This window comes from Duganella sp. Root198D2 (assembly GCF_001428585.1).
Lineage (GTDB): Bacteria > Pseudomonadota > Gammaproteobacteria > Burkholderiales > Burkholderiaceae_D > Rugamonas.
The window spans coordinates 56,424-112,932 of sequence record NZ_LMIC01000050.1 but is presented as its reverse complement, the minus strand read 5'-3'; the positions used below and the strand labels follow the sequence as shown (position 1 = coordinate 112,932).

Annotated in this window: 53 protein-coding genes (2 of these 53 only partly in view); 20 read left to right on the top strand and 33 right to left on the bottom strand. The window is 63.2% G+C overall.

Features of this window, described 5'->3' with window-relative positions; translation table 11 throughout:
- Positions 1-996 carry the 5' portion of a TonB-dependent receptor gene (locus ASE26_RS27395; protein ID WP_057247310.1) on the bottom strand. Its footprint begins 1,293 nt before the window's first position, so only the first 996 of its 2,289 coding nucleotides appear in the window; the start codon lies at positions 994-996; its stop codon lies off the left edge, out of view.
- A 94-nt stretch (positions 997-1,090) separates the two neighbouring features.
- On the bottom strand, positions 1,091-1,429 hold the full coding sequence (locus tag ASE26_RS27390; protein WP_156398101.1) for a DUF2946 family protein: 339 nt from the start codon (positions 1,427-1,429) through the stop codon (positions 1,091-1,093).
- A gap of 150 nt (positions 1,430-1,579) precedes the next feature.
- Here ASE26_RS27390 and ASE26_RS27385 point away from each other — a divergent pair, with 150 nt between their 5' ends.
- Positions 1,580-1,852 (top strand): hypothetical protein, encoded by a 273-nt coding sequence (locus tag ASE26_RS27385; protein ID WP_156410022.1) that lies wholly within the window; start codon positions 1,580-1,582, stop codon positions 1,850-1,852.
- On the opposite strand, the gene ASE26_RS27380 is transcribed toward ASE26_RS27385, so the two are convergent.
- The 3 genes from ASE26_RS27380 to ASE26_RS27370 are packed head-to-tail and all read right to left on the bottom strand — an operon-like array spanning position 1,831 to position 4,283.
- Positions 1,831-2,112, bottom strand: coding sequence for a DUF6587 family protein (locus ASE26_RS27380; RefSeq protein ID WP_055934247.1), 282 nt, complete (start codon positions 2,110-2,112; stop codon positions 1,831-1,833). The two genes, ASE26_RS27385 and ASE26_RS27380, sit on opposite strands and share 22 nt — an antisense overlap.
- A gap of 3 nt (positions 2,113-2,115) precedes the next feature.
- Positions 2,116-4,005: a ferrous iron transporter B gene (locus tag ASE26_RS27375; protein WP_055934249.1), complete on the bottom strand. Its 1,890-nt coding sequence runs from the start codon at positions 4,003-4,005 to the stop codon at positions 2,116-2,118.
- A 5-nt stretch (positions 4,006-4,010) separates the two neighbouring features.
- Positions 4,011-4,283 carry a FeoA family protein gene (locus ASE26_RS27370; protein ID WP_055934251.1) on the bottom strand — a complete coding sequence of 91 codons (273 nt, stop codon included), beginning with the start codon at positions 4,281-4,283 and terminating at the stop codon, positions 4,011-4,013.
- A gap of 169 nt (positions 4,284-4,452) precedes the next feature.
- Here ASE26_RS27370 and ASE26_RS27365 point away from each other — a divergent pair, with 169 nt between their 5' ends.
- A complete protein-coding gene (locus ASE26_RS27365) occupies positions 4,453-4,662 on the top strand; it encodes a bacterioferritin-associated ferredoxin (protein ID WP_055934253.1) in 210 nt (69 codons plus the stop codon).
- Positions 4,663-4,672: 10 nt separating this feature from the next.
- Entirely contained in the window at positions 4,673-5,353 is a 681-nt protein-coding gene (locus tag ASE26_RS27360) for an energy transducer TonB (protein ID WP_057247308.1), read from the top strand.
- Between the two features lie 126 nt (positions 5,354-5,479).
- Here ASE26_RS27360 and ASE26_RS27355 read toward each other — a convergent pair whose 3' ends face one another.
- Together ASE26_RS27355 and ASE26_RS27350 are read right to left on the bottom strand one after the other, a co-directional pair.
- Positions 5,480-6,160, bottom strand: coding sequence for a Fe2+-dependent dioxygenase (locus ASE26_RS27355; protein WP_055934257.1), 681 nt, complete (start codon positions 6,158-6,160; stop codon positions 5,480-5,482).
- 1 nt (position 6,161) lies between these two features.
- A complete protein-coding gene (locus tag ASE26_RS27350) occupies positions 6,162-8,456 on the bottom strand; it encodes a TonB-dependent siderophore receptor (protein ID WP_055934259.1) in 2,295 nt (764 codons plus the stop codon).
- A 156-nt stretch (positions 8,457-8,612) separates the two neighbouring features.
- Between ASE26_RS27350 and bfr the strand changes: the two genes are divergently transcribed.
- The 3 genes from bfr to ASE26_RS27335 are packed head-to-tail and all read left to right on the top strand — an operon-like array spanning position 8,613 to position 9,990.
- Positions 8,613-9,089, top strand: a complete 477-nt coding sequence (gene bfr / locus ASE26_RS27345) for a bacterioferritin (protein ID WP_055934261.1) — start codon at positions 8,613-8,615, stop codon at positions 9,087-9,089.
- Positions 9,089-9,571: a helix-turn-helix domain-containing protein gene (locus ASE26_RS27340; protein ID WP_055934263.1), complete on the top strand. Its 483-nt coding sequence runs from the start codon at positions 9,089-9,091 to the stop codon at positions 9,569-9,571. The genes bfr and ASE26_RS27340 overlap by 1 nt, the downstream gene beginning before the upstream one ends.
- Entirely contained in the window at positions 9,568-9,990 is a 423-nt protein-coding gene (locus ASE26_RS27335) for a VOC family protein (protein ID WP_055934265.1), read from the top strand. Before ASE26_RS27340 ends, ASE26_RS27335 begins: the two co-directional genes overlap by 4 nt.
- Here the strand turns inward: ASE26_RS27335 and ASE26_RS27330 are convergent.
- The 7 genes from ASE26_RS27330 to ASE26_RS27300 form a co-directional block, all read right to left on the bottom strand.
- A complete protein-coding gene (locus tag ASE26_RS27330; RefSeq protein WP_055934267.1) occupies positions 9,987-10,916 on the bottom strand; it encodes a PfkB family carbohydrate kinase in 930 nt (309 codons plus the stop codon). The two genes, ASE26_RS27335 and ASE26_RS27330, sit on opposite strands and share 4 nt — an antisense overlap.
- A 31-nt stretch (positions 10,917-10,947) precedes the next feature.
- Complete coding sequence (locus ASE26_RS27325; RefSeq protein WP_055934269.1) at positions 10,948-12,300, bottom strand: MFS transporter; 1,353 nt, start codon at positions 12,298-12,300, stop codon at positions 10,948-10,950.
- Complete coding sequence (locus ASE26_RS27320) at positions 12,297-13,238, bottom strand: PfkB family carbohydrate kinase (RefSeq protein WP_055934271.1); 942 nt, start codon at positions 13,236-13,238, stop codon at positions 12,297-12,299. The genes ASE26_RS27325 and ASE26_RS27320 overlap by 4 nt, the downstream gene beginning before the upstream one ends.
- Before the next feature lie 20 nt (positions 13,239-13,258).
- A complete protein-coding gene (locus tag ASE26_RS27315) occupies positions 13,259-15,115 on the bottom strand; it encodes an alpha-amylase family glycosyl hydrolase (protein WP_055934274.1) in 1,857 nt (618 codons plus the stop codon).
- Between the two features lie 13 nt (positions 15,116-15,128).
- Positions 15,129-17,435, bottom strand: coding sequence for a TonB-dependent siderophore receptor (locus ASE26_RS27310; protein ID WP_055934276.1), 2,307 nt, complete (start codon positions 17,433-17,435; stop codon positions 15,129-15,131).
- 162 nt (positions 17,436-17,597) lie between these two features.
- Complete coding sequence (locus tag ASE26_RS27305) at positions 17,598-18,623, bottom strand: LacI family DNA-binding transcriptional regulator (RefSeq protein ID WP_055934279.1); 1,026 nt, start codon at positions 18,621-18,623, stop codon at positions 17,598-17,600.
- A 12-nt stretch (positions 18,624-18,635) separates the two neighbouring features.
- The gene (locus ASE26_RS27300; protein ID WP_055934282.1) at positions 18,636-19,247 is read right to left on the bottom strand and encodes a glutathione S-transferase family protein; all 612 of its coding nucleotides are present in this window, start codon (positions 19,245-19,247) and stop codon (positions 18,636-18,638) included.
- A 90-nt stretch (positions 19,248-19,337) separates the two neighbouring features.
- Here ASE26_RS27300 and purB point away from each other — a divergent pair, with 90 nt between their 5' ends.
- The 4 genes from purB (at position 19,338) to ASE26_RS27280 (ending at position 22,568) form a co-directional block, all read left to right on the top strand.
- Positions 19,338-20,753: an adenylosuccinate lyase gene (purB, locus tag ASE26_RS27295; protein ID WP_373922093.1), complete on the top strand. Its 1,416-nt coding sequence runs from the start codon at positions 19,338-19,340 to the stop codon at positions 20,751-20,753.
- 147 nt (positions 20,754-20,900) lie between these two features.
- A complete protein-coding gene (locus tag ASE26_RS27290; protein ID WP_055934285.1) occupies positions 20,901-21,425 on the top strand; it encodes a cytochrome b in 525 nt (174 codons plus the stop codon).
- A gap of 15 nt (positions 21,426-21,440) precedes the next feature.
- On the top strand, positions 21,441-21,986 hold the full coding sequence (locus tag ASE26_RS27285) for a YceI family protein (RefSeq protein ID WP_055934288.1): 546 nt from the start codon (positions 21,441-21,443) through the stop codon (positions 21,984-21,986).
- A gap of 15 nt (positions 21,987-22,001) precedes the next feature.
- Complete coding sequence (locus tag ASE26_RS27280) at positions 22,002-22,568, top strand: YceI family protein (RefSeq protein ID WP_055934291.1); 567 nt, start codon at positions 22,002-22,004, stop codon at positions 22,566-22,568.
- A gap of 86 nt (positions 22,569-22,654) precedes the next feature.
- Here ASE26_RS27280 and ASE26_RS27275 read toward each other — a convergent pair whose 3' ends face one another.
- A complete protein-coding gene (locus ASE26_RS27275) occupies positions 22,655-23,752 on the bottom strand; it encodes a hypothetical protein (RefSeq protein WP_055934294.1) in 1,098 nt (365 codons plus the stop codon).
- Between the two features lie 130 nt (positions 23,753-23,882).
- Here ASE26_RS27275 and ASE26_RS27270 point away from each other — a divergent pair, with 130 nt between their 5' ends.
- On the top strand, positions 23,883-24,152 hold the full coding sequence (locus ASE26_RS27270; RefSeq protein WP_055934298.1) for a GlsB/YeaQ/YmgE family stress response membrane protein: 270 nt from the start codon (positions 23,883-23,885) through the stop codon (positions 24,150-24,152).
- A 273-nt stretch (positions 24,153-24,425) separates the two neighbouring features.
- The gene (locus tag ASE26_RS27265) at positions 24,426-26,588 is read left to right on the top strand and encodes a S46 family peptidase (protein WP_057247307.1); all 2,163 of its coding nucleotides are present in this window, start codon (positions 24,426-24,428) and stop codon (positions 26,586-26,588) included.
- 120 nt (positions 26,589-26,708) lie between these two features.
- On the opposite strand, the gene ASE26_RS27260 is transcribed toward ASE26_RS27265, so the two are convergent.
- Both ASE26_RS27260 and ASE26_RS27255 read right to left on the bottom strand, forming a co-directional pair.
- Entirely contained in the window at positions 26,709-27,032 is a 324-nt protein-coding gene (locus tag ASE26_RS27260) for a multidrug efflux SMR transporter (protein WP_055934305.1), read from the bottom strand.
- Complete coding sequence (locus ASE26_RS27255; RefSeq protein WP_057247306.1) at positions 27,029-27,643, bottom strand: glutathione S-transferase family protein; 615 nt, start codon at positions 27,641-27,643, stop codon at positions 27,029-27,031. Before ASE26_RS27255 ends, ASE26_RS27260 begins: the two co-directional genes overlap by 4 nt.
- A gap of 91 nt (positions 27,644-27,734) precedes the next feature.
- On the opposite strand from ASE26_RS27255, the gene ASE26_RS27250 reads away from it, so the two are divergent.
- Genes ASE26_RS27250 through ASE26_RS27230 form a run of 5 tightly spaced genes read left to right on the top strand, consistent with a single transcriptional unit; the run spans position 27,735 to position 33,424 of the window.
- On the top strand, positions 27,735-28,634 hold the full coding sequence (locus tag ASE26_RS27250; protein WP_055934309.1) for a LysR family transcriptional regulator: 900 nt from the start codon (positions 27,735-27,737) through the stop codon (positions 28,632-28,634).
- 33 nt (positions 28,635-28,667) lie between these two features.
- The gene (locus ASE26_RS27245; RefSeq protein WP_055934312.1) at positions 28,668-29,231 is read left to right on the top strand and encodes an NADPH-dependent FMN reductase; all 564 of its coding nucleotides are present in this window, start codon (positions 28,668-28,670) and stop codon (positions 29,229-29,231) included.
- A gap of 50 nt (positions 29,232-29,281) precedes the next feature.
- Complete coding sequence (locus tag ASE26_RS27240; protein ID WP_055934314.1) at positions 29,282-30,967, top strand: M14 family zinc carboxypeptidase; 1,686 nt, start codon at positions 29,282-29,284, stop codon at positions 30,965-30,967.
- 7 nt (positions 30,968-30,974) lie between these two features.
- Entirely contained in the window at positions 30,975-33,131 is a 2,157-nt protein-coding gene (locus ASE26_RS27235) for an FUSC family membrane protein (RefSeq protein ID WP_055934317.1), read from the top strand.
- A gap of 8 nt (positions 33,132-33,139) precedes the next feature.
- Entirely contained in the window at positions 33,140-33,424 is a 285-nt protein-coding gene (locus ASE26_RS27230; protein WP_055934320.1) for a YkgJ family cysteine cluster protein, read from the top strand.
- Positions 33,425-33,518: 94 nt separating this feature from the next.
- Here ASE26_RS27230 and ASE26_RS27225 read toward each other — a convergent pair whose 3' ends face one another.
- The 14 genes from ASE26_RS27225 to ASE26_RS27160 all read right to left on the bottom strand — a co-directional run bounded on the left by ASE26_RS27225 (position 33,519) and on the right by ASE26_RS27160 (position 53,883).
- Entirely contained in the window at positions 33,519-34,331 is an 813-nt protein-coding gene (locus ASE26_RS27225) for a hypothetical protein (protein ID WP_156410021.1), read from the bottom strand.
- A gap of 32 nt (positions 34,332-34,363) precedes the next feature.
- Positions 34,364-36,313: a S9 family peptidase gene (locus ASE26_RS27220; protein ID WP_057247304.1), complete on the bottom strand. Its 1,950-nt coding sequence runs from the start codon at positions 36,311-36,313 to the stop codon at positions 34,364-34,366.
- A 3-nt stretch (positions 36,314-36,316) separates the two neighbouring features.
- Positions 36,317-37,792 (bottom strand): APC family permease, encoded by a 1,476-nt coding sequence (locus tag ASE26_RS27215; RefSeq protein WP_082507465.1) that lies wholly within the window; start codon positions 37,790-37,792, stop codon positions 36,317-36,319.
- 117 nt (positions 37,793-37,909) lie between these two features.
- A complete protein-coding gene (locus ASE26_RS27210; protein WP_057247303.1) occupies positions 37,910-39,025 on the bottom strand; it encodes an NADH:flavin oxidoreductase/NADH oxidase in 1,116 nt (371 codons plus the stop codon).
- 215 nt (positions 39,026-39,240) lie between these two features.
- Complete coding sequence (locus ASE26_RS27205; RefSeq protein WP_057247302.1) at positions 39,241-39,753, bottom strand: DUF1993 family protein; 513 nt, start codon at positions 39,751-39,753, stop codon at positions 39,241-39,243.
- 46 nt (positions 39,754-39,799) lie between these two features.
- Positions 39,800-40,789 (bottom strand): succinylglutamate desuccinylase, encoded by a 990-nt coding sequence (locus tag ASE26_RS27200; protein WP_057247301.1) that lies wholly within the window; start codon positions 40,787-40,789, stop codon positions 39,800-39,802.
- Positions 40,790-40,897: 108 nt separating this feature from the next.
- Positions 40,898-45,598 carry an NAD-glutamate dehydrogenase domain-containing protein gene (locus tag ASE26_RS27195; RefSeq protein ID WP_057247300.1) on the bottom strand — a complete coding sequence of 1,567 codons (4,701 nt, stop codon included), beginning with the start codon at positions 45,596-45,598 and terminating at the stop codon, positions 40,898-40,900.
- A 54-nt stretch (positions 45,599-45,652) separates the two neighbouring features.
- Positions 45,653-46,996: an N-succinylarginine dihydrolase gene (astB, locus tag ASE26_RS27190; protein WP_057247344.1), complete on the bottom strand. Its 1,344-nt coding sequence runs from the start codon at positions 46,994-46,996 to the stop codon at positions 45,653-45,655.
- An 8-nt stretch (positions 46,997-47,004) separates the two neighbouring features.
- The gene (gene astD, locus ASE26_RS27185) at positions 47,005-48,474 is read right to left on the bottom strand and encodes a succinylglutamate-semialdehyde dehydrogenase (RefSeq protein WP_057247299.1); all 1,470 of its coding nucleotides are present in this window, start codon (positions 48,472-48,474) and stop codon (positions 47,005-47,007) included.
- Positions 48,467-49,519 (bottom strand): arginine N-succinyltransferase, encoded by a 1,053-nt coding sequence (gene astA / locus ASE26_RS27180; protein ID WP_055934341.1) that lies wholly within the window; start codon positions 49,517-49,519, stop codon positions 48,467-48,469. Before astA ends, astD begins: the two co-directional genes overlap by 8 nt.
- A gap of 14 nt (positions 49,520-49,533) precedes the next feature.
- A complete protein-coding gene (locus ASE26_RS27175) occupies positions 49,534-50,565 on the bottom strand; it encodes an arginine N-succinyltransferase (RefSeq protein WP_055934343.1) in 1,032 nt (343 codons plus the stop codon).
- 128 nt (positions 50,566-50,693) lie between these two features.
- Positions 50,694-51,935 (bottom strand): acetylornithine/succinylornithine family transaminase, encoded by a 1,242-nt coding sequence (astC, locus tag ASE26_RS27170; protein ID WP_055934345.1) that lies wholly within the window; start codon positions 51,933-51,935, stop codon positions 50,694-50,696.
- 91 nt (positions 51,936-52,026) lie between these two features.
- Positions 52,027-52,962, bottom strand: a complete 936-nt coding sequence (locus tag ASE26_RS27165; protein ID WP_055934347.1) for a GlxA family transcriptional regulator — start codon at positions 52,960-52,962, stop codon at positions 52,027-52,029.
- A 3-nt stretch (positions 52,963-52,965) separates the two neighbouring features.
- Positions 52,966-53,883 (bottom strand): DMT family transporter, encoded by a 918-nt coding sequence (locus ASE26_RS27160; RefSeq protein ID WP_055934350.1) that lies wholly within the window; start codon positions 53,881-53,883, stop codon positions 52,966-52,968.
- 79 nt (positions 53,884-53,962) lie between these two features.
- On the opposite strand from ASE26_RS27160, the gene ASE26_RS27155 reads away from it, so the two are divergent.
- The 3 genes from ASE26_RS27155 (at position 53,963) to ASE26_RS27145 (ending at position 55,610) form a co-directional block, all read left to right on the top strand.
- On the top strand, positions 53,963-54,400 hold the full coding sequence (locus ASE26_RS27155) for a MarR family winged helix-turn-helix transcriptional regulator (protein WP_055934352.1): 438 nt from the start codon (positions 53,963-53,965) through the stop codon (positions 54,398-54,400).
- A gap of 12 nt (positions 54,401-54,412) precedes the next feature.
- On the top strand, positions 54,413-54,697 hold the full coding sequence (locus ASE26_RS27150; RefSeq protein WP_055934354.1) for a hypothetical protein: 285 nt from the start codon (positions 54,413-54,415) through the stop codon (positions 54,695-54,697).
- A 76-nt stretch (positions 54,698-54,773) separates the two neighbouring features.
- Positions 54,774-55,610, top strand: a complete 837-nt coding sequence (locus ASE26_RS27145) for an HDOD domain-containing protein (RefSeq protein ID WP_055934356.1) — start codon at positions 54,774-54,776, stop codon at positions 55,608-55,610.
- On the opposite strand, the gene ASE26_RS27140 is transcribed toward ASE26_RS27145, so the two are convergent.
- Both ASE26_RS27140 and ASE26_RS27135 read right to left on the bottom strand, forming a co-directional pair.
- Positions 55,588-56,025 (bottom strand): hypothetical protein, encoded by a 438-nt coding sequence (locus ASE26_RS27140; RefSeq protein ID WP_055934359.1) that lies wholly within the window; start codon positions 56,023-56,025, stop codon positions 55,588-55,590. The genes ASE26_RS27145 and ASE26_RS27140 overlap by 23 nt on opposite strands.
- 34 nt (positions 56,026-56,059) lie before the next feature.
- A protein-coding gene (locus ASE26_RS27135; RefSeq protein WP_162259203.1) for an FAD/NAD(P)-binding protein crosses the window boundary here: on the bottom strand, positions 56,060-56,509 show its 3' end. It continues 912 nt past the right edge of the window; the window shows 450 of its 1,362 coding nt (coding positions 913-1,362); its start codon lies beyond the right edge, outside the window; it ends in the stop codon at positions 56,060-56,062.

Below are 56,509 nucleotides of genomic sequence, written 5' to 3'. Positions count from 1 at the left end.
TGCCAGTGTGAAGCCGCGGTCATTGATCGATACCGGGCCGCTGAACACAGCCTTGCCTGCCATATCGCGCAGGTAGGTATTGGGCGTGCCGCTCGAATCATTCTGCCACCAGCCCAGCGAGTAGCTGGCGCGCACGGTCGGCGAAAAGTCATATGCCACCTTGATCTTGGCGTGGTCCTGCACCGTACTGTATTGGGTGGCGGTGCCGAGTATGTAGATGTCGCGGTTGGTACGGTCCTTGTCGGCCACGGCACCTGTGACAGGAACGCCGTTGCCGCCCGCCGCGCCGCTCGATATTGAGCGCGTGGTGTAAGTCTGGGGCTGGCCGTCGCTGTCGGTCCGGTTCACGCTGACAAACCATGACCAGGCGCCGTGGCGGTCGCCGAGCGACATGCTGGACTGACGCGCGGTCGAAGTCATATTCGTGTTGTACAGCTCAAACGGCTGGCGCACATACGCCACGCGGGCATGCGCTTCGAATTGCTTCGGCATGCGCGTCACATAATCAACTACCGCGCCAACCGAGTTGCCGCCGTAAGCCGCCGAGAATGGGCCGTACAGCACGTCGACACGCTCAATCTCTTCCGGCGCCACCATGCCCCAGCGCGGCGCAAACGTAGCGCCGTTGCCAAGATAGTTCGACAGCAGCACGCCATCAGCATACACCGCCGAACGCGCACTGTTGCCGGTGCCGGAGGCGCGGGTAGACAGCACGGCGTGGTTGTAGTCGCCGATATAGCGTTTGCGTACCAGAAGGCTTGGCAGGTACTTCAGCGCATCTTCCGCATCGCTGGCGTTGACCTGCTCTTCGATCTGGGCGCGGGTGATGCCCTCGATGGTGGTCGGGATCTGGGTCGGCAGCGAAGTCGGGTGGCTGCCGGCAATGACCACGGTGCCCACCATCTTGAGCGGCGATTCCCCTTCGTGATCGGCAAATGCCGGGGCCGGGAGGCCAGCCAGCAAGGCGGCGGCCAGGGGGATGAGGCGGGTGTTCATGATGCTTCCTTTCTTGTTCTTGCGAGCGGAGGCCTTGCGACCGCGCCGCCAAAGGGCGCGTGCAATGCAAAGCCGGAGGTACTGCTGCGAAAGGTCAAGCGGAAGGCGGGGCGCGCGACGGCGGCGCATGGGATCCTTGCTGCGGCAGCGCTGCGGGAGCCTGCAATGCAGGCTCGGTGCGCGATGGCACCATCAGCGCCAGCATCACGCCGGCAGGTGGCGGCGGCACTGCGGGCAGGTCGGCCTGCACCATGCAGTAGCCGCATTTCTGCGCGACGTGGTGGGCTTTCGGCTGGGCGTGGCAGTGCGTGACTCTGCTACCGCCGCAAGCTACGGAGAGCAGTGTGGACAGCGTTGGCGCGGAGACGGCCAGCAGCATCGCAAACAGCGCGATCCTGACTATCCCGGCAATCCGTCTCCTGCTCCAGCCCATGGTGGCTCCCAAAATGCTAATCAATAGAGCGCATTGTAGGTACACGTTTCATGGGGCGATATGCCCTGGATCAAGTTTTCGCTTGCCCGCAGCGGACCGGCACTGATATCTTAAATCTTTCAGCCCTGACAACGCGCTATGGATCACCTAGTGGCTTTCGAGTTAGCAGGATTGTTGATCGGCCTCTCATGCCTGCCCAACTGGCTTATCGCTCGATGGTACGCGGCGCATGGCGCAAGGCCAGCGCTCAGGCGGGCCGCCGCCATCAATGGCGTCCTCGCCTTGATCGGTATCAGCCTGGTCGCCGGCTCGGTAGCGCTGGAATTAAGGCAAGCCAAACCCCTGCTCACTTATGCCTTCGGCTTGCTGGGAGTCGCGGGCTTGCTGGTCTCAGCGGCGCTTCACACTTTCGACGAGGAGTAGATCCTGATGACGCGGCGCACCGGGCCGCCTTCCGATGGCGGCGGCGGCGGCAGCGGCGAATCGCCGCAACCGCCGCAGGAACCGCAGCCGCTGCTGCAGCTCGATTCCGTGTTGAAGAAGCGCGCCAGCTTATCCTGCGGCAGGCCGCGGCGCGACAGGGCGTAGACGATCTGCTGGCGCCATGCGTCAGGCAGGTATTTCCTCGCCGCGTGCAGCGCGGCAGCGGCCACGATGATGCCGACGATGATCTCCTGCCACATGGTTCAGCCTCCGAGCGCCAGGGCGACGCGGTAAGTGATGAAAGTGGCGCTGTACGCCAGCACGAACATATAGCCCGCCATCAGCAGCGGATACTTCATCGAATTGGTTTCGCGCCGCACCACGGTCAGCGTGGACAGGCACTGCGGAGCGAACACGTACCAGGCCAGCAGCGCCAGCGCGGTCGGCAAGCCCCAGCTGGCCTGGATCACCGGCAGCAAGGTATTCGCCAGCTCGTCGCCGGTCTGCGACAGCGCATACACGGTGCCCAGCGCGCCGACAGCCACTTCACGCGCAGCCATGCCCGGCACCAGCGCAATGCAGATCTGCCAGTTGAAGCCGATTGGCGCGAAAATGAATTCCAGCGCGCGGCCCAGCATGCCGGCCACGCTGTAGTAGATCGGCGGATGGGTCGCGCCTTCCGGTGCGCCAGGGAAGCTGGACAGGGCCCACAGCAGCACCATCAGGGTCAGGATGGTGGTACCGACGCGCATCAGGAAAATCTTGGCGCGCTCGTACAGGCCGATCGCCAGGTTGCGCATATGCGGCCAGTGGTAGGCCGGCAGCTCCAGCATCAGCGGCTGGTTGCGTTTGGCGCGCATGGAGCGCTTCATGACCCAGGCCACCGCCATGGCGGAGATGATGCCGGCGAAGTAGAGGCAGAACAGCACCAGGCCCTGCAGATTGAACAGCCCCCACACTTCGCGGTCCGGGATGAAGGCGGCGATCACCAGCGCATACACAGGCAGGCGCGCCGAGCAGGTCATCAGCGGTGCGATCATGATGGTCACGATGCGGTCGCGCGGGTTCTGGATGGTACGCGCCGCCATGATGCCCGGAATCGCGCAGGCGAAAGAGGACAACAGCGGGATGAAGGCGCGGCCCGACAAGCCGACTCCGCCCATCAGGCGATCCAGCAGGAAGGCTGCGCGCGGCAGGTAGCCGCAATCTTCCAGCACCAGGATGAAGAAGAACAGGATCAGGATCTGCGGCAGGAATACCAGCACGGCGCCGACGCCGCCCAGCACGCCGTCCACCAGCAGGGAACGCAGCACGCCGTCCGCCATATGGGTCTTGAGCATCGCGCCGAGGTGTTCGACGCCGCCACTGATCATGTCCATCGGTACTGCGGCCCAGCTGAACACGGCCTGGAACACGCAGAACATCAGCACCGCCAGGATGATCGGGCCCATCAACGGATGCAGCACGAAATGGTCGATTTTCTCGGAGCGGTTGCCGCGGTCGTCGGCGTCTTTCACGGCGACCGACAGGATGCGGCGCACTTCGCGCTGGGTCTCTTCCACCGATACGGCGTCGATGGCGGACAGCGGGTTGGCCACGCTTTCATGGAACGGCCACAGGCCATCCAGCGCATCGACCAGGGCTTTCTCGCCGCCGCTCTTGACGGCTACGGTCTGCACCACCGGCATCCCGAGTTCCTGCGACAGCCTGGCCGCATCTACCACGATACCGCGCTTCCTGGCCACGTCGACCATGTTCAGGCACAGCACCATCGGCAGGCCGAGGCGCTTGATTTCAAGCACCAGGCGCAGGTTCAGGCGCAGGTTGGTGGCATCGACCACGCACACCACCACGTCGGGCGAGCGCTCGCCTTCGCGCAGCCCGGCGACCACGTCGCGCGTGATCATTTCATCGGGGGTATGGGCCGACAGGCTGTAGGCGCCCGGCAGGTCGAGCAGGCGGTACTGGTTGCCTGCTGCGGAAGTGAACTGGCCTTCCTTGCGCTCGATGGTCACGCCGGCATAGTTGGCGACCTTCTGGCGGGCGCCGGTCAGGCGGTTGAACAGTGCGGTCTTGCCGCAATTCGGGTTGCCCAGCAGGGCGACCATTGGCTGCTGCGCGACGACTGGCGCGGCCTTTTCTACTGCACCCATTGCATTTATTCCGGTTGGATCGAGATCAGCGCTGCTTCAAAGCGACGCAAGGCAAACGTGGCATTGCCTACTTTAATGGCGAGGGGCTCGCCGCCTGGCATGCCGCGCTTGAGCATGCGGATGCGCTCGCCAGGCACGAAGCCCAGCTCCATCAGGCGGCGCGCCAAGTCGGCGCCATCCTCGGTATCTTCTGGATTGCCCGGAGCGATATGGATCACCGTTCCGCTCTGCCCCACCGGCAGGGAATCAAGCTTGATCAAGGTAGGAGCAAGGGTCATGGCGAACTTTCCAGGGCGAAATACGACTTCGCCATTATAGATGAGAATTTAAATGAGAATTGTTCTTGAATAGGCTTGCATTGTAGCCCTGTTCGGGTAGAATGGAAACCGTAATGATAATGATTCTCATTGCGAGGATCGCAATCTTAGCCAGAAGGTAATTTTCGAAATGATCGTTTGTGTCTGCAACAACATCTCTGATCGAGAAATCCGTCAAGCCATAGATATGGGTATCAGCTCCATGGACGAGTTGCGCGAAGCGCTCGGCGTGGCCACCTGCTGCGGCAACTGCCTCAGCTATGCGGTGGAAGTGCTGGACGAACATCTGGGCAGCGGAATACAGGAGACTGTGCTCAAGCGCCCAACACTGACCGTGTAAGGAGCGCTTTATGCAATCGATGACTTTCCCGGCTGGCGGCGAGTTCGGCGCCGGCGTTGGCGGCGCCAAGCTGACCAAGATCGCAGCGGTTGTCGCCTTGCATGCAGTCCTCGGTTATGCCTTTATCAACGGCACGATGCACCGCCTGGTGGACCGTATCCCTGAAGTGGTCAACGTCACGTTTGTGGCGCCGCCGCCACCTCCCCCGCCAGCCTCGCAGCCAAAGACGGTAGAAATCGCGCAGAAAGCGCCTTCGATTACCCCGCCGCCGCTGCCGATGCTGCCGGTCGTGATCGAAAACACCATTACCCTGCCGCCTTCGCAGGCGCGCGTGACTGAGCCCGCTCCGGCAACACCGGTCGCCGTGGCGCCGGTTGCTGCTGCGCCGGCAGCACCTGCCGCAGCGGCTGGCCCGCGCGTGATCTCCTCGGTGGAATATATCCGCGCACCGCAGCCGGTGTACCCGTCGGTGTCGCGCCGCATGGGCGAGCAAGGTGTCGTTACCTTGCGCGTGCTGGTGAATGAGAAGGGTTATGCCGAGCAGGCTTCGGTACAGAAGTCGTCCGGCTCCAACAACCTGGACGAAGCCGGCCGCGCCGCCGTGATGCGCGCGCTGTTCAAGCCGTATGTGGAAGATGGCAAAGCGCAGTCGGTCTATGTAGTAGTGCCGATTAATTTCCAGATGTCTTAAGAACCGGTAAACCCGGGTCCGACCCAAGGGTCGGCCCCGCCTAAGCAAACGCCGCGGCTTCTTTCGAAGTCCGCGGCGTTTCCGCATCAGTGCCAGGCACTTGTGCCTGACACTGCCTTACCGGTTTTAGAGGTCAGCCCACATCCGCAACAGGTTGTGATAATGGCCGGCCAATCCAACGGTAGCCTCATCATCCCCATGCGCGCCGCGCAGCTTCTGGATATTCTGGTCCAGCTCAAACAGCATGGAACGCTTCCAGTCATCGCGCACCATCGACTGCGTCCACAGGAACGAAGCCACGCGCTCACCGGCAGTCACCGGATTCACGCGGTGCACACTGCTGGCCGGGTAGACGATCGCATCGCCCGCCGGCAGCTTGACCTCATGCGCCCCGTAACTGTCCATCACGGTCAGCTCGCCACCCTCATACTCATCCGGCTCCGACAGGAACACCGTGGTGGAGACGTCCGAACGCATCACATCCGACGAACCCGCCATATGGCGGATCGCACCGTCGATATGCAGGCCGTAATTCTCGCCGCCGGTGTAGCTGTTGAAGTACGGCGGCAGGATCCTCAGCGGCAGCACCGCCGAATAGAACAGCGGGTTCTTCGCCAGCGCCTTGATGATGATATCCCCGAGTTCCAGCGCCAGCGGCGTCCCTTCCGCGATCTGCCGGTTGCGCTTGACCTGCGCCCCCTGCGATCCCACGCTGGCGCGGCCGTCGATCCATTCGGCGGCGGCCAGGCGTTGGCGGAAGTGTTTCACTTGCTCCGGCGTCAGCACGCCGGGGATATGCAGCATCATATTAGTAGCGGAAGTTCGCAGTCAGGATTGCGGTACGGCCCACGCCCACACCGGCATAGTGGTTGGAGCCCACCTTGTCGTAGTACAGCTTGTCCGTCAGGTTCTGGATGTTCAACTGCAGGCTGATGTTCTTGTTTACATCATAGCTCGCCATCGCGTCGTAGCGGGTGTAGCCCGGCACGAATTTGGTGTTGTTGATGTTGCTCCATACCTTGGACACGGCATTCACGCCGCCGCCAATCACCAGGCCTTGCATCAGGGTGTAGGAAGTCCACAGCGAGGCGCTCTGCTTCGGCGTTGCCGGGAAGGCGTTGCCGTTGAACGGGGAAGCTGCCCACACTGGAGCCGCAGTCGTGCCAACGTTCACGAAGCCATTGTCGTCCACTTTGGAATCGAGCCAGGTATAACCACCGAAGACCTGCCAGTTGGCGGTCAGCGCGCCGCTCACGCCCAGTTCAATGCCTTTGACGGACTTCTTGCCGACGTTCTGGGTGGTGCCGTCCACGTTGGTTACGCGGGCGTTGTTCATCTTGCTGGAGAAGATGGCGCCGCTGATCGACAGTTTGCGCGCCAGGATTTCCCACTTGGTGCCGAGTTCGAAGTTCTTGCTGTCCTGCGGCTTCAGGTTCTGCACGGTGGTCGAAAGGGCGTCCACGCCGTCGCCGCCGTCATTGCCTGGCGGGGTGGAGGAAGTGCCGTACGAGACGTAGATGCTGCTGTTGGCAGCCGGCTTGTACACCAGGCCCGCCTGGTAGTTGGCGAAACTGGATTTGTTTTCCGCGTCAATCGCTGCCACTACCGGCGTTGCGGCAGTGTTGGCATTGGTGTGCAGTTTGGTGCGGAACTCGTCCCAGCGCACGCCCACGTTCAGCAGCCATTGCGGGTTGAATTCGATGGTGTCGAAGCCGTACACCGAGCGCGAGTTGCTGTGTACATTGGTGTTGTTCGGCGCCACGCTGCGCACCTGGCCGACAGTCCATGGATCGAACGGATTCGGGTTGGCCAGGGTGGTGCAGTTGTACAGGGTTGCCGCGCCTGCGGTTGGGCAGGTGGTGGTCTTGGTCAGCGGGTTGTTGGTGCCTGGGGTGAAGTTGTAGGTCGCGCGGTCGGTGACTTCGCGGCTCACTTCGACGCCGGTGGTGAAGCTGTGCTTGACGCCGGCAGCCACCAGCGAACCGGTCAGGCTGGACGCATTGGCCAGCGATTCGGTCTCCGCATTGCGGCTGTTATGGCGGCGCCATACGGTACCGTACAGCACCACGTTGCCCTTGGAGTCGTCCGGCAGCGTGTATACGTATTCGTTGCCGGTCTTGCCGTAACGGGTCACGTTGCGGAAGGTCAGGTTGTTGCCGAACTCGTGCTTGATGTCGATCGTGCCGATGTCCGACTTGGTGTCGCGGAAATCGCGGTCGACCAGGCCGTAGAAGGTTTCGCTCGGCACGTTGACCGGCTTGCCGACGCCGTTTTTGGCCACGTTGGGGCCGGTGGTGAACGGATTATCGAATGGCACGCCGGCGTCAGGCAGTTCGCTCGACTTGTAGTGGTAGTAGCTCAGGTTGACCTTGGTCGGACCGGCCAGGCCGAAAGCAACGCTCGGTGCGAAGCCCCAACGGTCGCCGTAAATTTCATCGTGGTGACCGGCGACATGGTTTTCGTGGCCCATCAGGTTCAGGCGCACGGCGGCGTTATCGCCGATGGTGCGGTTCACGTCGGCGGTAACACGGCGGTATTTCGCCGTGCCCAGGCCGACGCTGGCGTTGCTGAAGTTTTCGGCCTTGGCGGATTTGGACACCATATTGATGCCGCCGCCAGCGGAGGAACGGCCGCCGTAGGCGGAATTCGGGCCCTTCACGACTTCGATCTGCTCCAGCGCGAAGATCTCGCGCGACTGGGAGCCGCTGTCGCGGATGCCGTCGATATAAGTGTCGGTCTGGGCGTTGTAGCCACGGATGAACAGGTTGTCGCCCACCGGCTGGCCGCCTTCAGCAGCGCCGACGGTGATGCCTGGCACGGTGCGCAGGGCGTCGGTCAGGGAAGTGGCGCCGGTCTGGGAGATGACCTCGGCCGGGATCACGGTCACCGATTTCGGGGTATCCAGCAGCGGGGCGGTGAATTTGTCGGAGGCGGATTTCTTGACCTGGAAATCGCTGCCATTCTGGCCGGTGACGACCACTTCCTGCATTTTTTGCTCTGGGGCAGCGGTGTTGGTATCGGCTTGTGCTACTGGCATCACCAGGGAGGCGGCGATGGCGGCGAGCGTAGCTGGCGCGTGCTTGCGGCTCTTAATATAGGACATGGACAGCTCTGAATTGTTGGAGTAAAACGCAAATGATAATAGTTTTCATTTACATTAGCAATGTCGTTAGCAATCCTATGTTGCCCCCATGACTAGGTTGGCGCCCTGCTTCGTGGCAAAATGCCATTATTCCCAACCAAATAAGAAGGCAACCCCATGAAGGGCGACAAAGACGTTATCCGTCTGCTGAACGCACAGCTGACCAACGAGCTGACGGCAATTAACCAGTACTTCCTGCATGCACGCATGTACCGTCACTGGGGCTTCGACAAGCTGGGCAAGAAAGAGTACGAAGAGTCGATTGGCGAAATGAAGCATGCCGACCGCCTGATCGACCGCATCCTGATGCTGGATGGCCTGCCCAACCTGCAAGCCCTGCACAAGCTGCTGATCGGCGAAAACACCGAAGAAATGCTGGCCGCCGACCTGAAGCTGGAAAAAGGCGCGCATGTGACCATCAAGGAAGGCATTGCGCAATCGGAAAAAGTCGGCGATTACGTATCGCGCGACCTGCTACTCGATATCCTCAAGGATACCGAGGAGCACATCGAATGGCTGGAAACCCAGATCGACCTGATCGGCAAGATCGGCATCCAGAACTACCTGCAATCGCAGATGTCGGACGCTGAGTAATGCCAGGCCAGAGTCCGGAGTTGCTGCGCCGCCTGCTGCGCGCAAAAGACCGGATGGACGCCGCCTCGCACGAGGAATGGCCGGTAAGCCGCCTGGCGCAGGTGAGCTGCGTCTCTGCAACTCACTTCGCCCGCTCTTTCAAGGAGGCTTTCGGCCTGCCTCCCCATCGCTACCTGCTGACACGGCGCATCGAACGCGCGGTGACGCTGCTGCGTGAAACCGGCTTGCCCATCACCGACATCGCTTATTCCACCGGCTGGAACAGCATTGGCACCTTCGGGCGCACTTTCCGCGATATCACAGGCAAGAACCCGGGCGACATCCGGGAACAGGTGCGCGCCGAAGCAGAGCAGGCCGGCCGGGTTCCAGCCTGCGTGCTCAGCGCTGCGCACCGCCCCGACCTCACAATGGCAGTTTCGGAGAAGCGGCGCCAGGAAAGCGTCCCTACAATGGAGTCTCACTTAAAGGAGACCACCCCATGACCCAAGGTATTCAAACTGTAGGCTTGTATGTTCGTGACCAGGATGAAGCGCTGGCTTTCTATGTCGACAAGCTCGGCTTCAAGGTCCACACCGATGTGCGCAACGGCGACTACCGCTGGCTGACCGTGCAGCATCCTGACCAGCCTTCGTTCCAGCTCGGCCTCTACGTGCCAGGCGCACCAGTGCACGATGCGGCAACTGCGCAAGCACTGCATGCGCTGGTCGCCAAAGGCGCCATGCCGCCGATGGTGCTGGAAGTCGAGGATTGTTTCGCCGTCTACGACAAGCTGCACCAGAAAGGCGTGGAATTCACCCAGGAGCCGGTGGAACGCTACGGCACAGTGGATGCCGGCTTCCGCGACCCGTCCGGCAACGGCTGGAAAATGATCCAGACCCGCCGCAAGGTAGCCGCAGCTTAATCCAGGCCCCAGGCTGAGCGCCAGGGCGCGTAGAACGCCGGATCCGGCGATACCGCGCCCGCAATGCCGCACACTGCGCCGGCAAAGGCATTGGCGCGCGCCAGGACCAGCGGCGTCTCCCAGCCGCGCGCGCGGCCCGCCAGGAACACGGCGGCAAACGCATCACCCGCCCCCACCGAATCGACGAACTGCGCCGGCTTGCTGGTGCAGTGATCGACCACCCGCGTGCCATCGGCGCCGAAAAACATGGCGCCACGCTCACCCAGCGTGACCAGCAGGCCCTGGAGGGAAAAGTTGTGCATCATGGCGCGCGCTTCCGCCTCAACGGCGGCGCAGTCCATGTCGACCGTGTCGGGGCAGGTGTGGCAGTACCACGAGAACAGCGCCTGCAATTCGTCCTCATTGACTTTCACGATATCGGCTTGCTGCATCGAGTCAAACACCACAGATTCGTCCGCCCCGTCGCGCAGGTTCAGGTCGAGGAAATGTTCGGCATCGTCCGCGCCGGCCAGCACCGCATTGAGCGCAGCGCGCGAAGCAGCTTCGCGCTGGGCCAGGGTGCCAAAATAGACCGTGTTGGGAGAGAAGGCGCGCATCACATCGACTGCGGCCGCCGTCTCGATATGGTCATAAGCCTGCTCCGCCAGGATGTGGAAGCGGTGCCCGCCATTGCCATCGCGTTCGACCAGCACGCGGCCGGTCGGTTGCCGGCCATGCTGCAAGCCTTCGGCGCTCATGCCGAAGGCCGCAAACGCATCGCGCACCTGGTCGCCGTAAGCGTCATTGCCGACACGCGTCACCATCAGCGCAGGCAGGCCCAGGGCCGTAAGATTGCGCGCTACATTGAAGGGGGCGCCGCCTACTATCTGCTGGTCGCCAAAATCATCCAGGAGGGCTTCGCCAAATACCAGTACTCGCTCTGACATTGCTGCACTCCCCCATGTTGTTCGGCTCGGGCTATTTTAGCAAAACTGCCTCCTGGCGCGAGGAAGCTTCTGCCAGCGGGCGCGCCGCGCGCAGCTTGACAAACAGCACCGCCACGGCAGCACACAGCAGCAGCGCGCCCGCCAGGCGCACGACATTGGCGGGGTCGCCGTGCAGCAAGCTGCGGTAATACAGTGGCAAGGTGAAAATCTGGATGATCATGGGAATCACGATGAACATATTGAAGATGCCCATGTACACCCCGGTGCGCTCAGGCGGAATGCTGCCGGCAAGCATCACATAGGGATTACCCATGATGCTGGCCCAGGCCAGGCCGATGCCCAGCATTGGCCACAGCAATTGCAGGGGTTCTCGGATCAGCGGGATGCACAGCATGCCGGCGCCGGCTGCCGCCAGGCAAATGCTGTGCGTGATCTTCGGGCCGAAGCGGCGCGTGAACGGCACCAGCGCGAAGGCGGCAATGAAGGCGACAAAGTTGTAGAACGCTCCCACCTGCCCATTCAACAGGCCCGCTTCGCGGAAGCCTGCCGACGCCGGGTCGGACGTCTTATAGATGGAAGACGCCAGCGCCAGCATGATGTACTGCCAGTAGCAGAACATGGCGTACCACTGGAACAGCTTGACCACGGCCAGTTGCTTCATGGTCGGCGGCATGTCGCGCAGCGCCTGCGTGATTTCCTGCAAGGTATGGCGCCAGCCGGTCGGCTTCGCGCGCAACTCCGCTTCTTCCTGCGGCGACAGCGGCAATTCAGGCGTGGTCCGGCAACTCCAGAGTACCGAGGCAATCGAGATCACGGCACCCAGCAGGAAGGCGCCGATCACGGTATAAGGAATGTGGTGGCTGTTGACAGCGTCGCGGCTGGTGCCGAGGTAGACCAGGATCGAGGGCGTAAGGTAGGCCAGGGTCTGGCCCAGCCCCGTGAATGCGCTCTGGGTCAGGAAGCCGAGCGAATGCTGGCGCACGGCCAGGCGGTCGCTGACGAAGGCACGGTACGGCTCCATCGTCACGTTGTTGGCCGCATCAAGGATCCACAGCAGGCCGGCGGCCATCCACAGCACGGGGCTGAAGGGCATGGCCAGCAGGCCAAGGCTGCAAATCATGGCGCCAACCAGGAAGTAAGGCGTGCGGCGGCCCCAGCGCGTGACGGTACGGTCGCTCAGGGCGCCGATGACGGGCTGCACCAGCAGGCCGGTGACGGGGCCGGCCAGCCACAGGTAAGGCAGGCTGGCTTCATCGGCGCCCAGGTATTTGTAGATCGGGCTCATGCTGCTCTGCTGCAGCCCGAAGCTGAACTGGATGCCGAAGAAGCCGATGTTCATGTTGACGATCTGCCGGAACGACAGATGCGGTTTGTGCTGCATCATCGCGTCGCTCCTTCCGCTGCCGCCTGCCAGCGCTGGGTCCATGGTTCGTAAAACGCCAGGTCTTGCGGCACAGCGCCCGACAGGCTGCACACGGCGCCGGCGAAGGCGTTGGCGCGCGCCATGGTCAGCGCCAGGTCCCAGCCTTGCACATGGCCGTGCAGGAAGACGGCGGAGAAGGCGTCGCCGGCGCCTACCGTGTCGACCAGTTTGTACGGTTCCTCGTTGCCATGCTCGCGGATGATGCGGCCATCCGCAGCAATATACATCGCGCCGCGCGGCCCGAGGGTGACAACCATGGCCTGCAGCTTGAATTTTTCGATCAGCAGCGAACAGGCCGGAGGCAGTTCCGGGTCGTGGGCGCGCACCAGTTGCGGCCCGTTTGGCGCGTACCAGGACAACAGCGCCGCCAGTTCGTCCTCGTTGACTTTCAGGATGTCGGCGTGGCGCAGCGACTCATAGACACTGCGCTCGGTGTACTGGCCTTCGCGCAGGTTCAGGTCGAGGTAGCGCGTGGCCTGGCTGGCGTCCAGCAGTTCGATCAGTGCAGTGCGTGAAGTCAGGTGGCGTTGCGCCAGGGTGCCGAAGTACAGCACTTGCGGTTTGGCCGGGGCGAAGGCGGCGCGCGCGGATTCGGCCTCGATATGGTCATACGCCTGGCCGGGCAGGATGTGGAAGGCGTGGCCTTGCCGGCCGCGCTCCACCACCACCCGTCCGGTGGGCCAGGCGGGATCGGTTTGCAAGCCCCATTGCGGCATGCCGTAGCGCTCGAATTCCGCGCGCACGGCGGCGCCGTTGGCATCCTGCCCGATGCGGGTGATCATCAGGGCTGGCGTGCCGAGAGCGGCCAGGTTGCGCGCCGCGTTGAAGGGGGCGCCGCCGACTACCTGTTCGCTGCCGAAATCATCGACGAGGGCTTCGCCGAACATTGCCACACACATGGCTGTCTCCATCATTGTTGTCAGTTATCGCGTAGAAGCCATTGCATGGCCCATGGCGCCAAGGTGATTTCCCCGGACAGCGTGCGGCGCTCGATGGTATCGCTCCAGTGGCCCTGCAACGTGAACGGCTGCGGCTTGCCCGAAAAATTGTATAGCGCGAGGAAACCCGGGCCGCGCTGCAGCGCCAGCACTGGCGGTGCCGATGGCAGCAACGCGCGCGGTTCACCCGCCGCCAATGCCGGGATGCGCTGGCGGGCAGCCACCAGGGCTCGCAAGGCAGCGTAGACGCGGCCCGCTTGCGTGCTGCTGTCGTGGCGCTCGGAGAAGCGCTGTTCGTCCAGCAAGGGGCGTTGCAGCCAGCGGCTGTCCATCGCGCGATCCGGGCGCTGGCGGAAGCTGTAATCATTCGCCTGGCCCAACTCGTCGCCCATGTACAGTACCGGCAGCGCGCCAAAACCGAGCACCAGGCCATGCAGCAGCAGCAGGCGCCGCAAGGCCAGCGTTTCCGCCTCCACATCGCTCGCAACTTCCAGTCCGGCCAGGCTGGCTGCCATGCCGTTGCTGCCGTGCGCGGCGTGGGGATCGCTGCTCTGGAACGCTTCGCCGCGAGCGAAGCTGCCGTTCGCACCAGCGAAGAAACGCGAGATGGCGGCCAGGCGCGCCTGAGGGTCGCCCGCCTCCGATGCCTCCGCACGCAGTACGTTCCAGCCGATGTCATCGTGGCAGCGCACATAACTGAGCCAGCTCGCATTCGGCGGCAGCGGCGGCGTGCCGGCGACCACGCTGCGTACCAGTGCTGCATCCTGTTCAGCCAGCGCGCCCCAGGCGGCCGCCATCAGGCTGCTGTGATAGGCGATATGGCATTCCGGCTGCGCGGGCTGGCCAAAGTATGCAGGCAGTTCGCGCATCGGCACGATGGCCTCCGCCTTCAACAGCACGCCTGGTGCCGCAATGGAGGCCAGCGCACGCAGGGCTTGCAGGATCAGGTGCGCTTCCGGCTGGTTCATGCAATTTGTGCCCTCCCGCTTCCACAGGAATGCCGTGGAATCCAGGCGAAACACCTCTACTCCCCGGTTGGCCAGGCGCAGCAAGGTCGCTGCCATGGCGGCAAACACTTCCGGGTTCGACCAGTTCAAATCCCACTGGTAGGGATAGAACGTGGTCCACGCCCAGCCGTCCAGCGCCGGCACATGGGTGAAGTTGCCGGGCGCCGCCTGCGGGAACACCTGGCCCAGCGTGCGTTCGTAGGAATCAGCTTGCGAACGGCCCGGGAACACGTGGAAGAACTTGCGCAGGCGCTCGTCGCCTTCGCGTGCGCCGCGCGCCCAGTCATGATCGTCCGCCACATGGTTCAGGATGAAGTCCGCGCACAGGCTGATGCCCGCGCTGCGCAATTTTCCGGTCAGCGCCTCAAGGTCGGCATTGCTGCCGAAGCGTGGATCGACCTCTTCGAAACTGGCGACGGCAAAACCGCCGTCATTCTCCCCTTCCCGCATCTTCAGGAACGGCAGCAGGTGCAGGTAGCGCACACCCAGTTCCTGCAGGTGCGGTATGCGGGCTGCCACGCCGCGCAAGTCGCCGCCCAGCCGATCGACGTAACCGCAGTAGCCAAGCATCTGCTGCCCGAGGAACCAGTCCGGCTGCGCGGCGCGCGCCGTATCCAGCGCGGCCAGCTCCACGCCGCGCGCGCCATGCAATTCGCCGACGGCGGACAGCAGGCTGCCATACCATTGCTCGAATCCGTGCGCCTCGCCGTACAAGCGATGCAGGCAGCTGTGCAGCGCCGGACCGTGTGCCGCATAGCGGCGTGCAGCTTCCGGGCGCAGCGGCTCCGGCACGGCGCCGAGCAAATGGTGGATGGATGAAGACATCGGCATTGCGGTTTCCAAATCAGAAGGAGTAGTTCAGGCCCATCTTCACGGCACGGCCGCCGATCGAACGCGCGGCATGGCCATCGCCCTCAACCTCGGTGTAGCCGATCTTGTTGGACAGGTTGTTGACGCTCAGCGACAGGCTCAGTTGCGTATTGAACTGGTAGCGTGCGAACAGGTTCACTGTGTGGAAGGCTGGCATGTTGATGGTGTTCGCATCGTCCGCCCACGAACGGCCGGTGCCAACCACGCTGCCGCCCACGGTCAGCGGACCGGCGTTGTAGCTCGGCGCGACCTGGTAGGTAATACGGGCCTGGCGGCGCGGCGTGCGGCCGATGGTGGACTCCTGCCCTGCGGCTGCACCCACGATCTCGGCATCGGTCCAGGTCAGGCCGCCGTTGATGCGGAAGTCGCCAAGGCCCCACGCCGCTTCCAGCTCGGCGCCTTTGGCGTCGTAGCGGTTGGCAGTACTGATCTGGGTCGTGGCTTCGAAGTTCGATTCCGCAGTCTTGGCACGGAACAGGGTCAGGAAGGCGCTGGTACTGCCGGAGCGCCATTTCACCCCGCCCTCCACCTGCCGCACGGTGTTGATATTGATCGGCGCACTGCCATCGAGCGGAGTGCCGAACAGGATGCGGTCTGCGTTGAAAGCCACGCCATCGCTGACACGGGCAAACAGCGCCAGGTCGCGATTGAGCTGGTAATTGCCGCCCACCGAGTACGAAGTGTGGTGGATCTTGTAGTCGACCAGTTGTTCGTTGGCCGGCTCGTACGCCAGGCCATTGGCGGCGATATTGGCACTACCATTGGCACGCTGGCGATCCTGGCGCACGCTGGCGTCAAAGTTCAACGGCCCCTTTTCCCAGCCCACGTTCAGGTAGGGCGAGAGCAGCTTGTACTCCATGTCCACCGCGCGCATGCAGCAGCCGCCGAAAGCCGGGCCGACATAACCGGGGGTGGCCGACGCGGTCTGCAGCAAGGCAGGCTTGTCGCCCGTGAGCTGCATCAGGTACTCATTGAAGTTCCAGGTCAGGCCCAGCTTCTGCAGCGAGGTGTACAGGCCGCCGGTGGTGGTCAACCTGCCGCCGTTGATGGCGAAGGTCTTGGCCAGCTTCAGGTCGTTCAGCGTGTTATCGGCATTGTCGATCGACGTATTGAACACCACGGCGGAGAAAGCCATGCCGTTGTAGGCCTTGCCCTTATCAGGGCCGCTGGCAATGATGTAATTTCCGGCCACGCCATTATTGGCGGGGAAGACGCCGAGGAAGCGGCCGCTGTTGTTCGACTTGCGGAAGCTGTCGCTCAGCGTGATGCCATTGCCCAGATCGAAGGAAGCGGCAAGGCCGAAGCTGTCGCTCTTCACGCGCAGGCCGTCGTTGACGTTGCTGGATGCCTTGCCATTTTCCCTGGTCAGCGCAATATCGCGCGTCCAGTATGGCGAATAGAAGGTGGTGTCGCGCGGGTCGATGCCGGGGATTTCGCTGATGCGGCCATTGGTCACCCGTACCGGTACCGGCAACGCCGTCGGCGCCTTGTCATCCAGGTGCTTGAAGGACAGCCTGATCCAGCCATTCGCCAATTCCTGCGTGATGTTGCCGCGGACCTGGCCGCCTTCCTGCGTATTCATGCCGGTGTTGCGCTGGCCTTCGCCGCTGCGGTAATGGCCGCCGATGAAGAAGCGGGTCCTGTCGGCCAGGCGCCCGCCGTAGTCGAAGTCGTAGCGGGTTTCGTCGTAACCCAGGCCGCGCTGGATGCCGATATTGCCGCCCTGCTGTTCGCCGGTCTTGCTGATGAAGTTGATGATGCCGCCCGGCGAATTGGTGGCCAGGGTGGAGGCGGAACCGCCGCGCACCACTTCCAGGTGATCCAGCGCGCCGTCGATCTTCACGTAGCTGTCCGGTGTGATGAAGTTGAAATCGCCTGATTGCAGCACGGGCAGGCCATCCTCCTGCATCTGCACGTAGCGTGCACCGCCGGCGGAAATCGGCACGCCGCGCACGGTGATATTGGCATTGCCTTCGCCGCCCGAGGACTCGGCCCGCACGCCGGGCACAGAGCGCAGCACTTCGGCGGCGCTGGTTGGGGCGGACAGGGAAATGGCTTCCGGTTCCATCGTGCTGACCGAGACGCTGGAACGCATTTTTGAGCTGCGGCTGGCGGTACCTGTCACCACCACGCGCTCGAGTTTCAGGCCGTCCGCCTGGGCGGCAGCCTGGCCATCGGCAGCTGAGGTTTGCGGGGCGGCTTCCTGCGCGAATGCAGGGTGGGCGAATGCAGCAGCGATGGCAGCAGCCATGCAGCCACGCTGGGCTGTACGTAAAACCATTGTCTCCTCCGTTGATCGGGCTTATTCATCGGCCATTTGGCCGCGTCTGTTTATCTGCAGATGCCTCATTATTCATCAGCTTTTTGCAAATTGCAATCGATTGCAAAGATTATTTGCAAAACGCCAGTGCGCGAGCAATTTACGCAATGCAAACGGTTGTAATTAAAGCGAACTGGCGCGCTGAATCAGGGAGGTAGGGAGTTCGATCGAGTGGGCCGCCTGGCCTTCGGTCTGGGCCAGCAAGGCCGCCACCATGGCACGCCCGGCTTCCTGCACGGGCTGGCGCACCGTGGTCAAAGGAGGATGGAAATAGGAAGACAGTTCGATATCGTCGTAGCCGACCACCGCCACCTCGCCCGGCACCGAGCGTCCTTGCTCGCGCAAGGCGTTGATGGTCATCATGCCCAGCAAGTCGGAGCAGGCAAACACCGCGTCGTACTGCACGCCGCGCCGTGCCAGTTCGGCCACAGCTTCACGCCCACCCTCCGGCAGGAAGGAGGCGGCCACGCACAGTTCGGGCTTGATCGCGATGCCGGCCGACTGCAAAGCCGCGCAATAGCCGCGATAGCGCTGTTCGACTTCGGGCAGGCGCGTGTCGCCGAAAAAGGCGATGCGGCGCCGCCCCTCTGCCAGCAAATGCCCGGCAGCCAGGCGGCCTCCGCTCAGGTTATCGCCGCCCACCGTGCAATACAGTTGCTGCGGCAGCTGCGCGCCCCACACCACCAGCGGCACATGGCGCGCCGCCATTTCGTTCAACTGGTCGTGATGGCCCCACTGGCCGATCAGGATGATGCCGATCGCGCGGCCGGTATCGAACGGCGTGGCAGCCGTGTCGAGCTGCTCGGCATCGACGCGCGAGAGCAGCATGTCGAAGCCCTGCTCCGTCAGCGCATCGGCCAGGGAGCCGATCATCGACAGGAAGAAGGGATCGGAAAGGCTCTGGTGCACCTTGGTGTCGGACGGCACCACCACCGCCACCGAGCGGTTCTGCTTCAGCCGCAGGTTCTGCGCGCCGACATTGATGGTGTACTTGAGCGAACGCGCCAGCTCCATGATGCGGGTGCGCGTTTCCTCGTTGACCAGCTTACTGCCGGCCAGCGCACGCGATACCGTGGAGGTGGACACCCCCGCCAGGCGGGCAATGTCCGCCATCTGCAGGCGTTCCTGGGACGGTGGCTTGGCTGCCATGCGGGGCGGCGCTTACGCCTGCGGTACGGTGTCTTTGAAGGATTGGCGCTCGGACAGCTTGTCGAACAGGCGGCCCAGGTTCGGATGCCTGCTGCGCCAGTCGATTTCCGGGAAGCGGAAGCTCAGCCAGCCCAGGCAGCAGCCGACAGCGACGTCGGCCAGCGAGTAATGGTTACCGGCGCACCAAGGGTCGTCATCGAGTCGCTCGGCCATGGAAGCCAGCCCCAATTCCACCTTGAGCATCTGGCGTGCGATCCAGGATTCACTCTGCAGCTCTTGCGGGCGCTGGTTGCGCTCCAGGCGCATCAGCACGGCGGCATCGAGCACGCCGTCAGCCAGCGCTTCCCAGCACTTGACGTTGGCGCGTTCGCGGCCATTCGGCGGCAGCAGCTTGGACACCGGCGACACCGAATCCAGGTACTCGACGATCACGCGCGAATCCTGCATGGCATAGCCGTCTTCCATGATCAGGCATGGCACTTTGCCAAGCGGATTCAGTTTCTGGATGGTGGTGTCCGGCGCCCAGACGTTTTCCAGTTCCAGTTGATAGTCGAGTTTTTTTTCCGCCAGGACGACACGAACCTTGCGTACATAAGGGCTGGCGAGAGAACCGATTAGTTTCATAGATGCTGAAAGTGGAGAATTAGACAACAGTATAGCATCGCGCCCAGATAGCAGGCGCAGCGGAGTGGCCGGGGGGACGACGACCGGCCAATGGTAAAATCCTGTTTTTTCCCGCCTCCTCCCAGCCTTATCATGACAACTCCTTACTCCACCCTGTCGGCCCTGTCCCCGCTGGACGGCCGTTATGCTTCGAAAACCGACAAGCTGCGTCCGATCCTGTCCGAGTCCGGCTTCATGCACCACCGCGTGAAGGTCGAAATCGCGTGGCTGCAAGCGCTGTCCCTGGCTGGTTTCGCCGAAATCAAGCCATTCTCCGCTGCCGGCACCGCCCTGCTGGACAAGCTGGCTGCCGAGTTCAGCGAAGCCGATGCCGCCCGCATCAAGGAAATCGAAGCCGTCACCAACCATGACGTAAAGGCTGTGGAGTACTGGCTGAAGGAAAAAGTGAAAGACGTGCCTGAGCTGGTGGCCGCCTCCGAGTTCATCCACTTTGCCTGCACTTCGGAAGACATCAACAACACCTCGCACGGCATGATGCTGAAGGCAGCGCGCGACGGCGTGATGGTGCCGGCCCTGAACGGCCTGGTGGCCCGCCTGAAAGAAATCGCCCACGCCAACGCCGAGCTGCCGATGCTGAGCCGCACCCACGGCCAGACCGCCAGCCCGACCACCCTGGGCAAGGAATTCGCCAACGTGATCGCCCGCCTGCAGCGCGCCATCGAGCGTATCGCCAAGGTGGAAATCCTGGGCAAGATGAATGGCGCCGTAGGCAACTACAACGCCCACCTGTCGGCTTACCCATCGTTCGACTGGCCAGCATTTTCCAAAAACGTGATCGAGCAGCGCCTGGGCCTGGTGTTCAACCCGTACACCATCCAGATCGAACCGCACGACTACATGGCCGAGCTGTTCGACGCGTTCGCCCGCGCCAACACCATCCTGCTCGACCTGAACCGCGATATCTGGACCTATGTGTCGCTGGGCTACTTCAAGCAGAAGCTGAAGGCCGGCGAAATCGGCTCTTCGACCATGCCGCACAAGGTCAACCCGATCGACTTCGAAAACTCGGAAGGCAACCTGGGCCTGGCCAATGCCGTGCTGAAGCACCTGTCTGAAAAACTGCCTGTGTCGCGCATGCAACGCGACCTGACCGATTCGACCGTGCTGCGCAATATTGGCGTCGGTCTCGGCTACACCCTGCTGGCATACGATTCGTGCCTGCGCGGCCTGAACAAGCTGGAAGTCAATCCTGCCCGCCTGGCAGCGGACCTGGACGCGTCGTGGGAAGTGCTGGCGGAGCCGGTGCAGACGGTGATGCGCCGTTATGGCATCGAGAACCCGTACGAGCAACTGAAGGAACTGACCCGCGGCAAGGGTATTACCAAGGAAGCGCTGCGCGAGTTCATCACCAATCTGGCGATTCCGCAAGAAGCCAAGGAGCAATTGCTGGCCATGACGCCAGGTAATTACATCGGTATTGCTGCTGCGCTGGCGAAAGCCATCTAAACCGGTAAACCAGGGCCTGACCCGCAGGGTCAGACCCTGAATGATTTCGCGGCCGCGGCCGAATTACCGGTTTTAAGCAAGCTGTAAGCAAGTTAAGTTACCCTCTGGTATATTAGTTCTAACACGTACTATCTACCAAGGGTCACAATGGAACGCTACTCACGAACCGCAATTGCGCTGCACTGGCTGATCGCCGTGCTGATCGTAGCCGCGTTCATCCTCGGCCTGGTGATGACCGACATCCCCGGCCTGACCCCGACCAAGCTCAAATACTATTCCTGGCACAAATGGATGGGCATCACCGTGCTCGCCCTGGCCGCCTGCCGCCTGCTGTGGCGCCTGAATCAAAAGCCGCCTGCGCTGCCGGTCTCCATGACCCAGGGCCAGAAAAAAGCCGCCGAAGCTGGCCACTGGTTCCTCTACTTCCTGATGTTCGCCGTGCCGATTTCCGGCTACCTGTACACCACCGCCGCCGGCGTGCCAGTGGTCTACTTCGGCATGTTCAAGATTCCGTCCCTGTTTGAAGCCAGCCCGGCCCTCAAGGAAATCCTGAAACCGGTACATTACTGGCTGAACATGCTGCTCGCCGCCGTTGTCATCGGCCACGTTGCGGCAGCGCTGAAACACCAATTCATCGACAAGGACGGCCTGCTCAAGCGCATGCTGCCATAACCTGGAGCCACACCCATGAAGAAAAGCGTATTACTGGCCGCCCTGCTGGCCGTGGCGGCTGCAGCCAGCGCCGCCGTGCTGAAAGCCGATCCTGCCAAGAGCAGCGTATCGGCCGTGTTCAAGCAAATGAACGTGCCGATCGAATCGAAGTTCAAGAAGCACAATATTGTCATCGACTACAACGCTGCCGCGCCCGACACATCCAAGGCTACGGTCGAAATCGAGACCGCCAGCCTGGACCTGGGCGAAGCCGAAATGAATGCGGAAGTAGCCAAGAAAGACTGGTTCAACTCCGCCCAGTTCCCGAAAGCCACCTTCGTCTCCTCCGCAATCAAGAGCGCCGGCCCGGGCAAGCTGAATGTCAGCGGCAAGCTGACCATCAAAGGCAAGGCCGCCGATGTGACCTTCCCGATTACCGTCAAAGCCGACGGCGGCAAGCAAGTATTCGATGGCGCACTGCCGATCAAGCGCCTGGCCTTCAACGTCGGTGAAGGCGAATGGAAGGACACCGGCATGGTTGCTGACGAAGTGACCATCAAGTTCCACGTAGTAGCTCAATAAACCCCTGGAGACACAATGAAACTGAAGTTCCTGACCGCCGCCTTGCTGGCCGTATCGGCTGTTGCCGCCAACGCCGCGACTTATAAAATCGACCCGACCCATACCTACCCGAGCTTCGAAGCCGACCATATGGGCTTGTCGGTCTGGCGCGGCAAGTTCGACAAGACCAGCGGCACCATCCAGATGGACCTCGCGGCCAAGACCGGCAGTATGGACATCACCATTGACGCGGCCTCGATCGATTTCGGCATGGACAAGATGAACTCGCACGCCAAGTCGCCGGAAATGTTCAACGTCGAGAAATTCCCGGACGTGACCTACAAGGGCAAGCACTTCAAATTCGAAGGCGACAAGCTGGTGGCCGTGGAAGGCGAACTGACCATGCTGGGCGTGACCAAGCCGGTCACCCTGAAAGTCAACAAGTTCAAGTGCATCATGCACCCACGCTACAAGCGCGAAGTCTGCGGCGCCGACGCGACGGCTGAATTCAAGCGCACCGATTTCGGCCTGAACTACGCCACCCCGGCCTTCGCTCCCGAAGTGAAGCTGGCGATCCAGGTCGAAGCCATCAAAGACGAGTAAAAATGTCCACCTCGGGGTCAGGAACAGAAGTGGAAATTTCCGCGAGGAATGTCCACATTCGTTCCTGACCCCATGGTGCACATTTTTTACGGCAATTCTCGCTCGTAAGCGGCACGCACCGCATCCCTGGCATGTTCCCATGCCATGCGCGATTTACCCTTCACTGATTCCCAATCACGTTCCAGCTGGTCTTTCAGCTCTTCCCACGTGCCGCGATAGCGCTGGCGCGCGGTGTAGCCGAGCATATAGGCCGGCTCGTAATCGTCGTAATCGAAGGTGGGATCGAAGTAGGCCTCGTTGCGGTAGTGGTCCTGCCAGTAAACCCGTTCTTCGCTCGGGTTGAGCAAGGTTCCGATGCCCTGCCCGGCCATGCCGCCGGCCAGGGCGCCAATCGCGCCACCCGCCGCCATGCCGATCGGGCCGGCCGCTGCGCCAGCCGCAATGCCTGCAGCGGCGCCGCCGCCGGCACCGACACCGGTGGCCAGGTTATGGTCATCTTCATCGTCCTCCAGTTGCGGGTTGACGATTTCCGCCGTGCCCTTGCCGACAAAGGCGCCAGCCACGCCGCCAATCACGGCGCCGGCAACCATGCCCGGCAGCCCGGCCGGTGAACCGGCAGCAGCGCCGGCCAGCGCACCGCCCGTTGTCCCGACGCCGACGCCGACCACGTGCTCGCCTTCGCTCTCTTTCCACGCGCTTTCAATATCGGCCGCATCGACCGAATCACGGGTCTGCACACCCATCAGGATGCCGCCGGAGCGGATTCCTTCCTCATAGTGCGTGAGGCGCTCCTCCGGGATGCCGGCGCCGATCAGGGCGCCCATCAGCCCCCCGGCTACGCCGCCAGCGCCGGCACCGGCCAGCGCGGCCGCCAGCGGGCCGGCAACCACGATGCCAAGTCCCGGCAGTACCAGGGTGGTGCCCACTGCCGCCACGGCAGCGAGGGCGGCGCCAATCGCGCCGCCAACGCTGGCGCCAATGCCGGCACCTTCCCCTGCTTTCGAACCCAGTTCCGTCTCCGCCTGGCCATTGAAATAGCGCTGGCGGGTATCGTCGCTCATGACGACGTTGATATCGTCCTTGCCATAACCGCGGGAAGTGGCGTGCTGCCAGGCACGTTCGGCACTGTTGCGATCACGAAACAGGCCGGTCACCATACGGGATTGCTTGTCTGCAGTCTTCATGGGAATTCCCCCTTTTTGCATGAGTCCAGCACACGATAGGCCGCGGCGTCCTGCAAATCTGTACGTTCGCGCACGGAATATCCGCCCGCGCGTGTCCTACACTGGAACCATCAACAATAAAGGGGGTGATATGAACTTCATTATCTGGATTGTGATTGGCGGCATCCTGGGCTGGCTGGCCAGCCTGGTCATGAAAACGGACGCGCAACAGGGCATGTTCCTCAACGTGGTGGTGGGTATTGTCGGCGCGCTCCTGGGCGGCTGGCTGCTGTCGCCGCTATTCGGGGCAGGCACCATCAATACGGACGATTTCAGTGTGCTGTCGCTGGCGGTATCGTTCCTCGGGGCGGTAATCCTGCTGGCGATTGTGAACCTGGTCTTCCGCGGACGCGTCAGGTAGCACAAAAAGGTTCCTCACAGGCCAGCGCCGCGGCGCTGGCTTTTTTTTTCGCCGCGACCGACCCTCTCTCCGTGCGGAAAGTCCAACGCAGCACCAACTACCTGCACTTGCGCCAAGCGCAGTTTATGCTGCAAAGCAACAATCCCATCCGCGCCCGAATTTTCTTCAGCTTTACGCCCTATTTTTGGTGTTGACGCCAGGCGTCGCCGTGCCGATACTCTAGGGCGCCTGCGGCCCAGCCCCGCAGGCCACCAATACAACCCATTCAAGACCATGAAAAAATCTCTCCTCGCGCTCGCCGTCCTGAGCACCACCTCCGCCGCCTTCGCAGACGAAGGCATGTGGATGCCGCAGCAGCTGCCACAAGTAGCCAAGCAACTGAAGGCCGCCGGCCTGAAGCTGGACCCAGCCTCGCTGACCAAGTTGACCGAGTTCCCGATGAATGCCATCGTGAGCCTGGGCGGCTGCTCCGCATCCTTCGTGTCGCCGCAAGGCCTGGTCGTGACCAACCACCACTGCGTGTACAACAGCGTGGCGGTCAACTCCACCAAGGAACGCGACCTGCTGGCCAACGGCTTCGTGGCGCACAGCTTCGATGAAGAACTGCCGGCGTCCCCGGGCAGCCGCGTGTTCGTGACCAAGGAAGTGCTGAACGTCACCGACAAGATCATCACGCCGGAAGTCGCCAAGCTGCAGGGCAAGGCGCGCGTGGACGCGATCGAGAAGAACCAGAAAGCCCTGGTCGCAGAATGCGAAAAAGACGAAGGCCACCGCTGCACCGTGTCTTCCTTCTACGGCGGCCTGGAGTTCTACCAGATCAAGCAACTGGAGATCCGCGACGTACGCCTGGTGCACGCACCGGCAGCCGGCGTCGGCAAATTCGGCGGCGACACCGACAACTGGATGTGGCCGCGCCATACCGGCGACTACGGCTTCTACCGCGCGTACGTAAGCAAGGACGGCAAGGCTGCCGACTACTCCAAGGACAACGTACCGTACCAGCCTAAGTCCTTCCTGAAGCTGGCCAAGGAAGGCGTGAAGGAAGGCGACTTCGTGATGGTACTGGGCTACCCGGGCCGCACCAATCGCCATCGCCTGCCATCCGAAGTGTCGACCACCTTCGGCTGGGAATACCCTGCCTTCATCCAGAACTCGAACGAGACCCTGGCAATCATCGACCGCGAAACCAAAGGCGACCGCGATGCGGCCCTGAAGGTAGCCGGCCAGGTAGCAAACATCAACAACTACTACAAGAACCGCAAGGGCATGTTGAACAGCTTCGAAGGCAGCGACATCCTCGAGCGCAAGACCAAAGAGCATGAAGCGCTGAAGGCATGGGTCAACGCCGATGCCAAGCGCAAGGCAGCCTTCGGCGCCGACCTGGAAAACGTCGAGAAGCTGATGGCGCAGCGTACCGCTGAAGCCAAGCGCGATTACTTCCTCGACAAGTCTGCGCCAACGCTGCTGAACGCAGCGCGCCTCATGTACCGCCTGGCCAACGAAAACGCCAAGCCCAACGCCGACCGCAAAGCCGGCTTCCAGGAACGGGATGCCAAGCGTATCAAGGCTTCCATCGAAGGCGTGAACAAGACTTACTCCGCCAAGGTGAACAAGGCCATCGTGCTGAACAACATGAAGCACTATGCCGCGCAGCCGGCGTCCGAGCACAACGCAGTGTTTGACGCCGCGATGGGCATCCAGGCCGGCATGAGCGAAGCCGAACTGTCCGCAGCACTGGACAAGCTGTACGCCGGCTCCAGGCTGGAAGACGCAGCCTTCCGCACCGAATGGCTGGGCAAGTCGGTCGCCGACTTCAAGGCCAGCGACGACGCCTTCATCAAGGTTGCCGTAGCGCTGTACGACGACGCCATGAAGCGTGAAGCGGAAGAGGAAGAACTGGGTGGCAAGATCCAGCAAGCCTACGGCAACTACATGAAGGCCAAGATCGCCTACATGAACTCCAAAGGCCAGGCTGTATACCCGGATGCCAACAGCACCCTGCGCGTCACCTTCGGCAAGATCGCCGGCCGCGACACCGGCGCCGACGGTACCAGCGGCTGGTCCGCCTTCACCACCGTGGCCGGCGTGAAAGCCAAGGCCACCGGCGAAGGCGAGTTCAATGCGCCGCAAGCGCAGCTCGACGCGATCAACAAGAAGGAATTCGGCAAGTACCTCGATCCGAAGCTGAAGTCCGTGCCGGTGAATTTCCTGGCCACGCTGGACATCACCGGCGGCAACTCCGGTTCCGCAGCGCTGAACTCGAAAGCCGAGCTGGTAGGCCTGGCCTTCGACGGCACGCTCGATTCGATCATCTCGGACTGGGACTTCAACAAAGCCAAGACCCGCGACATCCAGGTCGACCTGCGTTACATGCTGTGGAACATGAAGTACATCGACAAGGCCGACAACCTGCTGAAGGAAATGAAGGCCGAATAAGCCATACGGCCCAGCCCGTGTCACACCAGGGGGTCACACCCCAAGTGTGACACGAGCACAAGCATTCCGCGGCTGAGCCCGTGTCACCATTGGGGTGTGACCCCAAGGTGTGACACGGGCTCAGCCGTTTGTGAGCTTGAGGCCGGCGATGCTGGCGATGATGGCGGCGATCAGCAGCAGCCGCAGCGGCGTGGCGCTTTCGCCGTATGCCACGATGCCTACCAGGGCGGCGCCCGCCGCTCCGATTCCCGTAAAGACTGCAAATGCCGTGCCCACTGGCAGCTGGCGCAAGGCCATTGTCAGCAGCACGATCGCGCCATTGGCGCAGGCCAAACCTGCCAGGCTGGGCCAGAGCCGCGTCCAGCCTTCGGCGTGCTTGAGCGCGACGGCCATGGCGATGTCCACCAGTGCCGCGGCCAGCAACAGGCCCCAGGCGGCGATCATGGCTTTGCCGCCGCCAGGCCGCGCTGCACGGCCGGACGCGCCGCGATGCGTTCCACCCAATCCGCCACCGCCGGAAAATCGGCCGGCGTGACACCCAGCTCATGGTGCGAGCGTATCCACGGGAAGCTGGCAATATCCGCAATCGTGTATTCGTCGCCGGCCAGGTAGGCCTTGTCGCGCAGGCGCTCTTCCAACACGCCCAGCAGGCGCAGGGTTTCGCGGCCGTAGCGCTCCAGCGCCTGCTCGTTGCGCGGGCTGCCCTTGGCCACGCCATGGCGGAAGAACCACAACTGCCCCAGCATCGGTCCGATATGGGCTGCCTGCAGGAACAGCCATTGCAGCGCCACGCTGCGCTCCACGCCGGAAGCCGGCAGCAGCTTGCCTGCCCTGTCGGCCAGGTGGATCAGGATCGCGCCGGATTCGAAGATCGGCGTGGTGTCATCGACCAGAAGGGGAATCTTGTGGTTCGGGCTCATGACGCTGAACGGCGCCTGGTGCTGTTCGCCGGCCGACAGGTTCAGGTGGTGCACCTGGTGCGGCAGGCCGAGTTCTTCCAGCGCGATGGTGATCTTCTGCCCGTTGGGGGTATCTGCGGTGTACAGGATAAGCATGGTCGGCTCCTTTCGATAGTTGATGGAGTCCAGTGTATGCCCCGCAAAAACGCATTAGAATTCCCTAAAACAGCAGAACGGTTAAGCAAATATGCAGAAACTCGACTGGGAAGACTTGCGCTACTTTGCCGCCGTGGCGCGCGGCGGCTCGATCTCGGCGGCGGCGCGCGAGCTGGGCGTCAACCACTCCACCGTGCTGCGCCGGCTCGACAGCCTGGAGCAGTCGCTCGGCGTGCGCCTGTTCGAGCGGCTGCAGTCCGGCTACGTGATGACCGGCGCCGGCGAAACGCTGCGCGGCCGCCTCGGCTGCATCGAGGAGGAAATCGGCAGCGCCCAGCGCGAAGTGGGCGGCCTGGATGAAGAACTGCGCGGCAGCATCCGCCTGACTACGACCGACACGCTGGCGCATGGCCTGCTGATGCCTTACCTGCACCGCTTCCAGGAAGCCCATCCTGCGGTGCAGCTGCAGCTGGTCGTCAACAACAGCTTCCTCAACCTCACCCAGCGCGAAGCCGACATGGCGCTGCGCCCGTCGAACACGCCGCCGGCCAACCTGGTCGGGCGCAAGGTGGGGGCGCTGGCGACGGCGCTGTACGCCTCCCACGCCTACCTGCGCCGGGCCGACCGTGAAGGCATCGCGCGCGACGACTGGGCGGCGCACCGCTGGGTGGTGCCGGACGATAGCCTGTCCCACCTGGCCGCCGCGCAATGGCTGGCCGCACATGTGCCGCCCTCGCAAGTTGCCGTGCGCACCGACAGCCTGGTGACCATGGTCGACGCCGCGCGCAACGGCATGGGCGTGGCGCCCCTGCTTTGCATGCTGGCCGACCGCGAGCGCACACTGGAACAGCTGGCGCCGCCCGATCCGCGCTTCCATACCCAACTCTGGGTGCTGAGCCACCGCGACCTGCGCAACGTGGCGCGCATCAAGGCCCTGAGCCAGTTCCTGTACGACGAGCTGCGACAGGACGCACATGTTTTCCCCGCTTGATGTACATTGTCAGTTTTACAAGGAGTCACACCCATGACCAAGAAAATCGCCCTCATCGTCGGCAGCCTGCGCAAGGATTCGCTGAACCGCAAATTCGCCAACGCGCTGGTGGAAGTGGCGCCAGCCGAACTGCAATTCGAATTCGTCGACATCGGCGACCTGCCGCTGTACAACCAGGACCTGGACGACGCGCATACCCCGCCTGCGGCATGGACCGCCTTCCGCGACAAGCTGCGCAACGTGGACGGCATCGTGTTCGCCACGCCGGAATACAACCGCGCCATGCCGGGCGCGCTGAAGAACGCGATCGACGTCGGCTCGCGCCCATGGGGACACAGCATCTGGAACGCCAAACCGGTGGGCGTGATCTCCGCTTCCATCGGCGCGGTGGGCGGCTTCGCCGGCAACCATAACGTGCGCCAGACCATGGTGACCCTGAACGCGCCGGTCATGCCAGGCCCCGAGGTCTACATCGGCAACGGCAGCGCGCTGGTCGGCGAAGACGGCAAGGTCAATAACGACAAGACCAGGGAAGTGCTGGCCGGCTGGGCTGCCGCCTACGCGAAATGGGTCGAGGCGAACGGCCGCAAGGCGTAATTTGGTAAAATCGCTGACCTCCCCCACTGCAGAAACCTGAGATCCAGACCATGCAAGAATTGCTCACGCCTTACGAAAAAGGCAACAAGAACCAGACTACCCTCTGGACCGAGTGCATCGCCTTCTACGAAGAACTGGCACGCCGCTTCCCGAATATCCTGAAATTTGAACAGGCAGCCGTATCGGACGGCGGCATCCCCCTGCATGTGGGCGTGGTCAGCGCCGACGGCGTTTTCGACCGCGAAACGATCAAACGCGAAGGCCGTACGGTCTTCTTCAACAATAACGGCATCCACCCTGGCGAGCCGGAAGGCATCGACTCCTGCATGGCGACGGTGCGCGACCTGTGCTTCAAGCCGGAGCTGCTGGCCAGCCTGGGCAAGACCGTGCTGCTGTTCGTCCCGGTCTACAACGTGGACGGCTGCCTGAACCGGCAAAATACCTCGCGCGCCAACCAGGACGGGCCGGAGCTGTTCGGCTTCCGCGGCAACAGCCGCCACCTGGACCTGAACCGCGACTTCGTCAAATGCGACACGCTGAACGCGAAGTTCTTCAACCAGCTGATTACCGCCTGGGATCCGGACGTGATGGTCGACACCCACACCTCCAACGGCGCCGACTACAGCTACACCATGACCCTGATCCATACCCAGTGCGACAAGCTGGGAGGCGAACTGGGCGAATTCCTGCGCGACACCATGCTGCCGCAGATTTACGCAGACATGGCCGCCGCCGGCTGGCCGACCTGCCCGTACGTGAATCCTGTGGTGGAAACGCCGGACGACGGCATCGCCGACTTCCTGGAGACCGCACGCTTCTCGACCGGCTTCACCGCACTGCATAACATCATCGGCTTCATGCCGGAGACGCATATGCTGAAGCCTTACGCCGACCGCTACGAGTCGATGCGCGCCCTGGTCGACACCGTGCGCAACTTCACCGTCAAGCATGGCGAGCAGATCAAAGCCATGCGCGCCGCCACCAAGGCTGCGCAGCGCAAGCAGAAGGAATGGGCCGTCACCTGGCGCATGGATGAAGAGAATCCAGGCACCTTCCATTTCAAAGGCTATGAGGCGCAGCGCAGCCCGTCGCGGCTGGGCGACTACATCCGCCTGTCCTACGACCGCAGCAAGCCATGGGCGCGCGACATCAAGTGGTTCAACCGTTTCCCTGCCGACGCCGTGGTCAAGGCGCCGAAAGCCTATGTCGTCCCGCAGCAATGGCGCGAGGCAATCGAGCGCCTGCAATGGAACGGCGTGCAGATGACCCGCATCGAAGCGCCAACCACCGTGCAAGCCCAGTACTACCACATCAACAGCGTGACCTCGCGCCCGAACGCCTACGAAGGCCATATGTTCCACGACGAAGTGGAAGTCGAGAAACGCGAAGCCGCGTTCGAGCTGAGCGCCGGCGACTGGTACATTTCGCTGGACCAGGACAACGCGCGCTACGCCGTCGAAACGCTGGAACCGCAAGGCCACGATTCCTTCTTCCGCTGGGGCTTCTTCAACTCCGTATTGGAGCGCAAGGAGAACATCTCCGACTACGTGTTCGAAGACCTGGCTGCCGACATCCTGGCCGCCGAACCGGAAACCAAGGCCAGGTTCGAGAGCTGGAAAGCCGCCAACCCGGCGCTGGTGAAGGACAAGGACGCAGTGCTGCACTTCATCTTCCACAACTGCCAGCGACAGCGCGAGCCGGAATGGCGCCGCTACCCTGTCCTGTCGATTGTGTAAGAGGGCCATGCACTACGCACTAGACCCCCGCACATTCTTCTACAGCCATTACTTCCACCTGGGCCTGCGCTTCGGCGCCGGCCTGGTGGGCGTTATTGCGCTGGCCATGTGGCTGACCGACATCCATATCGCGATGTCGATCGGCATCGGCGCGCTGTGCACCGCGCTGATGGACATGCCGAGCCCACTGCGCCACAAGTTCAATGAGATGATGGCATCGGTGCTGCTATGCACCGCCGTTACGCTGCTGATCAGCCTTTGCGGGCCGTATTACTGGCTGCTGATGCCGATGCTGGTGGCAGTGAGCTTCTTTGCCAGCATGATGGTCGTGTATGGCAAGAAGTCGATGCCGCTGCAATTGGCGACGCTGTTCATCATGACCATGTCGACCGAGCATGTACTGACGCCAGCGCAGTCGTTCGCGCATGCCGGCCTGTTCATGTTCGGCGCCTTGGCCTACCTGGCATATGCGATGGGCGTCGCCTACGTGCTGCGCCACCGGATCAAGCAGCAGGTACTGGCGGAAGCGCTGTTCGAGCTGGCGGCCTATATCGACATAAAAGCCGACTTCTACGACACGCGCTACAACCTCACCGAGCAATTCAACAAGCTGGTACGACACCAGGCCTTGCTGGCCGACCGCCAGCAGGCTTCGCGCGACCTGATCCTGCGCGCGCACAACAACCGCAAGGACGCGGTGGTGGTGCAGATCCACGTTTGCATGCTGGACCTGTACGAGCAGGTGCTCGCTACCCACACCGACTATGCGGCGCTGCGCACCCATTTGCTCGACTCGCCCGCACTGCGCACGCTGCACGACCTGGCGTACAAGGCTGCGCGCGATATCGAATCGGTGGCTTACGCCGTGACCCGCAAGCGCGCCTCCTATCCGGAAGTCGACTACACGCCGGAACTGATGGCCCTTGAACAGCAGATCGCCGGCCTGCAGGACGACCTCGACGCCGGCAAGCCGCGCCGCGAAGCCGTCACCGTGCTGCGCGCCCAGCGCAACAAGATCACCGCCATCATCCGCATGATCGGCGAACTGCACGTGTCGAGCCAGAAGGTGTATGAAGACACGCCGTTCTGGCGCGATATGGACATGCAGCCTTTCCTGTCGCAGCAGAAGTACGAGCTGCAGCTGATGGTGTCGCACTTCCGCATGGATTCGCCGGTGTTCCGCTTCGCCTTGCGCGTGTCGATGGCGATTGCCGCAGGACTGGCGATCGGCGCCATGCTGCCCTACAAGGCGCACAGCTACTGGATCGTGCTCACTATCGTGATCATCCTGAAGCCCAGCTTCAGCATGACCAAGCAGCGCCGTTCCGACCGCATTGTCGGCACCATCATCGGCTGCATCATCACGGCTGTCGTGCTGAAGTTCATGGACCATCCGGCGGCTATCCTGGCGGTGCTGGTACTGTCCTCCATCGCCACGCCGACCTTCATCTACCTGCGCTATCGCTACGCCGCGATCGCAGTGTCGGTGATGATCCTGCTGTGGATGTACCTGGTGGCGCCGAGCAGCAACCTGATTTCCGAACGCCTGGTGGATACCTTCGTCGGCGCCGCGATTGCGACCGCCTTCAGCTTCGTGCTGGCGAACTGGGAGTATCAATCGCTGCCGCACCTGGTCAAGCTGGTGCTGTCGGTGAACCTGAGCTATATGGAAGCCAGCTTCGACCTGCTGCAAGGGAAGTATCGCAATGACTTCATCTACCGCATCCAGCGCAAGCGGCTGATGGAAACCCTGGCTGCGCTCAGCGCCGCGCTGGTGCGCATGCTGGACGAACCGGAAAGCAAGCAGCGCGCGGCCGAGGACATCAACCTGTTCATCGTGCAGAACTATTTGCTGGTGGCGCACGTGGCAGCCCTGCGCGCGATCCTGCGCCGCCACGTACGCGATATCCCGAGCGATGCGGTGAACGCGATGCTTGACACCAGCCACGCCACCGTCTGCCGTACGCTGACGGTGGCCCTGTCGCGCCATACCGGCGCAAGCCCGCCAGCTGCGCCGCTGCGCCGCGAGCCCGAGGCTGAACCGGAAGTCGCCTGGTCCGGCTGGCCGCTGGTGCAGCGTCGCATCCGCCTGCTTCAGGCAGATGCGGATAAAATCATCGTTCATAGTGAGGCGATTGTTCGCAACGTTACAAACGGTGATTGAGGAGAGGGATGTCGCACTGCCAAAGATGCGGCGCATGCTGCGCCAGTTTCAGGGTGTCCTTCTACTGGGGTGAAGCCGTCCCCGCACATCTGACAGTCCCCATCACGCCCCACCGCGCCGCCATGCGCGGCACGGAAGCGAAACCCGTGCGCTGCATCGCGCTTTCCGGCGAGGTGGGCGATGAGGTCGGCTGCAGCATCTACGCCGAGCGCTCCTCCACCTGCCGCGAATTCATCGAATACACCCCTGAATGCAACCAAGCCCGCGCCATGCACGGGCTTCCGCCCATCTGAGCGCTAGCGTATTGCTTCGCCAAGGGTCGGCGCGCTTTGCCATTAACGTACAACTTGCAGCTGGCGCCGGGCATCGCTGCAACCCCTCCAGCTGTCACACTGGCGAGACGTACAGCTTGCCGCCTTTTACGTCGAACACAACCCGATGGCTGCGGAAGAATGGCGCGCCAAGGACGCCGTCAAACGGGGCGCCATCAAGCTTGATGCGGTGGATCCTCATACTCAGATTCAGCGCCCCGCTCATGTCGCGCAGCTCGCATGCCTGGTTGGTGTCGCACGCCGCACCAAAGCGGATGACGTTTACCTGGGCGCCAGTGTCCAGCACGAATTTGAGCTGCTTCCCTTCCACCTGCAGTGTTACCACTGGCCCCTCGTTGCCGTACTTGAGATCCAGGGCACGCCACTTCGGCTGCCGCAGTTCGATAACCCCGCTCGCATCAAGGATCGACAGGGTGCGCTGCTTGTAGTCGAACATCAGCGGAAAATTCGCAAAGGCTTCCAGACCGATGGCGCCGCCTGCGCGCGCCTTGGTCAATTCGGCTTCGGGGCCTTCGGGGGCGCCGCCCCACTGCATGTGGACCTGGCCTTGCACCGGCGCGAGCATGGTGGAACCGATGACGACCTTCCCCGCGATAACGCGCGGTGTTTCGTAGGCGTTGCCTTGCAAGTCCTTGAACTTCTTTTTCTCCTCGAGCACCTGGACCGACCCGGACTTCGTGATGGTCTCCGCAGGAACGGAAATGCCCAGGCGGCCGCCGGAGTCAAACATCATGCGCGACGACGTTGCGCCGACCGAAACGTTGAGGAACGGGATCCCGTTAATGAATTCGAGCGGCACGGCGTCCGCTGCCGAAGCGGCATGCTGGCTGATCACGGCTGCGAGGAGGATGCTTGAGAGAATACGCATTGGTTTTTATTCGGTTTGTACTGCAAGGATAATCAATCAGCGAGGTAGCGCCCGAACCATTCGATGGTACGCTTGCGCAGGTCCTGCTGGTGCTCCGGTTCGCCGATGCCGTGACCTTCGCCTTCGTAAATCACCAGCGAGGTGGGCACGCCCATGGCCTTCAGGCCGTGCCAGAATTCCATCGACTGCGCCGGCGGACATTCGACGTCGCGCTCGCCGACATACACCAGCGTCGGCGTGCGCGCCGCCTTGATCGATTCGATCGGCGACAGCTGGCGGTAGATCGCGGGATCGTCGTAGGCGGAGGCGCCGAAGAATGGAATCATCCATTGGTCGATGCCGTTCTGGCCGTAGTACGAAATCCAGTTGGCGATGCCGGCGCCGGCAACGGCAGCCTTGAAGCGCTGCGAGTGCGTCACGCCCCACATGGTCATGAAGCCGCCGTAGGAGTGGCCCATGAGCCCCAGGCGACTGGTGTCGACCGGCGACGCAGCAGCCGCCGCGTCGACACCGGCCAGGATGTCACGCAGGTCGCCGCCGCCGAAATCGCGGCGGTTGGCCATGGCGAAATCCTGGCCTTGGCCGAAGCTGCCGCGCGGATTAGGCAGGAATACGAAATAGCCCTTCTCCACCAGTTCGCGCACCAGCGGATTGCCCTGCTCACCCGGCGAAATATAGCGCGGCGCTGCGGCGGCAGCGGGACCGCCATGCACCTGCACGATCATCGGGTATTTCTTGCCCGGCACAGTGCTGCGCGGGCCGATCAGCCAGCCCTGCACACTGAAGCCGTCGCTCTTCCAGCTGATGTTCTGCACCGCGACTTGCTGCGCCAGGTGGGCGTTGTCGTCGGTGATGGCACGCATGGCGCCAACCGGGCCGGCCACGATGGCGGGAGCGTGCTCGAAGTCTTCCTGCAACGCCGCGGCCTTGCTGCCGTCTGCGCTGAACGATATGCGCCCATCGCCGGCGCCGGTCGACACGGCGGCGGAACGCAGCAAGGTGCTATGACCCTGCAGGTCGAGCGAGAGCACGGTCGACTTGTCGCCCATCAGGGCATTGCCCAGCAAGCCTTCGCCGCGCCAGGCCAGCGTGTTGAAAGTGCCTTTGAAGCCCGGCGTCAGGTTGACCGGTTCACCGCCCGCCAGCGGCACGGTATAGACGTCGCCGCCGACCGAACCGAAGTCGCTCATCAAGCCGCCGATGAAAGCTACGGTGCGGCCATCGGGCGAGACGCGCGGCATATTCAGTTGCGTGGCAGGACTGGCCACGATGCGCAGCGCGCCGCTGGCGGCATCGATGTGGGACAGCTTGGCCACCCACCAGTTATTGTCGCCATTGCCTTTGGCGCTGGTAGCGATGAAGCCTTTGCCATCCGGCGTCCAGTCGTATTCGTAGATGAAGGTGTCGGCAGGCGACAGCAGCTTGAGCGTGCCGCCAGCGGCCGGAATTGTTGCGATGCGCTGCGCATCTTCCTCTGCGCCGATCTCCCCCACCAGGCGCGCGCCGGCCGCGGTGGCGCCGGTCTCCTTCTTCGCGCCGACAGTGGCCAGCAGCGCCAGCGTGCGGCCATCCGGCGACCAGCGCGCGGTGCTGGCGACGCCCTGCACGGTGGCCATGGCGCGCGCCTTGCCGCTGCTGGCAATGTACAACCACGCCGAAGCGGCACGCTTGTCGCTGGCGACAAAGGCCAGCGCCTTGCCGTCCGGCGACCAGGACGGCTTGTCATAGCTGCAGGAGGAACAGGGATCGAATTCGGCGGCAACGGCGCCAGTCGAGGCATCGCGCACTACCACGGTGGGGTGCGGGCGCTTGCCGTTGCCGGTGTCGATGGATTCCAGCGACACCACACGCTCGCCGGCTGGGGAGATGGCGACCGAACGGTAGTCGCGGATGGCGGAGCCGGGAGACCGCGCCTGGGCAACCGCCCCAGAGATTATGGCCGTAGCCAGGAATGCTGTGTGGGCGATTGCTTTGACCTGCATTGTTTATACCTTGTTAAGCCTGGAGTTGCGGATCCCGTAGATGAAGTAGGTCAGCACCGCTACCACCATCCAGATAGTGAAAATCATCTTGGTGGCGTGCGACAGGTTGATCATCAGGTAGCCGCAGGCAATGATGCTCAGGCCAGGCACGAAGTACGGACCGAAAGGCACGCGGAAGCCGCCCTTGGTGTAAGTGCCCGCAGCGCGTTCCTGCGAGCGCAGTACCGGCACCGCAATCGATACCACGATGAACGCAGTCAGGGTCCCCATCGATACCATGTCCCACAGGAAGGTGGAATCGACCAGGCCAGCGACAATGCCGACCACCACGCTGACGATCAGGGTGTTGGCAACTGGCGAATGGGATTTCGGGTTCACGCTCTGGAAGGTCTTCGGCACCAGGCCGTCCTTGGCGATTGCATACAGGATGCGGGTCTGGCCGTAGATCGTCACCAAGGTCACGGAGAACACCGAGATCACCGCACCAGCCGACAGCACCAGTGCAGGCCATGCCTTGCCGGTCACGTTTTGCAGGATCACGGACAGGCCGGCTGCCTGGCCCTCGAACAGATGCGCAGGCTGGGCGCCCATCGCCGCCATCGCAACCAGCATGTAGAACACGGTCACCAGCAGCAAGGCGGCGATGATGCCGATCGGGACATTGCGCTTGGGGTTGCGCACTTCCTCACCGGCGGTGGCAATGGTGTCCAGGCCGATAAAGGAGAAAAACACCGTCCCCGCAGCGGCGGCAATGCCGCTCGCACCCGGCAGCCATTCGCCCGGCGTCTGCTTGATGAACGGCGTGAAGTTGGCGGTGTCGAAACCGGTGAAGGCGACGGCGCAGAAGAAGATCAGGATCGCCAGCTTGATCATCACCATCACCGCATTGGCGGTAGCCGACTCCTTGGCGCCGCGCACCAGCAGGAAGCAGCACAGCGCCACCAGGATCATCGGCGGCAGGTTGAAGTGATCCATATGCCACACCGTGCCGTTCGGCGTCGATACGATCATCGGCGAGCGCAGGCTTTCCGGGATCTGCCAGTGGAAAGCGTTGACCAGGAAGTTGTTCAGGTAGTCCGACCAGCCGATCGCTGTCGCACTGGCCGCCAGCCCGTATTCGAGCAGCAGGCAGAAGGCAACAATGAACGCCATGAACTCGCCCAGCGTGCGGTAGGCGAAGGAATAGGCGGAACCGGCTGCCGGCACGCGGAAGGACAGCTCGGCGTAGCACAGCGCGGTGAGGCCGGCGGTCAGCGCCGCCAGCAGGAAGGACAGCACCACCGAGGGGCCGGCTTTCGGCACCGCTTCGACCATGGTGAAGAAGATACCGGTGCCGATCGTGGCGCCAACGCCGATCATCGTCAGCGAAAACAGCCCGATGGAGCGGCTAAGGCCCTCCCCGTGCAGGCTCGTGCCGGCATCCGACTCCACCTGGGCCGGCTTGGTACGGGTCAGCTTCTGGACCAGCGATTGATTCACAGGCATATCCTTCAGGACAAAAAAACCCCACGATTATAAGACCTCGCAGTTGCTGTTCCTAAAGGATTTTGATGCCGGAATTGCAACCGTGGCGGGCGCCCCACGGAGTCGCGTTTTTTAACGCTGGCCGAGGCGGGTTTCGCCGAACAGGTTTTTCATTTCCCGGGGCTGGGAGCGCCAGTACTGCGGCGGTGCAGCAACCTGGGTGCCCAGCGCGGCGGCCGCATGCCATGGCCAGCGCGGGTTGTACAGCATGGCGCGCGCCAGGCCCACCATGTCGGCCTGGCTGTTGGCAATGATCGCTTCGGCGTGCAGCGGCTCGGTGATCAGTCCCACGCCGATGGTCGGCAAGCCTGTTTCGGCCTTGATGCGCTGCGCAAAATGGACCTGGTAGCCCGGGCCGAGCGGGATTTGCTGCAGCGGCGAGACGCCGCCGCTGGAGACGTGGATAAAGTCGGCGCCGCGCTGTTTCAACTGCTGCGCCAGCGCCACGCTTTGCTCGATGTCCCAGCCGTCCTCGACCCAATCCGAGGCCGACAGGCGCATGCCGATCGCCACTTCGCGCGGCAGCGCTGCGCGCACGGCATCGAACACCTCGAGCGGGAAGCGCATGCGGTTTTCCAGCGCGCCGCCGTACTGGTCGCTGCGCTGGTTGGCCAGCGGCGACAGGAACTGGTGCAGCAGGTAGCCGTGGGCGCCGTGCAGTTCGATGGCTTCGATGCCGAGGGCATGCACGCGCAAAGCGGCGTTCACGAAATCGGCTTTGACCTTGGCCAGCCCGGCATCGTCGAGCGCCAGCGGCGCGGGATCGGAGGCCGCATGCGGCAGCGCCGAAGGGGCGACCGTCTGCCAGCCGCCGCCCTGCCCCGGCGGCAATGCCTGCCCGCCTTCGAATGGCGGTGCGCTGGAAGCCTTGCGCCCCGCGTGGGCCAGCTGCACTGCGAGCCTGATTGGCGAGTGGCGGCGGATCGCCTGCACGACGGGTGCAAGCGCCTGCCGGTGTGCGTCGGACCACAGCCCGAGGTCGGCCGGCGAAATGCGGCCTTCGGGAGAAATCGCGGTCGCTTCCAGGATCAGCAGGCCGGCGCCCGATAGCGCCAGGTGGCCGTAGTGGATCATGTGCCAGTCGGCCGCAAGGCCTTCACTGGCGCAGTATTGGCACATGGGCGCGATGGCGATGCGGTTCGCCAGCTCCAGCCGGCCCAGTGCATAAGGGGAGAACAGGTGGCTCATAAAGTTACAAGTACTTACTATTGATACAGGCTTACGCCTAGCTTGGCGCGGCATGCATTGGTAACCTGCGAAGCATGCAAAACCGCTACTGAGAAGGAGCCAGCCATGTACCGTAAAATCCCGACCGTGTCGTCCCGCTTCAATCCAATGAAAGCGATCTCAGTGAGCGTGCTCCTGTTGACCATGGCAGCGACCTACGCCCTGCAGGTCAGCATTTAACCCTGGTAAGGACCCAGGTAGTCGATCTTGCCGATCTTGACGCCCTGGTTGCGAAGGATGTCGTGCAGCGTCACGACATGGAAGTAGAAGTTCGGCAGCGCGAAAGTCAGCATATAGCTCTCGCCAGTGAAGGTTGGCTTGAAGCTGCCGAAACTCAGTGCCACCTCTTTCGTTTCGCTGTTCGCGAAATGCTCTTCCCCCACGCTTTCAATGTAGGCGATCGTATTCGCAATGCGCTCCTGCAGCTGCTCGAAACTGGCTTCGTTGTCGGGGAATTTCGGCGCGGCGATACCGCTCAGGCGTTCAATGGATAGTTTGCTGGTATCGCTGGCGCGCTGTACCTGTGCGGCCAGCGGCAGCATGTCGTCGGCCAGGCGGGCCGACAGCAGCGTTTCCGGGACTTTGCCGGTTTCCTCGGCGTGGGCCTGCGCCTTGCGCAGCAGGCCCACCATCACGTTCAGGCCGCGCACGAAAACGGGCGCGGAAACTTTATACATGGACAGGGACATGCGCTACTCCTTTCCGGTGGGTGTCCGGGAAGTGTAGCGCAATCCTTCAATTGACGCGTGTGACCATCAATCCGGCCCGCAGGCCGATGCGAACGTCGGGGTTGGGGAAGACCACCAGTTCTTCATCGTGCTGCACGGTGTAGACGGTGTCGCCGTCGCGGGCGATCTCGTCGCCCTTCTTCAGCGCGGTGAAGTTCTGCGTTTCTTTGCCGAAGGCCATCTTGAAGTTGTCGCTCAGTTTGATGATGTTCCGGGCAACCTTGAAGACGTGCGGTTCGCTGGCGCCCTGCGCCGGGGCTTTGCCGCGCAGCAGGCGCTCCAGCGCCAGCCTGGCGTCCTCGAACTGGGTGAGGTCGTTCTGGCCCAGGGTGCCGATTCGGCCCAGCTCAATCGTGGTGCCGGCGGCGGCGTGGTGCTCGGCGCTGTAATAGCTGTAAGTGCCGGCCGACGATGGGTTCATGATGATGGCGCCGATGGCGGCCTCGCCCAGCCAGCCGACCAGTTGCCGTTTCGCGTCGTCTGCGACCAGGTCGGGAACGATGGCGAAGGTCGGGTACAGGCTGGGGCGGATTGCGGTGTGCAGGTCGAGGTGCCAGCGTTCTTTGCCGGCGCCGGCGAAGAATTCGCTGGTCGCTGCAATCATCACGTCGGCGCGGGCGGCTTCGGCGGTGCCGGCCAGGGCGCCGCGTTCAGCGCGGAACATGCGGTTCAGGTCTGCATCGATGAAGCGCCTGGCCTGGCGGATGGCGCCGATGTTGCCGACGCAGAGCATCAGGTCGACCTGCAGCGCCTGCGGGTCTTGCGCCAGGGCGTCGAGCAGGTAGGCTACCAGCTCGATTGGTCCGGTTTCGTCGCCGTGCACGCCGACCGAGACCAGCACTGCTGGGCGGCCGGGCTGCTGGCTGCGGATCGTGAGGATACCGTCGGCGGGTTGGGCCACCTTGAAGCCGGCGGAGGTGAAGCGGGTTGCTACCGCGCTGAAGTCGGCTTCAGCGAGGGCGCGCACTGCGGGGGGGATCGTTTGATTATCTGCCATTCTTTGTTGCTGTTACTTTCTGCTCCGCTAAAACCGGGAAACCAGTGTCAGACCCGCAGGGTCTGACACTTATACGCGGCGGCCGCATACTTGATTGAGGGACGGGTTTCAGGCCGCCATGCCAACCGCGTTGACCGCCTCCGACAACGCCCACACATCCAGCATCGCCTGCTCCAGGTCCGCCGACGCAGCATAGCCGGACAGGCCCAGGGTGCAGGTCACCAGCTCGACCGCCTCGGCCGCGTCATGGCCGTTGGTGGCGCGTGCCAGCACCTGCGACAGCAACTTCTGCTGCGTGCGGCGCAAGGCTTGCTGCGCGTAGCTGCGCAAATGTTCCTGCGACTTCGACGTGGCCGGCAGCTTGAGGCCGCGTTCCAGCGTATCGATACCCGCCTGCGAACGCAGGGCCATGCCAACCGCCAGGAAGCCCGGCAGGTCCATGCCCGCAGGACGCTTGACCGACAGCGCCGCGAATACGAATGCCGCCACGCCTTCCAGCGCATCGACCGCATTCCATGCCTGCACGAACTCGGCGCGCAGGCCGCTGTGGGTGGCAGCTTCCGACTGTACGTCGGCAGCCATCTTGCGCACGGTGGCAGGATCGGCGAACAGCCTGGTCAGCTCGGCAATGCCGGCGCCGCGCAGCTGGTCTTTCGACACGCCCAGCGCGCCTTCCATCACCGCCTTCAGCATGGCGCGGGTGCGGGCATCGACGCGCATCGCTACATTGCGCGGCACATTCAGTGCGTCGGCATCCAGGGTGTCGAAGATCGGCGCCAGGTCCAGCGCCGACCATGCCTGGCCCCAGGCCAGGATCACATCCTGTTCGGAGCCGTTGCTGGCAGCCGCCAGGTCGCGGATCATCAATGGGCCGCAGCGGTTCACCACTTCGTTCGCCAGTACGGTCGCCAGGATGGCGTTCGACAACGGATGGTTCAGCGGCGGACGGGTTGCCACCAGTTGCTCAGGGAAGTAAGGCCGCAGCACCTTTTCCGCCCAGCTTTCATCCGTCAGCGGCAGCGCCGACAGCAGGCGCTTGTAGCGGTTCTTCACGTTGGCGATGACAACCGCCAGCTCCGGCGTCGTCAGGCCGCGGCCATCGGCCTTGCGGCGCGCCAGTTCGGCCACGCTTGGCAGGTGCTCCAGCTCCCGCGACAGTGCGCCTTCCTCTTCCAGGTCGGCGATCAGGTCGGCGTAGCCGTCCTGCACATGCGCTTCCGACTGGGCCTGGAATTCGCGTACCAGCAAACGGGTTTGCTGCGTGTTGTCGCGCAGGACCAGGCGCTCGACTTCCATGGTCATGTCGTTCAGCAGCTGGTTACGCGCCGCCTCCGTGGTCTGGCCCGCGTTCACTTCCACGTCCAGCCACATCTTGCAGTTCACTTCGTGGTCGGAGCAATCCACGCCGGCCGAGTTGTCGATCGCGTCGGTGAAGATGCGGCCGCCGGCCAGCGCGAATTCGATCCGGCCGGCCTGGGTCGCGCCCAGGTTGCCGCCTTCCGATACGACCTTGCAGCGCAGCTCATTGCCGCTGACCCGGATATTGTCGTTGGCGCGGTCTTTCACCTGCGCATGGGTTTCGGTCGAAGACTTGATGTAGGTACCGATGCCGCCGTTGTAGAACAGGTCCACAGGCGCCAGCAGGATGCGATGCATCAGCTCTTCCGGCGTCAGCGAGGTTTCCGCGATGTCCAGCGCGGCGCGGATTTCAGGCGACAGCTCGATGGTACGGGCGGTACGCGGGAACACACCGCCGCCCTTCGAGATCAGGTCCTTGCTGTAGTCCTCCCACGAGGAGCGCGGCAGCGCGAACATGCGCTGGCGTTCGGCGAACGATTTCGCGGTATCCGGATTCGGGTCGAGGAAGATGTGGCGGTGGTCGAAGGCCGCCAGCAGCTTGATCTGGTTCGACAGCAGCACGCCGTTGCCGAACACGTCGCCCGACATATCGCCCACGCCCACCACGGTGAACGGGGTGGTGTTCATGTCGTGGCCCATCTCGTAGAAGTGGCGCTTGACCGCTTCGAACGCGCCCTTGGCGGTGATGCCCATTTTCTTGTGGTCATAGCCGTTGGAGCCGCCGGACGCAAACGCGTCGCCCAGCCAGAAGCCGCGCTTGACCGCAATACTGTTGGCGATGTCGGAGAAAGTTGCGGTGCCCTTGTCGGCAGCCACCACCAGGTACGGGTCGTCGTTATCGTAGCGGACGGTGTCTTCAGGCGCAACAATCCTGCCCAGCACGCGGTTGTCGGTCATTTCCAGCAGGCTGGCGATGAACAAACGGTAGACTGCTTCGCCTTCCGCAGCAATCACGTCGCGCGGCGCGTCTTTCGGCATCTGCTTGCAGACGAAGCCGCCCTTCGCGCCGGCAGGCACGATCACGGCGTTCTTCACCATCTGCGCCTTCACCAGGCCCAGGACTTCGGTGCGGTAGTCCTCCATGCGGTCCGACCAGCGCAGGCCGCCGCGGGCGACCGGGCCGCCGCGCAGGTGCACGCCTTCGAAGCGGCGCGAGAACACATAGATCTCGCGGAACGGACGCGGTTCCGGTACCAGGTGCAGGTTGCTGGTGTCGAACTTGAAGATGATCTTGTCGCCCTGGCCTGCGTTCTGGAAGTAGTTGGTGCGCAGGGTCGCCAGCATCAGGTCGATCATGGCCGCGAAGATCACTTCGGAGTCGGCGTGGTTGATCGAAGACAGGCGGCCCTTGATGGCCAGCAGCTTGTCCCTGGCGGCGGTGCGGGTTGCTTCCGGCAGCGCCGGGTCGAAGCGCTCTTTCCACGCGTCGACCAGCTCCTTCACCAGCGCCGGGTGGCGGCGCAGGATTTCCGCCATGTAGCGCACGGTGAACTGGGTGCCGGCCTGGCGCCAGTAGCTCATGTAGGCACGCACCAGCTGCACTTCGCGCAGGCGCAGGCCGCCCTCAACGACCAGGCCATTCAGGCGGCCGTCTTCGGCTTCGTTGTTGAACAGGGCGTTGAACAGGTCTTCCGCCACTTGCACCACGCCAGGGCGCGACAGCTCAAGCGCGCTTTGGGCATCAACTGCCAGGCTGGTCACGTAGTGCTTCTTGCCGTCCGCAGTGCGGATGGTGTGGGCGGATTCGCGCTCGATGGCGACGCCGGCGTTATGCAGCGCCGGCAGGATCGACGACAGTGCAGGCACGCGGTCCACCGAATACAGGCGGATGGTGGTGGAAGCGTTGCTGTCCGAAGGCAGTTCGACGCGCACTGCGACGCGCTCGTCCACGCCGTTGCGCAGGATCTTGTCCAGGTCGTGGAAGGCCACTGCTGGCGGCGTTGCGGCCACATAGTCGACCGGCAAGGTGGAGCACAGCTTGCGCAGGCTGTTGCGCAGAGGCTCTTCGCCGACCTTGTCGGCCAGTTCGGAGAACTGGTCATGCCAGCCGTCCAGCACCGTCAGCAGTGGACGCTGGATATCGCTTTCCAGGTCCAGCGGGTAGCGCGCGGCGTGGGCGATCAGGTACAGGCGCGCCAGCGGGCCGTCCGACACCAGGGTTTGCGAGCTGACGTGGGTGGCGCCCGAGCTTTCCTGCAGGGCGCGCGCCAGTGCGTGCGCCACGGAAGCGGAGTAGCGTTCGCGCGGCAGGTAGACCAGCACGTTCAGGTGGCGGGCGTAGACGTCGCGGCGGGCAAAGACTTTGGCGCGCGGCTGCTTGTACAGCGACACCACGGCGCCGCAGACTTCAGCCAGCCATTCCGGTTCCGCTTCCAGCGCTTCGGTGCGCGGCAGCGATTCCAGGATCTCGATGAATTTCTCGGCGCGGAAACCGGTCTCGCGCACCCCTGCGATTTTCAGCACTTGAGCGATGCGGCCGCGCGCGAACGGCAGGCGGGCCAGCGGCGTCAGGTTGGCGGCACGGGTGAACAGGCCGACGAAGCAGTGCTCGCCCAGGATGGCGCCCTTGCCGTCGGTGTGGCGCACGCCGATGAAGTCCAGCGACTGGTCGCGGTGCAGGGTGCCGCCCACGTCGGCCTTGACGATCGACAGGGTGTGGGCGCGCTTGGACAGGGTGTCGAAGTCGCCAGGAATATTGGCCAGGCAAGTGCCATAGATCGGGTGCGCGGTGTCCTGCAGCACGCCGATGCGGCTAGCGATGTCGCGTTCCAGTTCGCGCGCGCCCGGCTTCACCTGGTAGTAGGCGTAGCCGTGCACTTCGAAGCCTTCGTCGCGGGCCCACTGCAGGAAGGCTGCTACTTCCTGGCCCTCTTCGCCATGGCCTGCGGAGTCGGTGGCGACGGCAGTAAAGCGCTCCTTCATTGCGGCCTGGTCGCGCTTCACAATGGCGGCATCGCGCGCCACCATTTCGATGCGCTCGGTCAGCTCTTTCAGTGCGCCGTCTTCCAGCTTTTCGGACAGCAGGCACAGGACCATGGATTCGAGCTTGTCGCCTTTCTGGCCGACTGCTTTCACCGAACCGTCGGCAGCGCGGCGCACCGGCAGCACGGCATTCAGCACGCCGTTGGAGCCGACGCGCAGTTTGCGCAGGGCGATCACGATGGAGTCGACCAGGTAAGGCATGTCGTCGTTGACGATCAGCAGCGCGGTAGCGTGGCCGCCGCGTGCTTCCTGGTATTGGAGCTTGGCGATCTGGCAGCCGGTACCGGTGCGCTTGGCCAGCTGGGTGAAACCTTCCACAAGGACCGGGGCCAGGCTGCCGGGGGACAGGTCGGCCAGGTCTTCATCGTCGAGGGAGCCGAGCCAGGCTTCGATCAGTTGTGCGATCGGGCCGCTGGCTTTGACCAGTTCGAGCGTTTGCTTGCGCAACTCTTGTGGCATTTGTTTCATCTGCTTCTCCAATAACAGTTGTAAAAAATGGGGACGTACCCCATTTTTTGTTTCTTATTCCAGATCGTAGAGGCCTGGTAGGCCGAGGATCTGTTCCAGCTCTTTCAATGCGGTATGCACTTCGACAGCCAATTGCGGATCTGCTAAATCTTTTGGTTCCAAATGGTCGCGGTAGTGTTTCTCGACCCATGCGACCAGGCTATGGTACAGCGTTTCGGTCATCACCACACCCTGGTGCATGGCGCCCGCTTCCGCCTCGGTCAGGGCCACGCGCAGGCGCAGGCAGGCAGGTCCGCCGCCGTTGCGCATCGACTGGCGCAGGTCGAAGTGGATCAGTTCATTCACCGGGCCGCCGGAGGCAAGCAGCTTTTCCAGGAAGGCCGCAACGGCCGGGATCTCCTGGCATTCGTGCGGCGTGACCAGGGCCATCTTGCCGTCCGGCTTGGACAGCAACTGGGTGTTGAACAGGTAGGAGGAAACCGCATCGGCCACCGATACTTCGGCGGTTGGCACGCGAATCGCAACCAGCTCGGCGCCAACGCCCTGCATCGCAGCGCGGATCGCAGCCAGCGCGGCCTGCTCATCGGCGAACGCCTGCTCGTGGTAGAACAGCACATTGCCATTGCCCACGGCGATCACGTCATTGTGGAACACACCCTGGTCGATCACGTCCGGGTTTTGCTGCACGAACACGCAGCGCGCGGGATCAAGGCCATGCAGGCGCGCCACAGCCTTCGACGCTTCCAGCGTATGGCGGGCCGGGAATTTCTTCGGCGCCGGAGCGCTCGGATCGAATTCCACGCGGCCGTAGACGAACAGCTCCACGGCCGGATTGCCATGCTGGTCGCACAGGCGCGTATGGTTGGCCGCGCCTTCATCGCCAAAGGCCGGTGTGCCAGGGAGGGCGTCGTGCACCGCGAAGAAACGCTCATCCTTGAAAATGGCACGCAGCGCGCGGGCCGATTGAACGTGCTCGAAGGCGCGGTGCAGCTTGTTGTTCAGGTTTGCCGCGGTGAAGTGCACGCGGCCATCCCTGGTGTCGGCCGACGGGCTGACGGTGGCGGCGTTTGCGGTCCACATCGGCGAGGCCGAATAGGCGCAGGCCAGCACCACCGGCGAATCGTTGTACGCCTGGGCGATCACCTCGGCGTCGGTGCCGGCGTAGCCCAGGCTGCGCAGCAGGCGGAAATTCGGGCGATCCTGCGGCGGCAGCAGCGCCTGCGCGAAACCGCGCTTGGCCAGTTCGCGCATCTTGGCCAGGCCCTGCAGGGCAGCCTGTTTCGGATTGGACGCGCTCTTGACGTTGCTGAACGAGGCGACGTTGCCGAACGACAGGCCGGCGTAGTTGTGCGACGGCCCAACCAAACCGTCGAGGTTGTATTCGCGTGCAGTAGGCATGGCCATCCTCAGAAGTTCATGCCAGGCGACAGCTTGGCCGGCATTTCAAGGGCGCTGTTCTCGATCGAAGCGACCGGGTAGGCGCAGTAGTCCGCTGCATAGTATGCGCTGGGACGGTGGTTGCCGGACTTGCCGACGCCGCCGAACGGTGCCGAACTGGCGGCGCCGGTGGTTGGACGGTTCCAGTTCACGATGCCAGCGCGGGCGCGCAGCTGGAACTTCTGCCACAGCGCTTCGTCGGTCGACAGCAGGGCCGCCGCCAGGCCGTAGCCGGTGTTGTTGGCAACGCGGATCGCGGCATCGAAATCGTCGACGCGGATGACCTGGGCCAGTGGACCGAACCACTCTTCGTCAGCAATACCTTGGGCCTCGGTGGTGTCGACGATGCCGGCGGAGACGAAGCCGGTGCCCGGCTCCAGCTGGCGCATTTCCAGCAGCAGCCTGCCGCCCTTGGCCACCATGTCGGCTTGCGCCTGCACCAGCTTTTCAGCCACGGCAGCGGAAACCACAGGGCCCATGAACGGTGCCGGTTCGGCGGCCGGAGCGCCTACGCCCAGCTTCGACGCCACTTCGACGAAGCGCTTGACGAAGGCATCGCCCTGTTCGCCCTTCGGCACGATCACCCGGCGCGCGCAGGTGCAGCGCTGGCCGGCGGAGATGAAGGACGAGGACACGGCCATGAAGACGGCGGCATCGATATCGGTCGGGTTCCACACGATCAGCGGATTGTTGCCGCCCATTTCCAGCGCCAGCAGCTTGCCCGGCTGGCCGGCGAACTGCTTGTGCAGCGCCGCGCCGGTCTGGCTGGAGCCGGTGAACAGCACGCCGTCGATTTCAGCATTCCGGCCCAGAGCAATCCCGGTTTCGCGGCCGCCGTTGACCAGGTTGATCACGCCGGCAGGCGCGCCCGCCTTTTCCCACAGCGCCACGGTCTTGATGGCGGTGCGCGGAGCGTATTCGCTAGGCTTGAACACCACGGTGTTGCCGGCGATCAGGGCCGGCACGATATGGCCGTTCGGCAGGTGGCCAGGGAAGTTGTAGGGACCGAACACGCCGAATACGCCATGCGGACGGTGGCGCAGCACGGCTTCGCCATCGGCGACCTTGGACGATACCACGCCGGTACGCGAGCCGTAGGAGGTAATCGAGATATCCACCTTGTTGGCCATGGTGGTGACTTCGGTGCGCGCTTCCCACAGCGGCTTGCCGACTTCTTCGGAGATGGTCTGCGCCAGGTCTTCCGCGTTTTCCTTCAGCAGGTCGCGGAACTTGGTGACGATGGCGATGCGCTCTTCCAGCGGACGGTAGGCCCAGGCTTCAAAAGCGGCGCGCGCGGCGCGGGCGGCTTCGGCCACATCGTCAGCGGCCGACTCCTGCGACGCGTAGGTCTGCTTGCCGTCGGCAGGGTTGGTGGTCTTGATGGTCTCGCCGTGACCCGCTTTCCATTGGCCGTTGATGAAATTGCTCAGTTCAGACATTCTGGTTCTTCCTCACGTTGAGAGACAGGGTGCGCACGGTTTCGCCCGAGTGGCAGTGCAGCAGTGCTTGTTCCTCCTTCGACAGGTCAATGCTGCCGTCGGACGGATTGGCGTCGGTCAGGATCATGCGGAAATCCTGCATGACCGTGTTCGACACCAGGTATGGTTCGGTGGTGTGCAGGGCGCAGGCATGCGCCGTGTCGGTATCGCGCTCCACGGTGGCCAGCTCGCTGTCGCGCATCGCGCGCAGCTCGGTCACGCGGGCTTGCAGCACCGGGCCGGCGTCGAAGATATCGACATAGCCTTCGTAGTGCAGGCCTTCCTGCTCCAGCAGGCGGCGCGCCGGCGCCGTGGCCTGGTGCACCTTGCCGATCGCTTCCTGCGCGTCTTTGGGCAGGTAGTCAACATACAGGGGCTGGCGCGGCATCAGTTCGGCGATGAAGGACTTTTTGCCCAGCGCGGTCAGGTCGTCCACGTGATGGAAGTCCATCTTGAAGAAGTAGCGGCCCAGGCCTTCGTAGAACGGCGAGGTGCCGTCTTCCGCCTGGTAGCCGCGCATCTCGGCAATGATCTTCTGCTCGAACAGGTGCGGGAACTGGGCGATGAACAGGAAGCGCGATTTCGACAGCAGCTTGCCGTTATTGCCCTGGCGGTAGTCCGGGTGCAGGAACAGGGAGCACAGCTCGGAGCAGCCGGTCAGGTCGTTCGACAGGTACAACGTATCCATGCGGGTGAACACGTTCAGCTCGCGGCTGGAGTGCACCAGGGTGCCGATGCGGTAGTTGTAGAACGGCTCGGTCAGGCCGACCGCGCCCTTGATGGCGCACACGCCAGCCAGGCGGCCAGTTTCGGTGTCTTCCATCACGAACATATAGTCGCGTTCTTCCGGCGGGATGGTTTCGGCGAAGGACGCCACCGCCACGGCGACGCGGTCGCCCATCATCTTCATGTCCGGCTTGAGCGTGGTCATGCCGGTGCCAACCTGGCTGGCCAGGTTGAACAATCCGTCCAGGTCATTCGCTTTAATGGCGCGTACAACTAGCATAGGTATTCTCGTTCTTAAATGCGGACGCAGGTCACGGTGTCGCCTTCTTCCACGCGCAGGATTTCCTGGGCGTGCCTGGACAGGCAGACGGTATCGGTATTTTCCAGCGGTGCGCAGTTGATGGTCACCGCGCGGAAGCGCTGGTCGGGGCCGGTCGACACGGCATACGTCGCCACCGCATCGCTCGCTTGCGTGCCGTTCGCGCTGGCCACGCGGCGCGGCAGCGACGAAGAGAAGGTACGCAGCGTGTGCTTGTGCGCCTGCAGGATCGGGCCGCCGTCGAAGATGTCGATGTACTCGTCGGCTTCGAAGCCTTCGGAAGTCAGCAGGTTGAACGCCAGCTCGCCGCTCGGATGGATCTGGCCCATCACGGCTTGCGCATCGCCCGGCAGCAGCGGCACGTAGACCGGATAGTGCGGCATCAGTTCCACGATCAGGGTGCGGTTACGGGCGCCGCCGATCACGCGCTCGGCATCGAGGAAATCCATCTTGAAGAATTTGCGGCCCAGCGCATCCCAGAACGGCGAGCCGCCGTTTTCATCGGTCAGGCCGGCCAGCGGCACGAAAAAGCGGTCGCCGAAGCGGTGCGGCGACTGCACTGCATACAGCAGGCGGGAACGCGACAGCAACGCCGCTTCCGGACGCTGCGCCACGCTGGCGTCGACGTAGAAGCCGGACAATTGCGAGTAGGCGGTCAGCTCGGAGCACAACGTCAGCGCGTGCACGCTATGGCTGATGTTCAGGTCGCGCGAGACCTGCTGGATAACGTCGTTGCGGAAGGAGAAGTAGGTGCCGTTCGAGCCTGCGGAGGCGTGGATGGCGGCGGTACCGGCGATCTTCCTGTCGGCCAGCGACTCCATCACGAACATATACGATTCTTCGCTCGGGATATCGACGTGGGCGGCGAAGGAAGCGATGGAACGCTCGACTGCCTGCTCGATCTTTTCGCGCGTCTTCGGCAGGGTATGGACACCCGGCATGCTGACCGCGGCCAGTGACTCGAGGGCGGCGATGTCGGCGGTTTCTACCGGACGGACTACGTACATGGGTGCTCCTCTTTATTCTTCTCTAAAACAAAAAACCGGTAAATCTGGGTCAGGCACAAGTGCCTGACCCGACCCGCAACTGTCGCAGGTCGGGTCTGACCCTTGGGTCAGACCCTGGTTTACCGGTTTTAGGCCTTGGTCAGCTCAGCAATCGCCACGCGGATGATGCGGTCCGCCTCATCGATCTGCGCGTCGCTCACGATCAGCGCAGGCGCCAGGCGCACCACGTCCATGCCGGCGATCAGGATCATCAGGCCCTGTGCTTCGGCAGCGCGCTGGATATCCTTGGAACGGCCCTTGAACGGCTCGGCCACAACCAGGCCCAGCAGCAGGCCGGCGCCGCGCACGGCGGAGAACACTTGCGGGAAGTCGCGCACCAGGCCTTCCAGCTTGCCGATCAGCTTCTCGGACGCCTCTTTCACGCGCGCCAGGAACGCCGGCTGGTTGATGGTTTCCAGCACGGTCAGCGCCACGGTGGCAGCCAGCGGGTTGCCGCCGTAGGTGGTGCCGTGGGTGCCCACGGCCAGGTGCTTGGCCAGCTCTTCGGTAGTCAGCATGGCGCCGATCGGGTAGCCGTTGCCCAGCGCCTTGGCCGAGGTCAGGATGTCCGGGGTCACGCCATAGCCCTGGTAAGCGAACAGGGAACCGGTACGGCCCATGCCGCACTGCACTTCGTCGAAGATCAGCACGGCGCCGACCTTGTCGCACAGCTCGCGCAGGGTCTTCAGGTATTCAGGATTGCCCGGCATCACGCCGCCCTCGCCCTGCACCGGCTCCACGATCACGGCGCAGACGTCGTCGCCGATGGCGGCCTTGGCCGCTTCGATATCGTTGTAAGGGATGTGGTCGATCGATGGCGGCAGCGGCTCGAAGCCTTCGGTGTACTTGGCCTGGCCGCCGACGGACACGGTGAACAGGGTACGGCCGTGGAAGGAGTTCAGGCAGGATACGATGCGCGGCTTCTTGTCGCCGTACTTGGCGTGGGCAGCCTTACGGGCCAGCTTCAGGGCCGCTTCATTGGCTTCGGCGCCGGAATTGCAGAAGAAGGCACGGTCGGCGAAGGTCGCTTCGGTCAGGGCCAGGGCCAGGCGCAGCACTGGCTCGTTGGTGTAGCCGTTGCCCAGGTGCCACAGGGTGTTGGCTTGCCTGGTCAGCGCTTCCACCAGGACCGGGTTGCAATGGCCCAGGGACGCCACGGCAATGCCGGAGGTGAAGTCCAGGTAATGCTTGCCGTTCTGGTCCCACAAGTCCAGCCCCGCTGCCCGCACTGGCACCATCTGGGCAGGTGCGTAGGTCGGGACCAGCACCTCGTCGAAGGTGGCGCGGGTTACAGGGCGGGTGGTAACAGTCGAGTCAAGCTTGGCGTTCATAGCAAATCCCCATCAATGGTAAGGTGTACTGCATTGTAAAAGCGGGGATGCTAAAACTCTTTTGAATCTGCGACAAGGATTTTCAAAATTGTTAGCCTTGGAGCTTGCGTTGCCGCTCCTCTCGCGGCGTATTGCCGAAAAGCGTGCCGAAAGCCGTGGAGAAATGCGATCCCGATGAGAACCCGCACATCAGCCCTACCTGCACTATGGAATGGTTTGTTTCTAAAAGTAATTGCCGCGCCCGTTGCAGGCGCAGCTCAAGGTAGTAACGCGAAGGCAGCGAACCCAGGTACTGCTTGAACAAGCGCTCGAGCTGGCGCCGCGACAGGCCCACCAGCCCGGCGATATCGTCGGTCGACAGCGGCTCCTCGATATTCGCCTCCATCAGGGTCACCGCCTCCGACAGCTTGGGCTGCAGCGCCCCGAAACGCGCCTGCAGGGCCACCCGCTGCCGCTCCTCCGACGAACGCACGCGGTCGATGCACAAGGCTTCCTTGATCTCGGCCTGCACATTGGCGCCGAACAGCGCCTCGATCAGCGTCAGCGAAAAATCGATCGAGGCCGCCCCGCCGCAGCATGAAACCAGCCGCCCATCGATCTCGAACAGATTCGGTGTGAGTATGGCGCGCTCGGTGACATCCTCGGTTTCCGCATACAGCGCCCATGGCAAGGCTATGCGCGCGCCGCCCGCCGCGCCGGTCTGGGCCAGCCACAGCACGCCGGCACCGACCCCGCCCCAATACTCGGCTTCGCGGCAACGCTCGATCACCGCGCGCAGTTCGGCATCGGACGGGCGCGCCGAACCCTCGTCCGCGACCAGCAGGGCCAACTGCCAGTCGCCCGCCATGCCGCCAGCCTGCGCCGGCGTGATGACGTCGAGCCGGAAACTGCCATTCAGGATGCGCTGGGCCAGCCGCAGGGGCTGCACCAATCCGGACCAGGCCAGGCTGTCCGGCTCGCCCGCATTCACCAGCAGCATGCGCAGCGGCTGCTCCCGGGTCAGGCGACTAAGTTGAGCAAATGACATCTTCTATTCAGGGACAAGCGCCGACGCCGGGCGCTCAGGGGTATTCCATTGGCTGACAATCATACCGGAGATCAACAGTACCGCGCCCAGCAGTTGCATCACGCCCATGGTTTCGCCCAGCCAGAAATAGCCGAAAATGGCCGCGCTGGCGGGTTCGAAGGCGTAAATCACGGCCGCCTCATTGGCAGTGGCATGGCTCTGGCCCCAGGTTTGCAGGGAAATGATGGCCGCGGTGGCGACCACTCCCAGGTATACCAGGTTCCATTTATAGGTCAGCAGGCTCAGCCAGATATAGCTGTAGTAATCCGGGGCATCGTTCGGCACGTCGATCACGCCGCGCGGCACTTCGCGCAACAGGATCCACAGCCCGGCAAACAGGGCCACGGTCCAGATCTGGGCCACGGTCAGCGTCATCAGGCGCTCGACCTTGCGTGAAAACTGCTCCATCACCTTGATGTACAGGCCGAACAGGAAAGCCGCCGCCAGCGCCAGCGAATCGCCGCGGCTCCATGTAAAGCTGCCCTCCCAGCACAGGGCGAACAGGCCGCCGATGGCCAGGATCAGGGCCAGCACGATGCGCTTGTCCGGCCACTTGCCCATGGCAATACCCAGCAGCGGCACGACCAGAACGTTCAGGCCGCAGATGAAGGCATTGCGGTTGGAGGAAGTCTGGCTCAGGCCTTCGACCTGGGTCAGGTAACAGAAGAACAGCAGCACCCCGGCCAGGAAGCCATAGTGCAGGTCGCGCCATTTGGCGCGCAGCAGGAAGGGAGATAACAATACGCCGGCAATCGCGAAGCGCGACACCACGATCCAGTTGGCCGACAGGTTGTCGGTCATATCCTTCATCGCCGGGAAGGTGGTACCCCAGACAAGGGTCACCACCAGCAGGGCCAGGATACCGCGCGCGTGTAGGGGCATGGCGAAAACACCATCTTGTTATAAGTTTGCATATAGTAACCGATGGAGGACGAGGCTGGCGGGCGCTATAATCCGGTGCATGGGAGAGCGATATTTGAAAAGCATCCGGCTTCTGGCCGAATGCATGCAGGGGTTTGAGAGATGGTCCGGCGAACATGTTCGCCAGCTTGGCCTCACCCACGCACAATTCGATATCATTGCCACATTGGGCAACACCCCCGGCATGAGCTACAAGGAGCTGGGCGAACGCACCCTGATCACCAAAGGTACCCTGACCGGCGTCATTGAACGCCTGGAACAGAAGGGCCTGGTGGAACGGGAACGCAATGCCGACGACAAGCGCTCCTTTTTCGTGCGCCTGACAGCGGCGGGCGAGCAGCTGTTTGCCGAGGTGTTTCCTGTTATTGTCGCTAAAGGCGTGCAGTTGTTTTCCGACTATAGCGACGCCGATTATGAAGCCCTGGAACGCACCCTGGCCGGGCTGAAGGCCACGATCAGTGCCGGTTCACCACTATAAAGAACGAAAAGAATGTTAAAGACCACCCTGCTGGACGGCATCAAGCCGGCCAAATTCGACAAGCAAATCACCGGCAACCTGCTGCTGGAAAACGCCAGCGCCGAACTGGTGCGCAAGGAAAAACTGCTGATTGGCATCCGCAATGAAGACGGCGACATCTACCGCCTGATCGGCGCCACCAAGCACAACAGCTTCACCAATGCAGTAGAAGAACTCGAAGACCTGGAACTGGTCGACGAGCTGGGAGATGTCGAAGGCACCGTAGAAGGGTGCGACGCCATCTTCGGCGAAGGCTGAGCTGGGCACCTGGCCAGTTTTTCACAACAACCACCCTGTCCTAGTTCCGCAGGGCAATTTCTGCTTATAATTTCGCATGGACAGACTGGAAGCCTTCAAAGCAATTGCAGCCCAAGCCGGCCGCGGTGAGCTTACTTTCCCCACCAATATCGACGCGTCGATCAAGCTGCAGCGCGCGCTGAACGATGACAATTGCCATATCGACCTGGCTGCCAAGCTGGTGCAGGCCGACCCGCTGCTGGCGGCACGCACGGTGGCGATTGCCAACTCGGTGGCCTATAACCGTTCCGGCATGGAGATCTCCAGCGTCAAGACAGCGGTGCAGCGCCTTGGCGTACGCACCCTGCAGTCGCTGGTGACCTCGGTGATCGTGCGCCAGCTCGGCACCAAGATCCGCAATCCCCTGCTCAAGGCCAAGGCCAACCAGCTGTGGGAGCACACTGCCCACGTGGCGGCGCTGGCGCAGGTGATTGCGCGGCGCGTATCCCACGTCGATCCCGATACCGCCATGTTCGCCGGCATCGTGCACGAAGTGGGCGGCTTCTACATGCTGTCGCAGGCGGAAGCCTTCCCGGAAGCGATGGAAGGCGATCCGGAGGAATGGACCACCTACGGCGAAGTGCCGATCGGCCGCGGCGTGCTGCAAAAGCTGATGATTCCCGAGAATGTGATGAAGGGCGTGGAGGCCATGTGGGAAGGCATGCGCGCGCTGCCGCCGGAGAACCTGGGCGACACGCTGCTGCTGGCCAACGACTTGTCCCCGATCGCCTCGCCGCTGCACGCCCGCCCGGGCGCGACCTCGGTCGCCGCCGCCAGCACCATCGACTTCGCGGTCGGCGACGGCACCCTGGCCACCATCATGGAAGAATCGGCGGAGGAAGTGAAGTCCCTTACTTCCGCCCTGCTGCACTAGCACAGCTTGGCGCATGCAGGATGGCCGGCCCAGTCAGGTCGAACATCAGCATGACGCCTTCCTGCTTCAGCCCTCCCTTGGGCTGGTGCGGGCCGCGGAAGCCCACCATCAGGTAATGGGGCAGGCCGTCCCGGGGCAAGTGATACCATGATCCACTCAGGTCCACTTGCGCCAATGAACGCGACTTCACGCCAGCCAGGGCGCAGAGCGGCACGCTGACTGCGCGCCCATTCACCCTCAACGTCACTCCTTTTCGGGCCACCGGCCAACCGATCTGCAAGCGCGCATTTGCGTACTGCGCCGGGAGCTCCGGCATTGAACCGTCCGGCCGCAGGGTGAGGATGGTGTCGACATGCGCGTGTGCGCTCCCTGCGACCAGGCAAACCGCGAAGGCGGCGAGCGAGACTGCGCGCATGGTAAATCTCCAGCGTTGTTGAGGATTGCGGATTTTACATGCACGCGCGAGCGATGGTGGCGGCGAACCGGCGCAGTTCGGGCACGGCTGTCGCCTCCCAGAAGCCGGCCCTGAGCCAGGGGCCGATGTAGTACAGGCCCGGCGTCGGCTGGCCGTTCGCACCCAGCACGGCGCAGTCGGCGCCGGTATCCAGCCCAAGGCCGAGCGCATCGGCCCGCATCAGGCCATCGGCCAGCAGCTGTTGCACCAGCGGCACCGCAGCGCGGCGCGGGCTGGCGCAACTGCCGGTGCAGTTGATGATGCGGCCGGCGCGAAGCTCAATGCATTCTTCGCTGCCGCGCGGCTGCACTGTCAGCAGCGCCAGCTCCGCCTCGTCGCGGATGCCTGCCACGCGGCCTGCGCTTACATGGAGCGCACCGCGCGCCAGCGCTGCCGACAATTCCTGCTGCACCGTTGGCGGCAGCTGGTGCCGGTGCACGTCCCA

Bases quoted from the DNA above. Each gene is read 5' to 3' on its own strand.
- ASE26_RS27390 (WP_156398101.1), bottom strand. From the start codon at position 1,429: ATGGGCTGGAGCAGGAGACGGATTGCCGGGATAGTCAGGATCGCGCTG.
- ASE26_RS27380 (WP_055934247.1), bottom strand. From the start codon at position 2,112: ATGTGGCAGGAGATCATCGTCGGCATCATCGTGGCCGCTGCCGCGCTG.
- ASE26_RS27375 (WP_055934249.1), bottom strand. From the start codon at position 4,005: ATGGGTGCAGTAGAAAAGGCCGCGCCAGTCGTCGCGCAGCAGCCAATG.
- ASE26_RS27370 (WP_055934251.1), bottom strand. From the start codon at position 4,283: ATGACCCTTGCTCCTACCTTGATCAAGCTTGATTCCCTGCCGGTGGGG.
- ASE26_RS27365 (WP_055934253.1), top strand. From the start codon at position 4,453: ATGATCGTTTGTGTCTGCAACAACATCTCTGATCGAGAAATCCGTCAA.
- ASE26_RS27360 (WP_057247308.1), top strand. From the start codon at position 4,673: ATGCAATCGATGACTTTCCCGGCTGGCGGCGAGTTCGGCGCCGGCGTT.
- ASE26_RS27355 (WP_055934257.1), bottom strand. From the start codon at position 6,160: ATGATGCTGCATATCCCCGGCGTGCTGACGCCGGAGCAAGTGAAACAC.
- ASE26_RS27350 (WP_055934259.1), bottom strand. From the start codon at position 8,456: ATGTCCTATATTAAGAGCCGCAAGCACGCGCCAGCTACGCTCGCCGCC.
- bfr (WP_055934261.1), top strand. From the start codon at position 8,613: ATGAAGGGCGACAAAGACGTTATCCGTCTGCTGAACGCACAGCTGACC.
- ASE26_RS27340 (WP_055934263.1), top strand. From the start codon at position 9,089: ATGCCAGGCCAGAGTCCGGAGTTGCTGCGCCGCCTGCTGCGCGCAAAA.
- ASE26_RS27335 (WP_055934265.1), top strand. From the start codon at position 9,568: ATGACCCAAGGTATTCAAACTGTAGGCTTGTATGTTCGTGACCAGGAT.
- ASE26_RS27330 (WP_055934267.1), bottom strand. From the start codon at position 10,916: ATGTCAGAGCGAGTACTGGTATTTGGCGAAGCCCTCCTGGATGATTTT.
- ASE26_RS27325 (WP_055934269.1), bottom strand. From the start codon at position 12,300: ATGATGCAGCACAAACCGCATCTGTCGTTCCGGCAGATCGTCAACATG.
- ASE26_RS27320 (WP_055934271.1), bottom strand. From the start codon at position 13,238: ATGTGTGTGGCAATGTTCGGCGAAGCCCTCGTCGATGATTTCGGCAGC.
- ASE26_RS27315 (WP_055934274.1), bottom strand. From the start codon at position 15,115: ATGCCGATGTCTTCATCCATCCACCATTTGCTCGGCGCCGTGCCGGAG.
- ASE26_RS27310 (WP_055934276.1), bottom strand. From the start codon at position 17,435: ATGGTTTTACGTACAGCCCAGCGTGGCTGCATGGCTGCTGCCATCGCT.
- ASE26_RS27305 (WP_055934279.1), bottom strand. From the start codon at position 18,623: ATGGCAGCCAAGCCACCGTCCCAGGAACGCCTGCAGATGGCGGACATT.
- ASE26_RS27300 (WP_055934282.1), bottom strand. From the start codon at position 19,247: ATGAAACTAATCGGTTCTCTCGCCAGCCCTTATGTACGCAAGGTTCGT.
- purB (WP_373922093.1), top strand. From the start codon at position 19,338: ATGGTAAAATCCTGTTTTTTCCCGCCTCCTCCCAGCCTTATCATGACA.
- ASE26_RS27290 (WP_055934285.1), top strand. From the start codon at position 20,901: ATGGAACGCTACTCACGAACCGCAATTGCGCTGCACTGGCTGATCGCC.
- ASE26_RS27285 (WP_055934288.1), top strand. From the start codon at position 21,441: ATGAAGAAAAGCGTATTACTGGCCGCCCTGCTGGCCGTGGCGGCTGCA.
- ASE26_RS27280 (WP_055934291.1), top strand. From the start codon at position 22,002: ATGAAACTGAAGTTCCTGACCGCCGCCTTGCTGGCCGTATCGGCTGTT.
- ASE26_RS27275 (WP_055934294.1), bottom strand. From the start codon at position 23,752: ATGAAGACTGCAGACAAGCAATCCCGTATGGTGACCGGCCTGTTTCGT.
- ASE26_RS27270 (WP_055934298.1), top strand. From the start codon at position 23,883: ATGAACTTCATTATCTGGATTGTGATTGGCGGCATCCTGGGCTGGCTG.
- ASE26_RS27265 (WP_057247307.1), top strand. From the start codon at position 24,426: ATGAAAAAATCTCTCCTCGCGCTCGCCGTCCTGAGCACCACCTCCGCC.
- ASE26_RS27260 (WP_055934305.1), bottom strand. From the start codon at position 27,032: ATGATCGCCGCCTGGGGCCTGTTGCTGGCCGCGGCACTGGTGGACATC.
- ASE26_RS27255 (WP_057247306.1), bottom strand. From the start codon at position 27,643: ATGCTTATCCTGTACACCGCAGATACCCCCAACGGGCAGAAGATCACC.
- ASE26_RS27250 (WP_055934309.1), top strand. From the start codon at position 27,735: ATGCAGAAACTCGACTGGGAAGACTTGCGCTACTTTGCCGCCGTGGCG.
- ASE26_RS27245 (WP_055934312.1), top strand. From the start codon at position 28,668: ATGACCAAGAAAATCGCCCTCATCGTCGGCAGCCTGCGCAAGGATTCG.
- ASE26_RS27240 (WP_055934314.1), top strand. From the start codon at position 29,282: ATGCAAGAATTGCTCACGCCTTACGAAAAAGGCAACAAGAACCAGACT.
- ASE26_RS27235 (WP_055934317.1), top strand. From the start codon at position 30,975: ATGCACTACGCACTAGACCCCCGCACATTCTTCTACAGCCATTACTTC.
- ASE26_RS27230 (WP_055934320.1), top strand. From the start codon at position 33,140: ATGTCGCACTGCCAAAGATGCGGCGCATGCTGCGCCAGTTTCAGGGTG.
- ASE26_RS27225 (WP_156410021.1), bottom strand. From the start codon at position 34,331: ATGCGTATTCTCTCAAGCATCCTCCTCGCAGCCGTGATCAGCCAGCAT.
- ASE26_RS27220 (WP_057247304.1), bottom strand. From the start codon at position 36,313: ATGCAGGTCAAAGCAATCGCCCACACAGCATTCCTGGCTACGGCCATA.
- ASE26_RS27210 (WP_057247303.1), bottom strand. From the start codon at position 39,025: ATGAGCCACCTGTTCTCCCCTTATGCACTGGGCCGGCTGGAGCTGGCG.
- ASE26_RS27205 (WP_057247302.1), bottom strand. From the start codon at position 39,753: ATGTCCCTGTCCATGTATAAAGTTTCCGCGCCCGTTTTCGTGCGCGGC.
- ASE26_RS27200 (WP_057247301.1), bottom strand. From the start codon at position 40,789: ATGGCAGATAATCAAACGATCCCCCCCGCAGTGCGCGCCCTCGCTGAA.
- ASE26_RS27195 (WP_057247300.1), bottom strand. From the start codon at position 45,598: ATGAAACAAATGCCACAAGAGTTGCGCAAGCAAACGCTCGAACTGGTC.
- astB (WP_057247344.1), bottom strand. From the start codon at position 46,996: ATGCCTACTGCACGCGAATACAACCTCGACGGTTTGGTTGGGCCGTCG.
- astD (WP_057247299.1), bottom strand. From the start codon at position 48,474: ATGTCTGAACTGAGCAATTTCATCAACGGCCAATGGAAAGCGGGTCAC.
- astA (WP_055934341.1), bottom strand. From the start codon at position 49,519: ATGCTAGTTGTACGCGCCATTAAAGCGAATGACCTGGACGGATTGTTC.
- ASE26_RS27175 (WP_055934343.1), bottom strand. From the start codon at position 50,565: ATGTACGTAGTCCGTCCGGTAGAAACCGCCGACATCGCCGCCCTCGAG.
- astC (WP_055934345.1), bottom strand. From the start codon at position 51,935: ATGAACGCCAAGCTTGACTCGACTGTTACCACCCGCCCTGTAACCCGC.
- ASE26_RS27165 (WP_055934347.1), bottom strand. From the start codon at position 52,962: ATGTCATTTGCTCAACTTAGTCGCCTGACCCGGGAGCAGCCGCTGCGC.
- ASE26_RS27160 (WP_055934350.1), bottom strand. From the start codon at position 53,883: ATGCCCCTACACGCGCGCGGTATCCTGGCCCTGCTGGTGGTGACCCTT.
- ASE26_RS27155 (WP_055934352.1), top strand. From the start codon at position 53,963: ATGGGAGAGCGATATTTGAAAAGCATCCGGCTTCTGGCCGAATGCATG.
- ASE26_RS27150 (WP_055934354.1), top strand. From the start codon at position 54,413: ATGTTAAAGACCACCCTGCTGGACGGCATCAAGCCGGCCAAATTCGAC.
- ASE26_RS27145 (WP_055934356.1), top strand. From the start codon at position 54,774: ATGGACAGACTGGAAGCCTTCAAAGCAATTGCAGCCCAAGCCGGCCGC.
- ASE26_RS27140 (WP_055934359.1), bottom strand. From the start codon at position 56,025: ATGCGCGCAGTCTCGCTCGCCGCCTTCGCGGTTTGCCTGGTCGCAGGG.